This window comes from Blastococcus carthaginiensis, assembly GCF_030731085.1.
GTDB classification, from domain to species: Bacteria; Actinomycetota; Actinomycetes; order Mycobacteriales; family Geodermatophilaceae; genus Blastococcus; species Blastococcus carthaginiensis.
The window spans coordinates 56,256-113,404 of the sequence record NZ_JASNFN010000011.1; the positions used below are offsets into that span (position 1 = coordinate 56,256).

At 74.4% G+C, this 57,149-nt stretch carries 54 protein-coding genes and 2 tRNA genes (2 of these 56 cut by a window edge); 14 read left to right on the forward strand and 42 right to left on the reverse strand.

The annotated features are described in order from the left end of the window. The 5 genes from QOZ88_RS10880 to QOZ88_RS10900 all read right to left on the reverse strand — a co-directional run. Nucleotides 1–2,315 carry the 5' portion of an RHS repeat-associated core domain-containing protein gene (locus tag QOZ88_RS10880; RefSeq protein ID WP_305999790.1) on the reverse strand. 655 nt of this gene lie to the left of the window's left edge, so the window shows 2,315 of its 2,970 coding nt (coding positions 1–2,315); the start codon lies at nt 2,313–2,315; its stop codon lies off the left edge, out of view. Then, a complete protein-coding gene (locus QOZ88_RS10885) occupies nt 2,249–3,421 on the reverse strand; it encodes an RHS repeat domain-containing protein (protein ID WP_305999791.1) in 1,173 nt (390 codons plus the stop codon). The genes QOZ88_RS10880 and QOZ88_RS10885 overlap by 67 nt, the downstream gene beginning before the upstream one ends. Continuing rightward, a complete protein-coding gene (locus tag QOZ88_RS10890; protein ID WP_305999792.1) occupies nt 3,421–5,175 on the reverse strand; it encodes a DNRLRE domain-containing protein in 1,755 nt (584 codons plus the stop codon). The genes QOZ88_RS10885 and QOZ88_RS10890 overlap by 1 nt, the downstream gene beginning before the upstream one ends. Before the next feature lie 58 nt (nt 5,176–5,233). Further along, entirely contained in the window at nt 5,234–6,070 is an 837-nt protein-coding gene (locus QOZ88_RS10895; protein ID WP_305999793.1) for a hypothetical protein, read from the reverse strand. Nucleotides 6,071–6,396: 326 nt separating this feature from the next. Then, complete coding sequence (locus QOZ88_RS10900) at nt 6,397–6,567, reverse strand: hypothetical protein (RefSeq protein ID WP_170852452.1); 171 nt, start codon at nt 6,565–6,567, stop codon at nt 6,397–6,399. A gap of 122 nt (nt 6,568–6,689) precedes the next feature. On the opposite strand from QOZ88_RS10900, the gene QOZ88_RS10905 reads away from it, so the two are divergent. Beyond that, nucleotides 6,690–8,216 (forward strand): LCP family protein, encoded by a 1,527-nt coding sequence (locus QOZ88_RS10905; RefSeq protein ID WP_305999794.1) that lies wholly within the window; start codon nt 6,690–6,692, stop codon nt 8,214–8,216. Between the two features lie 61 nt (nt 8,217–8,277). On the opposite strand, the gene QOZ88_RS10910 is transcribed toward QOZ88_RS10905, so the two are convergent. The 8 genes from QOZ88_RS10910 to ftsY all read right to left on the reverse strand — a co-directional run bounded on the left by QOZ88_RS10910 (nt 8,278) and on the right by ftsY (nt 17,117). After that, nucleotides 8,278–8,466 carry a hypothetical protein gene (locus QOZ88_RS10910; protein ID WP_305999795.1) on the reverse strand — a complete coding sequence of 63 codons (189 nt, stop codon included), beginning with the start codon at nt 8,464–8,466 and terminating at the stop codon, nt 8,278–8,280. A 57-nt stretch (nt 8,467–8,523) separates the two neighbouring features. Continuing rightward, the gene (locus tag QOZ88_RS10915) at nt 8,524–9,609 is read right to left on the reverse strand and encodes an amidohydrolase family protein (protein ID WP_305999796.1); all 1,086 of its coding nucleotides are present in this window, start codon (nt 9,607–9,609) and stop codon (nt 8,524–8,526) included. Continuing rightward, nucleotides 9,606–11,180 (reverse strand): signal recognition particle protein, encoded by a 1,575-nt coding sequence (ffh, locus tag QOZ88_RS10920; protein WP_305999797.1) that lies wholly within the window; start codon nt 11,178–11,180, stop codon nt 9,606–9,608. The genes QOZ88_RS10915 and ffh overlap by 4 nt, the downstream gene beginning before the upstream one ends. A gap of 78 nt (nt 11,181–11,258) precedes the next feature. Further along, nucleotides 11,259–11,450 carry a hypothetical protein gene (locus QOZ88_RS10925; RefSeq protein WP_305999798.1) on the reverse strand — a complete coding sequence of 64 codons (192 nt, stop codon included), beginning with the start codon at nt 11,448–11,450 and terminating at the stop codon, nt 11,259–11,261. 82 nt (nt 11,451–11,532) lie between these two features. Beyond that, on the reverse strand, nt 11,533–13,905 hold the full coding sequence (locus tag QOZ88_RS10930; protein WP_305999799.1) for a [protein-PII] uridylyltransferase: 2,373 nt from the start codon (nt 13,903–13,905) through the stop codon (nt 11,533–11,535). Between the two features lie 98 nt (nt 13,906–14,003). Next, nucleotides 14,004–14,342: a P-II family nitrogen regulator gene (locus QOZ88_RS10935; RefSeq protein WP_091933655.1), complete on the reverse strand. Its 339-nt coding sequence runs from the start codon at nt 14,340–14,342 to the stop codon at nt 14,004–14,006. Continuing rightward, nucleotides 14,339–15,673 carry an ammonium transporter gene (locus QOZ88_RS10940; RefSeq protein WP_305999800.1) on the reverse strand — a complete coding sequence of 445 codons (1,335 nt, stop codon included), beginning with the start codon at nt 15,671–15,673 and terminating at the stop codon, nt 14,339–14,341. The genes QOZ88_RS10935 and QOZ88_RS10940 overlap by 4 nt, the downstream gene beginning before the upstream one ends. A gap of 223 nt (nt 15,674–15,896) precedes the next feature. Then, complete coding sequence (gene ftsY, locus QOZ88_RS10945; RefSeq protein ID WP_305999801.1) at nt 15,897–17,117, reverse strand: signal recognition particle-docking protein FtsY; 1,221 nt, start codon at nt 17,115–17,117, stop codon at nt 15,897–15,899. Nucleotides 17,118–17,203: 86 nt separating this feature from the next. Here ftsY and QOZ88_RS10950 point away from each other — a divergent pair, with 86 nt between their 5' ends. Both QOZ88_RS10950 and QOZ88_RS10955 read left to right on the forward strand, forming a co-directional pair. Continuing rightward, a complete protein-coding gene (locus tag QOZ88_RS10950) occupies nt 17,204–18,883 on the forward strand; it encodes an alkaline phosphatase D family protein (RefSeq protein WP_305999802.1) in 1,680 nt (559 codons plus the stop codon). Between the two features lie 12 nt (nt 18,884–18,895). Continuing rightward, complete coding sequence (locus QOZ88_RS10955; RefSeq protein WP_305999803.1) at nt 18,896–19,690, forward strand: endonuclease/exonuclease/phosphatase family protein; 795 nt, start codon at nt 18,896–18,898, stop codon at nt 19,688–19,690. 74 nt (nt 19,691–19,764) lie between these two features. Here QOZ88_RS10955 and smc read toward each other — a convergent pair whose 3' ends face one another. The 12 genes from smc to QOZ88_RS11015 all read right to left on the reverse strand — a co-directional run bounded on the left by smc (nt 19,765) and on the right by QOZ88_RS11015 (nt 32,315). Then, nucleotides 19,765–23,331 (reverse strand): chromosome segregation protein SMC, encoded by a 3,567-nt coding sequence (smc, locus tag QOZ88_RS10960; protein WP_305999804.1) that lies wholly within the window; start codon nt 23,329–23,331, stop codon nt 19,765–19,767. Between the two features lie 185 nt (nt 23,332–23,516). After that, nucleotides 23,517–23,708: a hypothetical protein gene (locus tag QOZ88_RS10965; protein ID WP_091933638.1), complete on the reverse strand. Its 192-nt coding sequence runs from the start codon at nt 23,706–23,708 to the stop codon at nt 23,517–23,519. 148 nt (nt 23,709–23,856) lie between these two features. Next, nucleotides 23,857–24,126: an acylphosphatase gene (locus QOZ88_RS10970; protein ID WP_305999805.1), complete on the reverse strand. Its 270-nt coding sequence runs from the start codon at nt 24,124–24,126 to the stop codon at nt 23,857–23,859. Continuing rightward, nucleotides 24,123–24,995, reverse strand: coding sequence for a bifunctional DNA-formamidopyrimidine glycosylase/DNA-(apurinic or apyrimidinic site) lyase (mutM, locus tag QOZ88_RS10975; protein WP_305999806.1), 873 nt, complete (start codon nt 24,993–24,995; stop codon nt 24,123–24,125). Before mutM ends, QOZ88_RS10970 begins: the two co-directional genes overlap by 4 nt. A 4-nt stretch (nt 24,996–24,999) precedes the next feature. Further along, nucleotides 25,000–25,779, reverse strand: coding sequence for a ribonuclease III (gene rnc / locus QOZ88_RS10980; protein ID WP_305999807.1), 780 nt, complete (start codon nt 25,777–25,779; stop codon nt 25,000–25,002). A gap of 14 nt (nt 25,780–25,793) precedes the next feature. Next, nucleotides 25,794–25,973, reverse strand: a complete 180-nt coding sequence (rpmF, locus tag QOZ88_RS10985) for a 50S ribosomal protein L32 (protein WP_014377519.1) — start codon at nt 25,971–25,973, stop codon at nt 25,794–25,796. Nucleotide 25,974: 1 nt separating this feature from the next. After that, a complete protein-coding gene (locus tag QOZ88_RS10990) occupies nt 25,975–26,601 on the reverse strand; it encodes a YceD family protein (protein ID WP_305999808.1) in 627 nt (208 codons plus the stop codon). A gap of 220 nt (nt 26,602–26,821) precedes the next feature. Further along, complete coding sequence (locus tag QOZ88_RS10995; protein ID WP_305999809.1) at nt 26,822–27,499, reverse strand: hypothetical protein; 678 nt, start codon at nt 27,497–27,499, stop codon at nt 26,822–26,824. Continuing rightward, nucleotides 27,496–27,981, reverse strand: coding sequence for a pantetheine-phosphate adenylyltransferase (coaD, locus tag QOZ88_RS11000; protein WP_305999810.1), 486 nt, complete (start codon nt 27,979–27,981; stop codon nt 27,496–27,498). Before coaD ends, QOZ88_RS10995 begins: the two co-directional genes overlap by 4 nt. Beyond that, complete coding sequence (gene rsmD / locus QOZ88_RS11005) at nt 27,978–28,532, reverse strand: 16S rRNA (guanine(966)-N(2))-methyltransferase RsmD (RefSeq protein ID WP_305999811.1); 555 nt, start codon at nt 28,530–28,532, stop codon at nt 27,978–27,980. Before rsmD ends, coaD begins: the two co-directional genes overlap by 4 nt. Then, on the reverse strand, nt 28,529–30,709 hold the full coding sequence (gene recG / locus QOZ88_RS11010; protein WP_305999812.1) for an ATP-dependent DNA helicase RecG: 2,181 nt from the start codon (nt 30,707–30,709) through the stop codon (nt 28,529–28,531). Before recG ends, rsmD begins: the two co-directional genes overlap by 4 nt. Before the next feature lie 7 nt (nt 30,710–30,716). Next, nucleotides 30,717–32,315 (reverse strand): DAK2 domain-containing protein, encoded by a 1,599-nt coding sequence (locus QOZ88_RS11015; RefSeq protein WP_305999813.1) that lies wholly within the window; start codon nt 32,313–32,315, stop codon nt 30,717–30,719. A 180-nt stretch (nt 32,316–32,495) separates the two neighbouring features. On the opposite strand from QOZ88_RS11015, the gene rpmB reads away from it, so the two are divergent. Further along, nucleotides 32,496–32,678 carry a 50S ribosomal protein L28 gene (gene rpmB / locus QOZ88_RS11020; RefSeq protein ID WP_454970731.1) on the forward strand — a complete coding sequence of 61 codons (183 nt, stop codon included), beginning with the start codon at nt 32,496–32,498 and terminating at the stop codon, nt 32,676–32,678. A gap of 1,375 nt (nt 32,679–34,053) precedes the next feature. Then, a complete protein-coding gene (locus QOZ88_RS11025) occupies nt 34,054–34,242 on the forward strand; it encodes a hypothetical protein (protein ID WP_305999815.1) in 189 nt (62 codons plus the stop codon). Between the two features lie 138 nt (nt 34,243–34,380). Here the strand turns inward: QOZ88_RS11025 and QOZ88_RS11030 are convergent, their stop codons facing one another. From QOZ88_RS11030 to QOZ88_RS11040, 3 genes are read right to left on the reverse strand one after another with little or no spacing between them, the layout of a single operon-like run. Continuing rightward, nucleotides 34,381–35,007, reverse strand: coding sequence for a cytidylate kinase-like family protein (locus QOZ88_RS11030; RefSeq protein ID WP_305999816.1), 627 nt, complete (start codon nt 35,005–35,007; stop codon nt 34,381–34,383). Further along, entirely contained in the window at nt 34,995–35,519 is a 525-nt protein-coding gene (locus QOZ88_RS11035; protein ID WP_305999817.1) for a GNAT family N-acetyltransferase, read from the reverse strand. The genes QOZ88_RS11030 and QOZ88_RS11035 overlap by 13 nt, the downstream gene beginning before the upstream one ends. Then, nucleotides 35,503–36,543, reverse strand: a complete 1,041-nt coding sequence (locus tag QOZ88_RS11040; RefSeq protein WP_305999818.1) for a thiamine-phosphate kinase — start codon at nt 36,541–36,543, stop codon at nt 35,503–35,505. Before QOZ88_RS11040 ends, QOZ88_RS11035 begins: the two co-directional genes overlap by 17 nt. A 92-nt stretch (nt 36,544–36,635) precedes the next feature. Here QOZ88_RS11040 and QOZ88_RS11045 point away from each other — a divergent pair, with 92 nt between their 5' ends. After that, nucleotides 36,636–36,869, forward strand: coding sequence for an Lrp/AsnC ligand binding domain-containing protein (locus QOZ88_RS11045; RefSeq protein WP_305999819.1), 234 nt, complete (start codon nt 36,636–36,638; stop codon nt 36,867–36,869). A gap of 11 nt (nt 36,870–36,880) precedes the next feature. Beyond that, nucleotides 36,881–37,441 carry a DUF3515 domain-containing protein gene (locus tag QOZ88_RS11050; protein ID WP_305999820.1) on the forward strand — a complete coding sequence of 187 codons (561 nt, stop codon included), beginning with the start codon at nt 36,881–36,883 and terminating at the stop codon, nt 37,439–37,441. A gap of 14 nt (nt 37,442–37,455) precedes the next feature. On the opposite strand, the gene QOZ88_RS11055 is transcribed toward QOZ88_RS11050, so the two are convergent. After that, nucleotides 37,456–38,130: a hypothetical protein gene (locus QOZ88_RS11055; protein WP_305999821.1), complete on the reverse strand. Its 675-nt coding sequence runs from the start codon at nt 38,128–38,130 to the stop codon at nt 37,456–37,458. Then, nucleotides 38,127–39,263, reverse strand: a complete 1,137-nt coding sequence (locus QOZ88_RS11060) for a D-alanine--D-alanine ligase family protein (protein WP_305999822.1) — start codon at nt 39,261–39,263, stop codon at nt 38,127–38,129. The genes QOZ88_RS11055 and QOZ88_RS11060 overlap by 4 nt, the downstream gene beginning before the upstream one ends. Before the next feature lie 98 nt (nt 39,264–39,361). Here QOZ88_RS11060 and QOZ88_RS11065 point away from each other — a divergent pair, with 98 nt between their 5' ends. Next, the gene (locus QOZ88_RS11065; protein ID WP_305999823.1) at nt 39,362–40,162 is read left to right on the forward strand and encodes a CDP-alcohol phosphatidyltransferase family protein; all 801 of its coding nucleotides are present in this window, start codon (nt 39,362–39,364) and stop codon (nt 40,160–40,162) included. On the opposite strand, the gene QOZ88_RS11070 is transcribed toward QOZ88_RS11065, so the two are convergent. The 3 genes from QOZ88_RS11070 to QOZ88_RS11080 all read right to left on the reverse strand — a co-directional run bounded on the left by QOZ88_RS11070 (nt 40,133) and on the right by QOZ88_RS11080 (nt 43,226). Beyond that, entirely contained in the window at nt 40,133–41,263 is a 1,131-nt protein-coding gene (locus QOZ88_RS11070) for a cystathionine gamma-lyase (RefSeq protein WP_305999824.1), read from the reverse strand. The two genes, QOZ88_RS11065 and QOZ88_RS11070, sit on opposite strands and share 30 nt — an antisense overlap. Nucleotides 41,264–41,412: 149 nt before the next feature. Then, nucleotides 41,413–42,408: an NAD(P)H-dependent glycerol-3-phosphate dehydrogenase gene (locus tag QOZ88_RS11075; protein WP_305999825.1), complete on the reverse strand. Its 996-nt coding sequence runs from the start codon at nt 42,406–42,408 to the stop codon at nt 41,413–41,415. Beyond that, a complete protein-coding gene (locus QOZ88_RS11080) occupies nt 42,405–43,226 on the reverse strand; it encodes a lysophospholipid acyltransferase family protein (protein WP_305999826.1) in 822 nt (273 codons plus the stop codon). Before QOZ88_RS11080 ends, QOZ88_RS11075 begins: the two co-directional genes overlap by 4 nt. Before the next feature lie 115 nt (nt 43,227–43,341). Here QOZ88_RS11080 and cofC point away from each other — a divergent pair, with 115 nt between their 5' ends. From cofC to QOZ88_RS11095, 3 genes are read left to right on the forward strand one after another with little or no spacing between them, the layout of a single operon-like run. Further along, a complete protein-coding gene (gene cofC, locus QOZ88_RS11085; RefSeq protein WP_305999827.1) occupies nt 43,342–43,989 on the forward strand; it encodes a 2-phospho-L-lactate guanylyltransferase in 648 nt (215 codons plus the stop codon). Nucleotides 43,990–43,993: 4 nt separating this feature from the next. Next, nucleotides 43,994–46,066, forward strand: coding sequence for an RNA degradosome polyphosphate kinase (locus QOZ88_RS11090; RefSeq protein WP_305999828.1), 2,073 nt, complete (start codon nt 43,994–43,996; stop codon nt 46,064–46,066). Further along, nucleotides 46,050–46,982 (forward strand): NUDIX hydrolase, encoded by a 933-nt coding sequence (locus tag QOZ88_RS11095; protein ID WP_305999829.1) that lies wholly within the window; start codon nt 46,050–46,052, stop codon nt 46,980–46,982. The genes QOZ88_RS11090 and QOZ88_RS11095 overlap by 17 nt, the downstream gene beginning before the upstream one ends. Before the next feature lie 65 nt (nt 46,983–47,047). On the opposite strand, the gene leuD is transcribed toward QOZ88_RS11095, so the two are convergent. After that, nucleotides 47,048–47,662 carry a 3-isopropylmalate dehydratase small subunit gene (gene leuD, locus QOZ88_RS11100; RefSeq protein ID WP_305999830.1) on the reverse strand — a complete coding sequence of 205 codons (615 nt, stop codon included), beginning with the start codon at nt 47,660–47,662 and terminating at the stop codon, nt 47,048–47,050. Between the two features lie 4 nt (nt 47,663–47,666). Further along, nucleotides 47,667–49,073 (reverse strand): 3-isopropylmalate dehydratase large subunit, encoded by a 1,407-nt coding sequence (leuC, locus tag QOZ88_RS11105; protein WP_305999831.1) that lies wholly within the window; start codon nt 49,071–49,073, stop codon nt 47,667–47,669. Between the two features lie 112 nt (nt 49,074–49,185). Between leuC and QOZ88_RS11110 the strand changes: the two genes are divergently transcribed. Next, complete coding sequence (locus QOZ88_RS11110; RefSeq protein ID WP_305999832.1) at nt 49,186–49,848, forward strand: IclR family transcriptional regulator; 663 nt, start codon at nt 49,186–49,188, stop codon at nt 49,846–49,848. A 55-nt stretch (nt 49,849–49,903) separates the two neighbouring features. Here QOZ88_RS11110 and galK read toward each other — a convergent pair whose 3' ends face one another. The 7 genes from galK to QOZ88_RS11145 form a co-directional block, all read right to left on the reverse strand. Beyond that, nucleotides 49,904–51,070 (reverse strand): galactokinase, encoded by a 1,167-nt coding sequence (gene galK / locus QOZ88_RS11115; RefSeq protein WP_305999833.1) that lies wholly within the window; start codon nt 51,068–51,070, stop codon nt 49,904–49,906. Next, complete coding sequence (galT, locus tag QOZ88_RS11120; RefSeq protein WP_305999834.1) at nt 51,067–52,149, reverse strand: galactose-1-phosphate uridylyltransferase; 1,083 nt, start codon at nt 52,147–52,149, stop codon at nt 51,067–51,069. Before galT ends, galK begins: the two co-directional genes overlap by 4 nt. Nucleotides 52,150–52,305: 156 nt before the next feature. Continuing rightward, a tRNA-Glu gene (locus QOZ88_RS11125) sits at nt 52,306–52,378 on the reverse strand. A gap of 35 nt (nt 52,379–52,413) precedes the next feature. Further along, nucleotides 52,414–52,485 (reverse strand) — tRNA-Gln (locus QOZ88_RS11130). A gap of 78 nt (nt 52,486–52,563) precedes the next feature. Continuing rightward, nucleotides 52,564–53,727, reverse strand: a complete 1,164-nt coding sequence (locus QOZ88_RS11135; protein ID WP_305999835.1) for a CPBP family intramembrane glutamic endopeptidase — start codon at nt 53,725–53,727, stop codon at nt 52,564–52,566. Continuing rightward, nucleotides 53,724–55,199, reverse strand: a complete 1,476-nt coding sequence (gene gltX, locus QOZ88_RS11140) for a glutamate--tRNA ligase (protein WP_305999836.1) — start codon at nt 55,197–55,199, stop codon at nt 53,724–53,726. The genes QOZ88_RS11135 and gltX overlap by 4 nt, the downstream gene beginning before the upstream one ends. Further along, on the reverse strand, nt 55,196–56,008 hold the full coding sequence (locus QOZ88_RS11145; protein ID WP_305999837.1) for a fumarylacetoacetate hydrolase family protein: 813 nt from the start codon (nt 56,006–56,008) through the stop codon (nt 55,196–55,198). The genes gltX and QOZ88_RS11145 overlap by 4 nt, the downstream gene beginning before the upstream one ends. A gap of 42 nt (nt 56,009–56,050) precedes the next feature. Between QOZ88_RS11145 and QOZ88_RS11150 the strand changes: the two genes are divergently transcribed. After that, nucleotides 56,051–56,431 carry a VOC family protein gene (locus QOZ88_RS11150; protein WP_305999838.1) on the forward strand — a complete coding sequence of 127 codons (381 nt, stop codon included), beginning with the start codon at nt 56,051–56,053 and terminating at the stop codon, nt 56,429–56,431. A 506-nt stretch (nt 56,432–56,937) separates the two neighbouring features. Further along, a protein-coding gene (locus QOZ88_RS11155; RefSeq protein WP_305999839.1) for a putative quinol monooxygenase crosses the window boundary here: on the forward strand, nt 56,938–57,149 show its 5' portion. The gene runs 115 nt beyond the window's last position; only the first 212 of its 327 coding nucleotides appear in the window; the start codon lies at nt 56,938–56,940; the stop codon falls past the right edge of the window.

A 57,149-nucleotide genomic window follows, 5' to 3' on the forward strand; every position in this document is an offset into this window, starting at 1 on the left:
GGCACGGTGGCGGCGATGTCGCCGTGCAGGTTGGCCAGCTGCAACGTCACCTCCGCCCCGGCGGTGCCGTTCTTGGTCACCACCGCGGCCAGCCCACCGAAGGAAGCGATGTTGCGGGTGTAGCTGTTGTCCGGCTCCCGCACCACATCCGGGTTGTCGTCGTCGCCGCTGTAGAGGCTGGTCGTGCGGCGCGCGCCCGGGGCGGCGGTGTCGGTGTCGGTGCGCACCACCCGTCGCGCCGCGGCGTCCAGATCGAACGCCGTCGTCCGCCCGCCCTGGGCCATGCCCGCCACCAGGTCATCGACGTAGTAGTCGATCGCCACGTCCCCGCCGCCGTCGACGGTGTCCACCGACGGCAGCACCCGGGTGCGGCCCAGCGCGTCATACCGCAACGAGCTCCGCGTGCCGTCGACCTTCAGCCGATCCGCGCTGTCGTAGCCGTAGGAGGCCGACGCCGCCACCGTCGCCGGACAGGTCCCGACCGGCGCCCCCGCGGTCACGCTCTGGGTCAGCGCCGTGCGATTGCTGTTGACGTCGAAGGTGTACCGGCGGGTGCAGGAGGCACCGGTCGGCTGACCATTCGCCTGGAGCGCGGCCCAGTCCGTCGCCGAGACCAGCCGGCCCAGGTTGTCGTAGCCGTACCGGTTGGTCCGCGTCAGCCCTGTCACCGCCACGGTCTGGTAGGAGTCAACCTGGTCGAAGCCGTTGATCGTGGCCGCCGACTTCAACCACTCGCTCGTGCTGCCATCGGCGGCGGTCTTCACGTACGTCAGGCGCACCGCGTCCCCGGCGGCATCGCGCACCGTCGTCGCACTCAACCCGCCCGGGAGCTCCTCCCGCACCAGGCTCCCGTCGGTTCCGTACCGGGCGGTGAACTCACCGACACCAGAGATGGTCAGGCTGGTCGGCAGGCTCCCCCGCTCACCGCCGCCGTCGTAGCCGATGGTGCGGGTGCCGTGCTCGTTGGCCACCTGCACCAACCGGCCCACCGAGTCATAGGACTGCGTCGTGACCAGCCCACTGCCATCGGTGTAGGACACCAACCGGCCATAGCCGTCATACGCCCGCCCGATCGCACCGGTGCCCTCCGCCGCACTCCCGACCACCGCCCCGTCCGCACCGACCAGGCGGGTCTCGTCGACCAGACCGGCATCGGTGTAGGTGGTCTCCACCTGCGGCCGAAGCTGGCCCACCTCCGTCCCGGTACCGGTCATGCCACTGCGCCGGGCACGACCCACCGCGTCGTACGCGGTATCCGCGGTCCCGGTGACGCCGGCACCGGTCTCCACCACCCGCGTGACGTTGCCGTACACGTCGTAACCGGTCACGTGCGTGGTGGGCAGCGCGAACCCGGCGTCCGGTGCGCCGCCGGGGCGGCTCTTGCACAGCCAGCCGGCCCATTCCGCCCTGGCGCAACCCGGCTCGGTGCTGTTGGCCGAGTAGTAGACCTTGACCGTCGTCGCCGCGGTGGTGGTGCTGGTGCCACCGGCAGGCAGCGTGCTGGAGACGGTGCGCCCCTGCTCGTCGAGCACCTGCCGGGTCACCACCTCAGCCGCGCCGCCACCGGGGTCGATCCGGGTAGCCGTCGGCGTGCCGAACTTCCACGCGTTCGGCGTGCCGTACTCCAGCACCGTCACACGGCTGCGGCCGTCCAGCGCCGGCAGCGCCGGGTCGGTGCCGGTGGAGCCCGCCGGCAACCCGGTGTGGATCTCGACCGCGTCCACGGTGGTGCGGACAGGCAGGTGGCGGGTCGCCCCGGGGGTGGGGTGCCCGGCCTCCTGACCCGTGTCGTAGACGGTGGTGGTGCGCGTGCGGGCGCTGACCTGACGGTCACCGGCGGCGACGGTGACCGGGCGGGCGGGCTGGTAGCTGCGCAGCAGGTCCAGTCCGTCGGCGGAGTAGCTGTTGACGGTGTCCAGCAGCTTGGCCTGGGTCGCCTCAGCGGCTGCGTCGGCACCGGCGGCGAGGGCGCGGTCACGGTTGCCCGCAGACAGCTCCCGGACGACGTTCCCCCGGCCCTCGGCGTCGTATTCCGTGGTGGCGATCCGCCAGGCCGGCGCCTCGTCCGCCCCGGTGTCCTGATCGATGGTCCCGCCGAAGTTGGCCGTGTTGGTGACCCGGCCGTTGACGTCCAGCGCCAACAGCTGGGCGCCACGCCACTGCGCCGCGGTCGGTGCACTGTCGGGCACCACGTCCGGCCCGAAGACGGCGGTCATGTCGGTGGGCGCAGCCGCCTGGCCCCAGCGCTTCACCTCCGCTGCGGTGAGCGTCGGCAGGGCGCTGTTGCTGCCGTCCAGCGGCAGGCCGTAGCGCACGCGCTGGTGCGCTGGGAAGCCAGGCCGTCGGGTCCCTCATCCAGCGTGGCCGACACCAGGCGGGGCAGCTGCCGGTCGTCGAACCCCAGCGTCCAGGTCGCCGTGCCACCGACCGGCGTGATCGTCTCCAGCCGCCCGTCGGTCCGGTAGGTGTAGGTCACCTGCTGGCCGGTGCGGGGGTCGGTGACCGACGCGAGCCACCCGTCGCTGTCGTAGCCGTAGCGCGCCATGGTGATCGTCCGCGCCGCGACGGGGGTGCTCCCGGTGACCAGCTCACCAGCTGCGGCCGCCGCGCCGTGCGCCCACAGCCGCACCTCCTGCAGCCGCTCGGCGCCTCCCGTGCCGGTGTAGACGAACTCGAGCGCTCGGCAGCCGGCCGGCTGTGCGGACGTCGTCGGGTCCGGGCAGGCTGCCCCGGCGTCGGTCGGCGCCAGCAGCAGCCGCGGGTTGCCCGCGGCCGTGTAGGCGACGGTGGTCAGGGCGGGAGCGAGGTCGGTACTGCCCGCCTTGCCGCGGATCGCCTCCACCTTGGTCACCCGGAACAGGCCGCCGTCGCGATGCCCGTGCCCGCCGTCCGCACGGGTGAAGGTGACCTTGTCCCCGTCCAGGTCGGTGAGCACGTAGCTGCTCGCCGTCCCCGTCGCCCCGGGGACGAAGGTGAGGGTCGCTCCCTCGGTGCTGGCCTCCCCCTCGGCGACGTAGGTGTTCACGTCAGCAGCGCTCGACGACTTCCGGACGAAGGGCAGCTGGGTGCCGTCGCCGCGGGTGATGAGCACCGTCTCGGTGCGGTCGACGAGGCTCAGGTAGTCGGCACCTGCCTCATCGACGGCGAGCGACATCCGCCAACCCGGGCCCAGGGGCCCGGCCCGGTTCGGGTCGTTGCTGGCGAAACTGCGGGTGGCAGCCAGCCCCCCGTGCGGGGCGCTGACCTCGACATCGCGGCCCACGACCGCGTAGGCGCCGGTCAGCAGGCCGACGGTTCCCGGGCCCACGTCGGAGGTGGCGTTCGCGCCGGTGAGGCCGGCCCGGTCGACGGTGATCTGGGTGACGCCTGTACAGCGCTCGCCGGTGGTGCCGGTCAGCCGGAAGCAGGCGCGCACCTGCATCAGCCCATCGACCGAAATGCTCGAGGTGGCATGCCACTGGTAGCGGGCCGACACCTTGCCGCCGTCCCATCCGTGACCGGCAACCAGGTGCCGACGACGGCGCCGCCCTCGGGCAGTCGCAACGCCACAGGATCCACGTTGATCCAGCCATCCGAGGGGTTGAGGCTGTACGAGCGCCACTGGAACCGCACACCGTCATAGGAGCTTCCGCCGGGTCGGATCTTCGCGGTGGCCTGCAACTCGGTGCGCGCCTGGGTGACCCGCTGGAACTGCGTGGGGCGCGTGAGTGCACCGGCGCCGACGGTCGTGGTGTTCGACCGCTCGTCCCGGACGATGTTGCCGCCCTCGAACTGCTGCCGCGTGCCGCCCGCCACCTGCGCAGGGTCGGTGGTCGGAAATCCCAGCCAGCCGTACTCGTAACCCATGTCGGCCCACGTCGCTCGGATCGGTCCGGTGACCGGATGCGCCCCGTGAGCCGGCGTCCAGTAGATCGACCCGCCCTGGAAGTGGTTGAAGCACCCCCCATCCCGAGCGCCACAGTTCTGGTCGGTCGTGGGGTAGCCGAGCACAGAGTTCTCGAATTTCATCTCTGCGTACTTCTGCCAGATCCCACCGGTTACTGCGCGGGCACCGGTCGCTGCTGACCAGAGGATGGACCCGCCCTGGAAGTGGTTGTAGCACCCCCCGTCACGGCCGCCGCAGATCTGATCGGTCGAGGGATAACCGAGAGCCGAGTACTCCCAGCCGATGGCCGCGTACTTCTCCCGGATGCCGCCGGCCACCATGTGCGCACCCGTGGCAGCTGACCAGTAGACGGATCCGCCCTGGAAGTGGTTGAAGCACCCCCCATCCCGCGCACCGCAGTTCTGGTCAGTCGTGGGATATCCGAGAGCCGAGTACTCCCAGCCCAGGGCTGCATACTTCTGCCGGATAGCGCCGGCCACCACGTGGGCGCCGGTCGTCGACGTCCAGTAGATCGATCCACCTTGGAAGTGGTTGAAGCACCCCCCATCGCGGGCACCGCAGTTCTGACTGGTCGCGGGCATCCCCAGGGGGCCTTCTGGGCCACCGGATGAGTAGTACTTGTCCCGGATGGCACCGCACACCAGGACTCCGTTGTACTGATCGCAGTTTCCGTCATAGGCGAAGGTCAGCGTGGGCACGTTGCCGCCGGCGTTGCCGGAGTGGAACTTCTTCCACCCGAGACTGTCGGTCTCGCTGCCGGCCGTGACCGCCAGCGGCATCATCCAGTCGGTGTCGTTGCGGGCGTCCGCGTAGTGCTGCACCCACCCGGTCATGTCGAAGTTGACCCAGGCGTCCGGGCACGCGGAGCTGTACCCACTGGCAACGTTCGCGTTGGCGAGGATTCCCTCCGGCCGCCAGTCGATCCACGGCTGGCTGTTCCAGGTCACGGTGGCGGGGTCGAACCATCCCGCGTTGCGGATGTCGACCCAGCGTGGTGTGCACGAGAACGAGTGGTGCTCCCACAGGGACAAGGTCGCCGACTGGACGACCCGCTCGAACGCCGGCGAGGCATCGAACACGAGCAGTGATCGGTTGACCTGACCGCCGCCGTTGTAGGTGCCGACCAGCAGTTCGGTCGCCCCACCCTGAGGCGTGTTCGCGATGTTGCGCTGGACGAACGTGTCTCCGAGCAAGCCGAGCGCCTGCGTCGGGTCGATGGTCACGGGGTAGACCGTGTCGGGCGCCAGGAGAAACGCTTCGTCAGGACCCAGGACGAGCGTGGCGTCCACCCCCCGTTCGGTGGTTTCCGCGAGCTCGAGCCCGACTGGGCGAACCGTGGCCGGCTCGTCACTCTGGGCGTTTCGTCCGCGCATCCCACATGACGGGAGCGGCCGCCGTACCGAGCACCTTGCCGCCGTCCTCGAGGACGAGCTCACCGCCTTCGCCCTCGACCACGTCGGCGCCATTCGCAGCCATCGGGAACCTCAGCTCGCGCAGCGCCGAGAACGTCTCTGCATCGGGCCGCTGCCGCACCACCACGTGCTGCTCGAATCCCATCCTGATCGCGGACAGCACCAGGTCGACATGCGGCATGACGTCCCGGTAGGTCGCCATGTTGCCGTCGAGCTCGGGCTTGGGTAGTCGGCCGTTCCAGTCGAGACGGAGGGTGGCGGACTCGCCGTCACTGAGGCGAACCATGGGCTGCGTACCGCCGGCAGAGAACGTGATCTCCCCCGTCACCGCGATCGGCTGGACCCCGTCCTCGGTGAACTCCAAGGTCGTGTCGACGTCCACCCACTCGCCGTCGACCTTGGTCCGGACCGGCCCGGCGGCGCTCTGCACGGTCACGGTTCCGTCCGGCTGAGCGAAGCTGATCGAGGTCTCCGTCGTCTCCGACACCAGCTCCACAGGTTCTCCGGTGCGCTCCGCCTGCCGCCGTGCGGCCGTGAGCTCGTCGAGGTCCCGCGTCTTCCAGCGCCCTTCCGGCACGTCTGGCAGGTCGGGAAGCGCGGGCGGAAGCTCCTCGACCGCCCCGACAGCCGGGGCAGGCGCAGGCGCCTCGGCTACGGACGGAACCGGGACGGAATCATCGGAGATGCCCTCGAAGGCACTGCTCGGCAGCGCTGTGTCGGCCTGCGGCGCCGCGTACGCCGGCACCCCGTCCACCACCGTGAAGCCGAGCACCGCCGCCGTGAGCAGACCGATCGCCCCTCGGCTGCGCCGAGGAACGACGGGCGCAGCTGCACGACGGACCCTCACGAAAACCTCCGAGGCATTGCGAGCGATGAGCTCGCACAAACTCGCAGGTCAACGGCTCGAACTCGGCCGATCGGTCGGCATGTGACACGACGTGACGAGATCGTTACGCAGTAGGTTGGTGATCCCGGCAATCAGCACGCTGTGCCTCGTAGGCGCAGGTCAGGCAGGTGGCCATCCGGTCGGGCACGGCGGCGGCTCCCCGGCTACCGATCGAGGTGTCGGCCGGACGCCGCCTTCCCGGGTCGAAGCGGTCAGGCAGGCTCGGGCACCCCGCCGGGGTCGCCACCGGGGTCGTCGGGCGAGGGCTCGACCGGCGCGGGCGGCAGCGTGTCGGGGGTGTCGGGCAGCAGCTCGCCCGGGTCGTCGGGCACGGGCTCGCCGGGGTCGAGCGGGCCGTCGGGCTCCGGGAGTGGGGTGACCATGCGACGAGTCAACAGCGCCGGCGCCCGGACGGCACCTCGCAGCCGCTCCCCGGCTCGCTCGACCTCGCTACGATCGGGCCGGTCAGAGGCGCATCCGCACCCCCGCCGCGGGGCCGACCGGCGTGAGCGAGGAACCAGTGGGCCGAGACCGCGACCAGCAGGGCCCCCGGCCGCTCCCTCCGCGCCTCGACCCGCGGGCCGGCGGGCGCCCGCGTGCCCGAACCGGGTCGAGCGCCGCCGGCCTGCGCGAGCGGGACGGCCGCCGGCGGCTCGTGGTCGGCAGCCGGGTCGTCGCCGGGCTGCTCTCGGTGCTGCTCCTCGCGGGCTCCGGCTGGGGCTGGTACCTCGGCCAGGTCGCCGACGCGACGGTGAACCGCACCGACGCCATCCCCGCCGAGGGCAACGACGGCGACGGCGAGGCGATGAACCTCCTGCTGGTTGGCAACGACAGCCGTAGCAACCTGACCGAGGAGCAGCTCGCCGAGCTCAACGCCGGCACCGACTCGGGCATCAACACCGACACGATCATCCTGGTGCACGTGCCCGCCGACGGGTCGCGCGCCTCGTTCGTCTCCTTCCCGCGCGACTCCTGGGTCGAGATCCCGGGCTACGGCGAGGACAAGCTCAACGCCGCCTACGCCTACGGCTACACGGACGCGGACGCCGAGAGCGAGGCCGCGCGCGAGGCGGCCGGCGCGCAGCTGCTGGTGCGGACGATCAGCCGGCTCACCGGGCTGCAGATCGACCACTACGCCGAGGTCGACCTGCTCGGCTTCTTCGAGCTGTCCAGCGTCGTCGGCGGTGTCGAGGTCAACCTCTGCGAAGCCGTCGACGACCGCGAGTGGTCCGGCGCCTTCTTCCCCGCCGGCCCGCAGACGATCAGCGGCGCGGACGCGCTGAAGTTCGTCCGCCAGCGGCACGGACTGCCCGGGGGCGACTTCGACCGCATCGTCCGCCAGCAGGTCTTCATCGCCGGCGTGCTGCGCAAGATGCTCTCCGAGGACGTGCTGCTCGACCTCGGCAAGCAGCGCGAGCTGGTGCAGGCCGCCGCGGAGTCCCTCACGGTGGACGAGGACCTGAACCTGCTGCAGCTGGCCGAGCAGATGCAGTCGGTGACCACGGGCAGCATCGAGTTCCAGACCGTGCCCAACCTCGGGATCGACCGGGAGGGCGACGCGTCGATCGTCCGGCTCGAGGACGAGGCCACCCTGCGCCAGTTCTTCTCGCAGCTCTCCACCGAGCCCGAGCCCGCGCCGGAGGACGCCGCCCCACCGGAGGCCGCCGACCCCGCTGACGTCTCCGTGGCCGTCTTCAACGGCTCGGGCACGAGCGGGCTGGCCGCCTCGGCCCAGGACGAGCTCGAGGCCGGCGGCTTCCCCATCGTCTCCACCGGCAACGCCGACAGCTCCGACTACGAGCGGACCGAGATCCGGCACGCCGCGGGTGACGAGGCCCTGGCCGCCGCGCTCGCCGCCGTCGTCCCCGGCGCCGTCGTCGGGATCGTCGACGACGCCGCACCGGGCACCGTGCAGCTCGTCCTGGGCTCGGACTTCAACGGCATCGGTCAGGCCGTGGACGCCCCGCCGCCGGCGGCACCGGCCGAGGGCGAGGACGCCCGCACCGCCGCCGACACCGGCTGCATCAACTGACCCGACCCGGCCGGGCGGCCGTCAGAAGAGGCGGGCGGCCGTCAGGAGAAGCGGACCGCCGTCAGAGGAAGCCCGAGGCGGCGTTCACGACGAGGAACCAGGTGGACAGCGCCGCCACCAGCGCGCCCGACGCCAGCACGCCTCCGCGCAGCAGCGGGGAGATGCGCCCCCGAGGTGCCTTGAGCACCCAGTTGACCGCCGCGAGGGCCAGGATCAGCGCCGTCAGGGCCAGGAACGAGAGCGCCTGCACCTCAGCGCCCGCCTGACGGGACGACGGAGGGACGGCTGCCCACGGTCACGGCCCGGTTCAGGCGACGACGCGGCCGCGCAGGACGGTGCGCTCCGGTCGCTGCAGCGCGTCGAGGTCGGCGCGGGGGTCGGTCTCGTAGACGACGACGTCGGCCGTCGCCCCCTCCTCGATGCCGCGCAGGCCCAACCACTCCCGGGCCTTCCACGAACCCGCGGCCAGCGCCGCCTCGGCCGGGATGCCGGCCTGGCAGAGCGCGCGGATCTCGTCGGCGATGACGCCGTGGTCGATCCCGCCGCCGGCGTCGGTGCCGGCGAACACCGGCACCCCCGCCTCGAACGCGGCCCGCACCACGGCGCCGGAGTTCGCGTACAACCGCCGCATCGTGCTCGCGTAGGTGGGGAACTTCTTCTCCCCCGCTGCGGCGAAGCCCGGGAAGTTCTCCACGTTGACCAGCGTGGGGACGACGGCGGTGCCGCGGCGGGCCATCTCGCCGATGAGCTCCTCGGTCAGCCCGGTGCCGTGCTCGATGCAGTCGATACCGGCCTCGATCAGCGCGGGCAGCGCGTCGGTGCCGAAGGTGTGCGCGGTGACCCGGGCGCCCTCCTCGTGCGCGGCGGCGATCGCCGCGGCGACGACGTCGGCCGGCCACTCGGGTGCGAGGTCGCCGACCGAGCGGTCGATCCAGTCGCCCACCAGCTTCACCCACCCGTCGCCGCGTCGGGCCTGGACGCGGGTCTGCTCGACCAGGTCCTCGGGCTCGATCTCGACTCCGAGCCCGGGGATGTAGCGGCGGGTGCGGGCGATGTGCCGCCCGGCGCGGATGATCGTCGGCAGCTCCGGGTCGCCGTCGAGCTCGCGGGTGTCGACCGGCGAACCGCAGTCGCGCAGCGCGAGCACCCCTGCGTCGCGCTCGGTCAGGGCCTGCTGCCGTGCGTGGGCGAGGTCCTCGACGTGCCCGCCGCCGCGGGCGATGCCGACGTGGCAGTGCGCGTCGACCAGGCCGGGCAGCAGCCAGCCCCCACGGCTGACCGTCTCCGCGCCGGGCACCGGGTCGAAGGTGAACCGCCCATCGCGCACCCAGACGTCGCGGTGCTCCCCCTCGGGCAGCACCACACCGGACAGGTGGAGGGCGTGGGCGGTCACCGCCCGTTGCCGTCCTTGAACTGGTCGAAGTTCAGCTTGGTGAGGTCGGGCAGGCCCTGACCGGGCGGGAGGCCCGGCATGCCGGCGCCGCCGAAGGGGTTGGCCCCGCCCGGGAAGCCCGCGCCCGGCGGCAGTCCGGGGGCACCGGCGGGACGGCGGGCCGGGCCACCCTTGCCCTTCCCCTTCTTGCCCTTGCCCTTCTTGGATTGCGCCTGCATCTGCCGGCCGCGGGCCTTCTTCGACATGGGGCCCATGCCCTGCAGGCCCATGCTGCCGGCCATCTGGCCCATCATCTTCTGCGCCTGCGCGAAGCGCTCCAGCAGCTGGTTCACCTCGGTGACGCTGACCCCGGAGCCGTTGGCGATGCGCACCCGGCGGGACGCGTTGATGATCTTCGAGTTGACCCGCTCCTGCGGCGTCATCGACCGGATGATCGCCGCGGTGCGGTCCAGGTCCCGGTCGTCGACCTGCTTGAGCTGCTCCTTCATCTGGCCCGCGCCCGGGAGCATGCCCAGCAGGTTGGCGATGGGGCCCATCTTGCGGATCGCCATCATCTGCTCGAGGAAGTCCTCGAGCGTGAAGCCCTCGCGCGAGGTGAGCTTGCCGGCCATCTTCTCGGCCTGGTCGGCGTCGAAGGCCTGCTCGGCCTGCTCGATGAGGGTGAGCACGTCGCCCATCCCGAGGATGCGCGAGGCCATCCGCTCGGGGTGGAAGACGTCGAAGTCGGTGAGCTTCTCGCCGGTGGAGGCGAACATGATCGGCTGGCCGGTCACGTACCGCACCGAGAGCGCCGCACCACCGCGGGCGTCGCCGTCGAGCTTGGTCAGGACGACACCGCTGAAGCCGACGCCCTCCTGGAAGGCCTGCGCGGTCGTCACCGCGTCCTGGCCGATCATCGCGTCGACGACGAACAGCGTCTCGTCCGGCCGGACGGCGTCGCGGATGTCGGCGGCCTGCTGCATCAGCTCGGCGTCGATGCCCAGCCGGCCGGCGGTGTCGACGACGACGACGTCGTGCATCGTGCGGCGGGCGTGGTCGATGGAGTCGCGGGCCACCTGCACCGGGTTGCCGACGCCGTTGCCCGGCTCGGTCGCGAAGACGTCGACGCCGGCCTGCCCGGCCACGATCGACAGCTGGTTGACCGCGTTCGGGCGCTGCAGGTCGGCGGCCACCAGCAGCGGGGTGTGCCCCTGCGACTTCAGCCAGCGGCCGAGCTTGCCGGCGAGGGTGGTCTTACCGGCACCCTGCAGACCGGCCAGCATGATGACCGTCGGCGAGGTCTTGGCCAGCCGGATGCGGCGGGTCTCGCCGCCGAGGATCTGGACGAGCTCCTCGTTGACGATCTTGATGACCTGCTGCGCCGGGTTCAGCGCCTGGGAGACCTCCGCGCCGCGGGCGCGCTCCTTGACCGCGGTAATGAAGGCCCGCACCGCCGGCAGCGCGACGTCGGCCTCGAGCAGCGCGATGCGGATCTCGCGCGCCGTCGCGTCGATGTCGGCGTCGGACAGCCGGCCCTTGCCGCGCAGGCCGGTGAACACCTTGTCCAGGCGGTCGGAGAGGGTCTCGAACACAGCACGTCCTCAGCAGTCACGGGCGCGGGCTCGCCGCGCCACTCGGCTCCCAGCCTAACGAGGGCGCGCCGGGGGCGTTCAGGCCGCGCGGGCGGAGCCGGCCTCGATGCGCACGACGACCGCACCCCCGGTGGCGATCGCGGTACCGCAGTCGGCGCAGGCCCACTCGGGGCACTCGCCGCCCTCCTCGGTGTGGCCGTCGACGCACGGCGGCTGCACGAAGTCCCGGTCGTCCCCGCAGGACGGGCAGGGCCAGTGGCGGCTGTCCACGAGCAGGCTCCTCTCGGCCGATGGGACCGGTCCGTCCCGATCGCCCCGACCGTCGCACGGACCTCCGACAGAACCGCGTAGCTCAGGACGGCGTGTCGGTCCCCACCGCCACCGCCGGACCACGCGTGGCCGCGATCAGCGCCGCGTCGACCCGCGCGCGCTGCCCCGGGTCCACCGGGGAACCCGAGGGGTTCGCGACGTAGAAGCAGTCGACCGCGTCGGCCCCGAGCGTCTCGATGCGGGCCGACGTGACGCCCAGCCCTTCCGCCGCGATGGCCGCGGTGAGCCGGTAGAGCAGCCCCGCCCGGTCCCCCGCCCGCACCTCGACGATGCCGGTGGCCCGCCCGCTGACCTCGTGGTTGTGCCACGAGATGCGCGGCGGCGCCGACCGCGTCCCCTGGCGGTAGTCGGCCTCCCGCTGGCGCAGCCGTTCCGCCAGCCGCAGCGTGCCCTCGAGCGCGGCCCGCACGCCGTCGGCGAGGATCTCGGGCACCGGGGCCCGGCCGAACCGGGGCCGCACCGAGTAGACGCCGGTCGCGTACCCGTCGGCCACGGTCATCTTCGCCGCCCGCACGTCGAGCTGGTTGAGCGCGAGCACGCCCGCGCAGGTGCTGAGCAGGCCGGGCCGGTCGGGGGCCCCGACGGTCACCTGCTGGCCGTCGGCCACGTCCTCGATGGCGACGGTCACGCCCCGCGTCGCGCCGGGGAGGCCGGGCACCTGCACCGTGGCCTGCGCGCGCGTGGCCGGGTGCAGCACGGGTTCGGACGCCAGCAGCGGGGTGCCGCCGAGCTCGGCCTGCACCCGGGCGACCAGCGCCGCCACCAGGTGGGCCTTCCAGGGCGACCAGGCGGACGCGCTCGTCGCCGCGCCGTCGGCCTGGGCCAGCGCGTGCAGGAGCTGCAGCACCGAGGGGTCGCGCCCGATGGTGGCGGCCACCCGCTCGATGGTGGCGGGGTCGTCGATGTCCCGCCGGATCGCGGTCGCGGGCAGGAGGAGGTGGTGGCGCACGAGGGTGCCCAGCGTGGCGACGTCGGCCTCGGCGAAGCCCATGCGCACGCCGATCGCGGCCGCGATCGGCTCCCCCACCACGCTGTGGTCGCCGGGCCAGCCCTTGCCGATGTCGTGCAGCAGCGAGGCGACCAGCAGCAGGTCGGGCCGGTCGACGTCGCGGGTCAGCTCGGACGCGGCGGCCGCGGCCTCGATGAGGTGCCGGTCGACGGTGAACCGGTGCCAGGGGTGGCGCTGCGGCAGCGAGCGGACCCGGTCCCACTCCGGCAGCAGACGGGCCAGCAACCCCTCCTGGTCCAGCTGCTCCAGCACCGGCACCGACGACCGGCCGCTGGCCAGGACCCGGAGGAAGGACCACCGGGCCTCGGCCGGCCAGGGCACGGGCATTGGCGGGCTGTGCACCGCGAGCACCTTGAGCGTGTACGGCGAGAGCAGCAGGTCGGCCCGGGCCGCGGCCGCCGCGGCCCGCAGCACCAGCCCGGGGTCGGCGGCGGGGCGGGCGTCCCGCGCGAGGACCACCTCGTCCCCCTGCCGGACGACGCCCTCGGCCAGCGGCTCGCGGCGCACCCGGCGGTAGCGGCCGCGGGGGCGGCGGACCAGACCCGCCTCCACCCGCCGCCAGGTCTCGTCGGCGACGAAGGCCAGCCGGCGCCCGGCCAGGCTGACCTCGCGCAGCAGCACGTCCTCGTCGGCCAGACCGAGCGCGGCCGCGATCGCCCGCTGCTCCTGGCGCACCAGGACGTCGGCGGCCCGCCCCGACCGCCGGCGCAGCTCGTCGCGCACGTCGAGCAGGAACGCGTAGGACTGCTCCACCTCGGCGGCGGGCTCGTCGGCGAGCTGGGCGGCGGCCGCCGCGCGCAGCACCTGCCCCTCGCGCAGGCCGCCGTAGGCCTCCTTGAGGTCGGGTTCCAGCAGGAAGGCCAGCTCGCCGAGCCGGCGGGCGCGGTCGCGGCGCAGGTCGCGCAGCTGGGGCAGCAGCCGGGACGCCGCCTGCCGCCAGTTGACCAGCGTCGCCGTCCGCAGCCGGGCGGCGAGCTCGGCGTCCCCGGCCACCAGCCGGGCGTCGAGGAGCCCGAGGCCGGCCTTGACGTCGGTGGAGGCGACCGCGACGGCGTCGGCGACCGAGCGCACCGAGTGGTCCAGCCGCAGGCCGGCGTCCCAGACGGGGTACCAGAGCGCGTCGGCGACGGCGGCGACCTCCGGCCGGTCCTCGTGCACCAGGACCAGGTCCAGGTCCCCGTGCGGGGGCAGCTCGCGCCGGCCGAGGCTGCCGACCGCGACCAGGGCCAGGCCGTCGGTGCCCGTGCGGGGCGGCGGGCCACCCCGCCGGGCCCGGGCCGGCGGGGTGCCCGCGACGGCGTCGGCCAGCAGCCCGGCGAGCCACCGGTCCAGGGCCTCGACCCGCTCCGCGCGGGGCAGCCCCGGCAGCGCCTCGGTGTCCAGCACGACTCCCCCTCGGTACGGCCCGGATGGACGTCGTCGGCCGGGAGGCGGGCGGTCCCCACCACCCCGGCCGACGGGTGCGCTACGCGCGGGGCACGCGCTCAGAGGGCGTCGTCGCCGCGCTCCCCGGTGCGGACCCGGACGACCTCGTCGATCGTGGTGACCCACACCTTCCCGTCACCGATCTGGCCGGTGGAGGCCGCCTCGACGACGGCGTCCACGACCCGGGCGGCGTCGAGCTCGCCGACGACCACCTCGATGCGGACCTTGGGCACGAAGTCCACCTGGTACTCCGCCCCGCGGTAGACCTCGGTGTGGCCCCGCTGGCGGCCGAAGCCCTGGACCTCGCTGACGGTGAGCCCGGCGATGCCGATCAGCTCGAGGGCGTTCTTGACGTCGTCCAGCTTGAACGGCTTGACGATCGCGGTGACCAGCTTCATGCCAGCGTCCTCTCGGTGTTGCGGGCCTCAGCCCGGGCCTGGCCGGCCAGCGGCGCGGTGGAACCGCTGCTGCCGAGCGAGGCGAGGTCGTAGGCCGACTCGGCGTGCACGACGGTGTCGATGCCGGTGACCTCGTCCTCCTCGGGGATGCGGAAGCCCATCATCTTCTGGATGGCGAACCCGATGACCAGCGTAAGGACGAAGGAGAAGGCGAGGACGACCACCGCCCCCACGACCTGCCGCCACAGCTGGTCGACGCTGCCGCCGAAGAACAGGCTCGCCACGCCGGCGGGGGCGTCGGGGTCGGCGAGGAAGCCGATGGCGACGGTGCCCCAGAGACCGCCGACCAGGTGGACGCCGACGACGTCGAGGGAGTCGTCGTAGCCCAGCCGGTACTTCAGGCCCACCGCCAGCGCACACAGCACGCCGGCAACCGCCCCGACGACGATCGCGCCGACCGGCGAGACGGCCGAGCAGGCGGGGGTGATGGCGACCAGGCCGGCGACGACGCCGGACGCGGCGCCCAACGAGGTGGCGTGGCCGTCGCGGAGCTTCTCGATGACCAGCCAGCCGAGCACCGCCGCGGCGGTGGCGACCAGCGTGTTGACCCAGGCGACAGCGGCGGTGTTGTTCGCGGCGACGGCGGACCCGGCGTTGAAGCCGAACCAGCCGAACCACAGCAGCCCGGCGCCGATCATCACCAGCGGCAGGTTGTGCGGGCGCATCGCGTCGCGGCCGAACCCGCGCCGCTTGCCGAGCACCAGGGCGAGGGCGAGCCCCGCCGCACCGGCGTTGATGTGCACGGCCGTACCGCCGGCGAAGTCGATCGCGGCGAGGTCGTTGGCGATCCAGCCGCCGATCACGTCGTCGACGTCGAAGGCGAACACCCAGTGCGCGACCGGGAAGTAGACGATCGTGGCCCAGATGCCGACGAAGACCATCCACGCGCCGAACCTGGCGCGGTCGGCGATGGCGCCGGAGATCAGCGCGACGGTGATGATGGCGAAGACGGACTGGAAGCCGACGAAGGCCATCGCCGGCAACCCGCCCGCCTCGCTGGTCGTGTCCTCCATGAGGCCGGCGAGTCCGAAGAACTCGGCCGGGTTCCCGATGAGACCGCTGCCCCCGATGCTGTCGCCGAAGGCGATGGAGTAGCCGTAGAGCACCCACAGCACGCTGACGAGGGCCAGAGCGCCGAAGCTCATCATCATCATGTTCAGCACGCTCTTCGCGCGGACCATGCCGCCGTAGAAGAGCGCGAGGCCTGGCGTCATCAGCAGCACGAGGGCGGCGCTGGTGAGGATCCAGGCGGTGTCGCCGGTGTTGACCACGGCAACCTCCTGTGTCGGGTCGTCGGCCGGGCGGCCGGATCGGTGGGCTCGGGCCCTCCGTGCGGGAGGGGCGACGCGGTGCCCACCGTGCCGGGCGCGTGTTTCCGACGACGCCGGCGCCGCGTTTCACGGGCGTGAACTCCTCGCCGCGTGTCCCGCCCCCGCGTTGCGGGCGTGTTGCGCGCCCGCCCGAGGACCCTTCCTCACCCACCGACCGCGGGGATCACCCCTCGCCGACGAGCCCCTCGGCGAACGCCCGCGGCTCGAACGGCGCGAGGTCGTCGGGGCCCTCCCCCAGGCCGATGAGCTTCACCGGGATGCCCAGCTCCTGCTGCACCCGGACGACGATGCCGCCCTTCGCGGTGCCGTCGAGCTTGGTGAGCACCACGCCGGTGACCTCGACCGCCTCGGTGAACATCCGGGCCTGCACGACGCCGTTCTGGCCGGTGGTGGCGTCGAGCACCAGCAGCACCTCGGTGACCGGCGACTGCTTCTCCACGACCCGCTTCACCTTGCCGAGCTCGTCCATCAGCCCCGACTTGGTGTGCAGCCGGCCCGCGGTGTCGACGACGACGGTGTCCACCTCCGCCTCGACGCCGGTGCGCACCGCCTCGAACGCCACGGCAGCGGGGTCCCCGCCCTCGCGGCCGCGGACGGTGAGCACGCCCACCCGCTCGCCCCAGGTCTCCAGCTGGTCGGCGGCGGCCGCCCGGAAGGTGTCGGCCGCGCCCAGGATCACGCTCTTGCCGTCACCGACCAGCACGCGCGCGAGCTTGCCGACGGTGGTGGTCTTGCCGGCGCCGTTGACGCCCACGACCAGCACCACGCCGGGCCGCCCCTCGTGCCGGGAGGTGCCGAGCGACCGGTCGAGGTCGGGCCCGAGCACCGCGGTGAGGTTCTCGACGAGGAGCTCGCGCAGCTCGGCACCGGAGGCGGTGGCCAGCACCATCGACCGGGTGCGCAGCCGCTCCACGATCTGGGTCGTCGCGGAGACGCCCACGTCGGCGGCGAGCAGGGTCTCCTCGACCTCCTCCCAGTCGTCCTCGGTCAGCTTCTCCCGGGCCAGCACGGTGAGCAGGCCGCGGCCCAGCGAGGACTGCGACCGGGCCAGCCGCGACCGCAGCCGCACCAGCCGGCCGGCCGAGGGGGCCGGCTGGTCGAACACCAGCCCCGGCTCGGGCTCGGCCGGGGGCAGCTCGACCGTCGGCGGGGCCTCGGGGACGACCGCGTCGGGCTGGTCCTGCAGGCCCAGGCCGGAGGCGGTGGCGCCCGTCGGCCGCGGCTGCTCGACCGGCGGGGCCGGTGGCCGGGGCCGGGTCAGCGTCGTGCCGCTGGTGGCGTCGTCGTCGAGGCGCGTGGTCCGCCGGCCGCGGCCGACGAGGAGGCTGACACCGAGGATCAGTGCCACGACCAGGATCGCGATCGCGATCAGCACGAATTCCATGCCGCGAGTCTCCCAGTACCCGTCCACCGAGCACCTCCGGCACGACGGGTCCCCGCACGCGGGGGCAGATGCGCCAGGCTGTGCCCATGCCGCCGCCCGCCGCCCCCTCCCCCGCCCTCGTGCTGGGCCCCCTCCTGCGGCACGTGGACCCCGTCTCGGCCACCGTCTGGGTGGAGACCGACCGGCCCTGCGAGGTCGACGTGCTGGGGCGGCGGACCCGCACCTTCTCCGTGGGTGGCCACCACTTCGCCCTGGTCCTCGTGGAGGAGCTGGAGCCGGGCAGCACCACGCCGTACGAGGTGCGGCTCGACGGCGCCCTCGTCTGGCCGCCGGCCGGTTCCGCGTTCCCGCCGAGCCGCATCCGCACGCCCGGGCGGCCCGGGCCTTTCCGGCTCGCCTTCGGCTCCTGCCGGTACGCCAGCGCCCGCACCGTGCAGGACTCCGAGGGCATCCCGCCCGACGCGCTCGACCTGTACGCCCGGCAGCTCGCGGCCCGTCCCGAGGACGAGTGGCCGGACGCTCTCGTCCTCCTCGGCGACCAGGTCTACGCCGACGAGCTGACCGAGCGCAGCCGCGGCCGGCTGACCCGCCGGCGCGACCGCGAGCAGCGGGCCCGGGCGCCGAAGGCGCAGGTCGCGGACTTCGAGGAGTACACCCACCTCTACGTGGAGTCCTGGCGGGACCCGGAGGTGCGCTGGCTGCTCTCCACCATCCCGTCGTCGATGATCTTCGACGACCACGAGATGATCGACGACTGGAACACCTCGGCCGCCTGGCGGCGGAGGATGCACGCCCAGCAGTGGTGGGACGGCCGGATCACCGGCGGGCTGATCAGCTACTGGGTCTACCAGCACCTGGGCAACCTGAGCCCCCAGGAACTGGCCGAGAACAAGGTGTGGCGCGCCGTCCAGGACCTCGTGGACGCCTCGGGCGAGACCCCCGCCGACGCAGAGCCGATCCTCCGCGAGATGGCCGTCCGCGCCGACGCCGACCCCGCGAGCGCGCGCTGGAGCTTTGTGCGGCACTGGGGCGACGCGCGGCTGGTCATGGTCGACAGCCGCGCCGGGCGGGTGCTGGAGGAGACCGGCCGCCGCATGCTGGACGACGACGAGTTCGACTGGGTCGAGGCCGCGATGCGGCAGGCCGCGCGGGACGGCGTCGAGCACCTCGTCGTCGGCACCTCGCTGCCCTGGCTGCTGCCGCACGCCGTCGACTCGCTCGAGCGGTGGAACGCCACGCTGAACCTGCGCCACCACGGCCGCTGGCGGGGCCGGCTGGCCGAACAGGTGCGCCAGCTCGCCGACCTCGAGCACTGGGCGGCCTTCGGGCACTCCTTCGACCGGCTCGGGCGGGCGCTGCTGTCGGTCGCCCGCGGCGAGCACGGCCGGCCCCCGGCGACCGCCCTGGTCCTCTCCGGCGACGTGCACCACGCCTACGCGGCCGAGGTCGTGGAGCCGGGCGGGCTCGCCTCGCGGGTCCACCAGCTCACCGTCTCCCCGCTGCACAACCAGGCGCCGCACCCGATCAAGGTCGCCTTCCGGATCGGCTGGAGCCATCGCGCCCGCCGGCTCACTGAGCGGCTCGCCCGCTGGGTGGGCGCCGACCCGGCCGGCCTGGAGTGGGAGAAGCACGCCGGCCCCTACTTCGGCAACCAGATCGGCGAGCTGGTGCTCGACGGCCGGGAGGCCCGCTTCGTGCTGTCGGTGAGCGAGCGGGGGGCCACCACGCTGAGCCAGGTCGTCGACGCCCCGCTGTCCGGCGCCTGAGAGGGTGGCGGGGTGACGAAGCCGGCCCCCGGTCCCGACCAGCCGCCGATCCCGGTCCGCCTGGTCACCTTCAACATCCACCACGGCGTGGGCGCCGACGCGCGCCACGACCTGCCGCGCCTGGCCACGCTGCTGGCCTCGGTGGACGCCGACGTCATCTGCCTGCAGGAGGTGGACCGGCACTACGGCCCGCGCAGCGAGGACGTCGACCAGGCGCTGCTGCTCTCCCGGGCACTGGACATGCAGCTGGCCTGGGGCCCGGCGATCGACGAGCAGCGGCCGGGGGGGCGCCGGCAGTACGGCAATGCGCTGCTCTCGCGGCTCCCCATCCTGATCAGCGACGTCTACCGGCTCCCCGGGGGCGGTGAGCCGCGCAGCGCGCTGCGGACCATGGTGGAGCTGGACGGCGGCGCGCTGTGGGTCACCGCGACGCACCTGACCACGCGCTCGGCCGAGGAGCGCGGGGCGCAGGTGGCGGCGCTGGCCGCGCTGCACACCGAGTCGATGGAGACCGGCGTGCTGGTCGGCGACTTCAACACCGCCCCCGACGCCCCCGAGCTGGACGCGCTGCGGCAGCGGTTCACCGACGCTTGGCGGCTGGCGCGGGCCCGCGACGACCAGGCCGGCTGGCGGTTCTGGCAGTCCGACGCCGGCCACACCCACCCGGCGCGGTCGCCGCACCGGCGCATCGACCAGGTGTGGGTCTCGCCGGGGGTCGCCGTCGCCGGTGCCCACGTCATCGACGTCGCGGGCGCCTCGGACCACCTGCCGGTCGTAGTCGACCTGGAAGTCCGCTCGGGCGTCTGAGGCATAGGAAGCTTTACCTGTGCTTCCGGGCGCGAAAGCGCAGGTAAAGCTTCCTATGCCCCCGGGGGGGCGGGTCAGGCGGTCTCGAGCTCGCGCAAGCGCTGGCTGATCACGCCGGTGATCCCGTCCCCGCGCATGCTCACCCCGTACAGGGCGTCGGCGATCTCCATCGTCCGCTTCTGGTGCGTGATGATGATCAGCTGCGAGGTCGACCGGAGCTGCTCCACCAGCACCAGCAGCCGGCCGAGGTTGACGTCGTCCAGCGCCGCCTCGACCTCGTCGAGCACGTAGAAAGGCGAGGGCCGGGCGCGGAAGATCGCCACGAGCATCGCCACCGCCGTCAGCGACCGCTCCCCGCCCGAGAGCAGCGAGAGCCGCTTGACCTTCTTGCCCGGCGGCCGCGCCTCCACCTCGACGCCGGTGGTCAGCATGTTCTCCGGGTCGGTGAGCACCAGCCGCCCCGAGCCGCCCGGGAACAGGGTGGCGAAGACCTGCTCGAACTCCCGCGCCACGTCGGCGAACGCCGCGGCGAAGACGTCGTGGATGCGGCCGTCGACCTCGCGGACGACGGTCAGCAGGTCCTTGCGGGTGGTCTTGAGGTCCTCCAGCTGGGTGGCGAGGAAGGTGTGCCGCTCCTCCAGCGCCGCGAACTCCTCCAGCGCCAGCGGGTTCACCTTGCCCAGCGTCGCCAGGTCCCGCTCGGCCCGGGCCACCCGCCGCTCCTGGACGACGCGGTCGTAGGGCACCGGGTCCGGTGCCGGCTCCCCCGCTGCCTCGGCCTCGGCGACCTGCTGCGGCGAGGGAGGCACCGCGGCGGCGGGCCCGTACTCGCCGATCAGCGTGGGCAGGTCGACGCCGAACTCCTCGGCCGCCCGGGTCTCCAGCGACTCGATGCGGTAGCGCTGCTCGGTGCGCGCCACCTCGTCGCGGTGCACCTCGTCGGTGAGCCGGTCGAGCTCCGCGGTCGCCGCGCGCACCCGGCTGCGCACCTCCAGCAGCTCGGCCTCGGCACCGCTGCGCGAGGACGCCAGCGCGTCCCGCTCCGCGGCCGCACGCACCAGCGACCGCTCGAGGGCGGCGGTCGCCACCACGGCGTCCCGCCGCACCCGGTCGGCCACCGCGGCGCCGCGCTCGCGCGCGATCTGGGCCGCAGCGGCCCGCTCGCGGGCCGCCCGCTCCTGCCGGGCCTGCCGGCGCAGCGACTCCGCCCGCCCCTGCAGGGCGCGCGCCCGCTCCTCGGCGGTGCGGACGGCGAGGCGCGCCTCCGTCTCGGCCTGCCGGGCGGCGGCCACCTCGGCGCGCAGCCGGTCGCGCTCCTCGGTCGGCGGCTCCTCCTCGACGGGCGCGGCCTCGGCGTCGGCGAGCTGCTGCTCGAGCCGAGTCAGCGAGCCCTGCGCCTGCTCCAGCGCCTGCTCCGCCCGCACCCGGGCGGCCAGCGAGCGCTCGGCCTCGGAGGCGGCCGACCGCGCCGCGGCACCGAGCTCGGCCAGCGCCGCGGCCTCGGCGGAGCGGGTCCGGTCGGCGGCCTGGCGCGCGGCCAGCGCCTCGTCGACGGCGGCCGACCGCGCCTGGGCGTCCTGCCGTGCGGCGGCCAGCTGGTCGGCGAGCTCGGCCGCCCGTGCCGTCGCGGCCGCCAGCTCGGTCCCGGCCTCGTCCACGCGGGCGCGCAGCTCCAGGTTGGAGGGTGCGTCGGTCTGCCCGCCCAGCGCCCAGTCGGCACCCAGCAGGTCGCCGGTGGCGGTGACCGCCCGCACCCGGGGGTGGGTGCGCACCAGCGCGACGGCAGCGTCCAGGTCGGGCACCAGCGCCACCCGCTCCAGCGCCCGGGCCAGCGCCGGGTGCAGCGCATAGGGGGCCCGCACGGCGTCCAGCGCCCACCGCGCGCCGTCCGGCAGCTCCGGCCAGCCGTCCCGCGGGACCGGCGGCAGGCCCCCGGTCACCAGCAGGCCGGCGCGCCCGCCGTCGGTGCGGGTGAGGTGCTGCAGCGCCGCGGCGGCCTCGGCAACACCGGCGACGACGACGGCCTCGGCCATGCCGCCCAGCGCAGCGGCCACGGCCACCTCGTCACCGGAGGCGACGGCGAGCTGCTCGGTCACCGGCCCGAGCACGCCCGCGAGGCCGGCGCCGAGCACCGCGGCCGCCCCGTCGGCGGGGGTGAGCCCGAGGGCCAGCGCGTCGCGGCGGGCCTGCCAGGAGGCGCGGTCGCGCTCGGCGGCCCGCTCGGCCTCGGCCAGCTCGGTCACCCGCCGGGCGGCGGCGGTGTGCGCGGCGACGGCGTCCTCGTGCGCGGCGACCAGGGCGAGGTCGGTGTCCTCCTGGCCGGCGACCTGCCCCCGCCGGTCGGCCAGCCGCTCGGCGGCGGTCTCGGCGCGGTCGGCGGCCTCGGCGGCAGCGACGCCGAGCCGCTCGATCTCCGCCTCGCCGGCGTGCACCCGGGACCGCGCCGCGGCGACCTGACCGGAGAGCCGGGCCAGCCCCTCGCGGCGGTCGGCCAGCGCTCGGGCGGCGGCGACCCACGCCTTCTCTGCGGCGGCGAGCGCCGTCTCCAGCTCCGCCCGGCCGGCCACGACGGCGGCGAGGCGCTCCCGCTCGGCCGCCAGCCCGTCGGCGAGCTCTGCCTCGGTGGCGGCGACCCGGTCGGCCTCGGCGTCCAGCTGGTCGGGGTCGCGCCCGGTCGCCGCGGAGGGGGCGGCGGCGGAGAGGTGCCGGTGCCGCTCGGCGGCCAGCTGGGCGACGCTGCGGAACCGCTCCCCCAGCGCGGAGAGCCGGTACCAGGTGTCCGAGGCCGCCTGCAGGCGCGGCGCGCTCGCGGCCAGCTCGCTCTCCAGCTCACCCTCCCGCCGGGAGACGAGGGAGAGCTCGCGCTCGACGACGGCGCGCCGCTGCCGGGCCGCGGTCTCGTCGGCGACGTCCCGGTCGAGGGCGTCGCGCAGCTGCACCAGGTCGTCGGCGAGCAGCCGGAGGCGGGCGTCGCGCAGGTCGGCCTGCACGCCGGCCGCGCGGCGGGCAACCTCGGCCTGCCGGCCCAGCGGCTTGAGCTGGCGGCGCAGCTCGGCGGTGAGGTCGGCCAGCCGGTCGAGGTTGGCCTGCATCCCGTCGAGCTTCCGCAGCGCCTTCTCCTTGCGCTTGCGGTGCTTGAGGACGCCCGCGGCCTCCTCGATGAAGGCGCGCCGGTCCTCGGGGCGGCCGGAGAGCACCGCGTCGAGCTGCCCCTGGCCGACGATGACGTGCATCTCGCGGCCGATGCCGGAGTCGCTGAGCAGCTCCTGGACGTCCAGCAGCCGCACCTTGTCGCCGTTGATCTCGTACTCGCTCTCCCCGGAGCGGTACATGCGGCGGGTGATCGACACCTCGGTGTACGCGATCGGCAGCGCGCCGTCGGTGTTGTCGATCGTGAGCGTCACCTCGGCCCGGCCCAGCGCCGGGCGGCCGGCGGTGCCGGCGAAGATGACGTCCTCCATCTTGCCGCCGCGCAGGCTCTTGGCACCCTGCTCGCCGAGGACCCAGGAGATGGCGTCGACGACGTTGGACTTGCCCGACCCGTTGGGGCCGACGACGGCGGTGATGCCGGGCTCCAGCCGGAGCGTGGTGGCGGACGCGAAGGACTTGAAGCCCTTGAGCGTCAGGCTGGAGAGGTGCACGGGATCAGCACCTTAGCCCGGAATCCCGGGCTGCAGGTGGGCTGCGGGGCCGGTGGTGCGCCTGTGACGCGCGGATCTCGGCGCCCGACGTCGTGCGCGGACGCCCAGTTCCCGGCGCTGGAACTCCGCGCGGGCGCACACCGTCGACCTGCTCGACGCCTCCCTGCCGCGAGGCGGGGAGGTCCTCAGGCGAGCGCGGGCTCGGCGGTGTCGCCCGCCAGCGAGAGGAGCTCGTGGGCGATGGCGGCGTCGCGCTGGGCACGCAGCTCGGCGAGCTCGTGCTCCAGCCGCTGCACCCGGGCCCGCAGGGCGGCGTTCTCCTCGGCTACCCGGAGTTCCACGGGGGTGACGACCGAACCGAACAGGGCCTTGGCCATGGCTGTGACGGCCTTTCGAAACGAGAGGGTGTGCCCGGCGCCCCGGCGGACGGTCGGCGCGGGCTGGATGTTCCCAGGGTGACAGCCCCCGACACGCAGGTCAACGGCGGCGGGGCAGGCCGCCCGTGTCGGGGGGATGTCGTCTTCGTCACGCCGTGGTGAAGCCCTGCATCCCCTGCACCGGTCCGCTCCGGATGTCGACGTCGGTCACCCGCCCCGGGGCGTCCGGGCCGTCGAGGGCGGCGACGAGGTCGCGCACGGCCTGCTCGGGCCCTTCGGCGACCACCTCCACCCGCCCGTCGGGGAGGTTGCGGGCGACCCCGGCCAGGCCGGCCTCGCGGGCCAGACCGCGCACGAAGTACCGGTAGCCGACGCCCTGGACGCGGCCGGAGACCAGCACCTCGACCCGGACGGTCACGCCCGCCGCGTTCTCGGCCGGGGCTGGCAGGTGGGGCAGCTGTAGCTCGAGCGGTTCATGAACGACTCCCGGCGGATCGGCGTCCCGCAGCGGGGGCACGGCCGGTCCTGCTGCCCGTAGACGGCGAGGAAGCGGGAGAAGTAGCCGCTCTGCCCGTTGACGTCGACGTACAACGAGTCGAAGGAGGTGCCGCCCTGCGCGAGGGCCTCGCCCAGCACGTCGCGGACGCCGTCGAGCAGGTCGGCCACCTGCGCCCGGGTGAGCCGGTCGGTGGGGCGGGCGCCGTGCAGGCGCGCCCGCCACAGCGCCTCGTCGGCGTAGATGTTGCCCACCCCGCCGATGAGCGTCTGGTCCAGCAGCGCGCGCTTGACCTCGGTGCGGCGCCGGCGCAGCGCCGCGGTGAACGCGTTGACGTCGAAGCCCTCGTCCAGCGGGTCGATGGCGATGTGCGCGAGCCGCGGCGGCACCCCGCCGTCCGCCTCCTCCACCGCCAGGCCGCCGAAGGTGCGCTGGTCGACGAAGCGCAGCTCGCGGCCGCGGTCGGTGAAGGTGAACCGGGCCCGCAGGTGGGTCTCGTCGGGCGCCGACGGCTTCTCGACGAGCAGCTGGCCGCTCATGCCCAGGTGCCCGACCAGCGCCCGCCCCGACGGGGCCCCGTCGGGCTCGGCCAGCGGCAGCCACAGGTACTTCCCGCGGCGGTGCGCGGCGGTGAAGGTGCGACCGGTGATCGCCTGCACGAAGTGGTCGGCGCCCTCGAGGTGGCGGCGGACGGCGCGCGGGTGGTGCACCTCGACGGCGGCCACGGTGCGCCCGGTCACCCACTGGTCCAGACCCCGGCGCACCACCTCCACCTCGGGCAGCTCGGGCACGCGTCTACTCCTCCGACAGCGAGCGCCAGGCCGCCTCGGCGGCCTCCTGCTCGGCGGCCTTCTTGGTGCGACCGGTGCCGGTGCCGCGGACGACCCCGGCGAGCAGCACCTCGGCGCGGAACGTCTTGGCGTGGTCGGGCCCCTCGTCGTCCACCTGGTAGAGGGGCGCGCCGAGGCCCTGGGCCGCACCGAGTTCCTGCAGGCTCGTCTTCCAGTCCAGGCCGGCGCCCCGGGTGGCCGCCTCGACCAGCAGCGGGTCGAACAGCCGGTGGACGATCGCGGCGGCGGTGTCCAGCCCGCAGCCCAGGTGCAGCGCCCCGATGAGGGCCTCGAGCGCGTCGGCGAGGATCGAGTCCTTCTCGCGGCCGCCGGTGGTCTCCTCGCCGCGGCCGAGCAGCAGGTGCGGGCCGAGCCCGCCGTCCCCGAGGCGCCGGGCGACGCGGGCCAGCGAGGTCATGTTGACCACGGAGGCGCGCAGCTTGGCCAGCTGGCCCTCGGGGAGGTCCGGCTGGCTGCGGTAGAGCTCGTCGGTGACGACGAGGCCGAGCACCGAGTCGCCGAGGAACTCCAGGCGCTCGTTGGTCGGCAGGCCGCCGTTCTCGTAGGCGAACGACCGGTGCGTCAGCGCCAGCGGCAGCAGCCCGCCCGGCAGCGCGACGCCGAGCGCGTCGAACAGCCAGGTGGCGGCCCGCTCGGCGTGCTCCGGCCCGCCCGGGGGCGCCGCGGGGACGCGACCGTCCGCGGCACCCCGGTCAGGATGCGGAGCGGCGGCCGTCGTCCCCATGGCGGTGCGGGAGGTCAGACCGAGAGGACCTGGCGGCCGTCGTACTGCCCGCAGGTCGGGCACGCCTGGTGCGGGGGCTTGAGCTCGCCGCAGGCGCGGTTCGGGCACGGCGACAGGGTCGGCGCGGTGGCCTTCCACTGCGACCGGCGCATGCGGGTGTTGGCCCGCGACATCTTCCGCTTCGGAACGGCCACGTCAGTTCTCCTCTGGGGTGGTGGATTCGCCGGGGGTGCCCGGCGAGGAAGCGAATCGCTCCGCGAGGGCCGCCCAGCGGGGGTCGGTCACCTCGTGGGTGTGGTCCTCGGGCAGGTCGTCGACCCGCTGGCCGCAGCCGACGCACAGGCCGCCGCAGTCCTCGTCGCACACCGGCGAGAGCGGGAGGCTCAGCACGATGGTGTCCCGCGCGAGGGGCTCGAGGTCGAGGAAGTCGCCCTCGACGCGGCGCACCTCGTCCTCCTCGCTGGTGGCCTCGGTAGTGCTGCCCGCGTAGGCGTACAGCTCCTGGACGTCCAGCGCCAGGGTGTCCTCGATCGGCTCGAGGCAGCGGGCGCAGGAGCCGACGACCGGGACGTCGAGGTCACCGGAGACCAGCACGCCCTCCATGACGGACTCCAGCCGCAGCCGCAGGTGGACCTCGGCGCCGCCGGGGACCCGGATGAGCTCCAGGCCCCAGCCCTCCGGCGCCGGGGCCGTCCGGTCCAGCTCGTGCAGGCTGCCCGCGCGCCGGCCCAGCTCCCGGAGGTCGACCTTCCAGGGGTTGGCCGAGGGGCGCCGGTCCTCGGGGGAGGCGGCGCCGGGGCGGTTCGGGAAAGCGGCAGGCATGTCGGTACTCGCGGTCGGGTGCGGGAGGGGTGGTCAGCCGGGCGGGACGCCGACGGCCGGACCGGTGGTCGAGACTACCCGATCGCGATCGGGGATCCGCGCGGCAAGGGGTGGCCTCGACCACGGCGGCCCCGTCCGGAGGCGCGGCGCGAGCCCCGGCCGGGATGGAACGGCCACGGTCCAGGGGCCCACCCCGAGCGTGCGGACGGCGGTCCTTCACCTACTCCCGCAGGTTGCTGCGCGCCTTGTCCACCGAGCGCAGCATGCGCTCCAGGGTCGCCCCGAACTCGGCGAGCCGGGAGTCCACGTACTCGTCGACCTCCGCCCGCATCTGCGCGGCCTCGGCGTGCGACTGCTCGCCGAGCTCGTCGGCCCGGGTGACGGCGGTGCGGTAGACCTCGGTCTCGGTGATGAGCCGCTCGTGCTCGGCCTGGCCCTCGGCGACGAGCGCGGCCCGGTGCTGCTGCCCCTCGGCCACCAGCGCCTGCGCCTCCGCCTCGGCCTCCAGCAGGATCTGCTCGGCGTCGGCCTGGGCCTGGGCCAGCAGCTCGTCGCGCTGCCGCCGGGCCGTGCCGACGATCTCGTCGCGCTGGCGCCGGGCCTGGACGAGCAGCTGCTCGCTCTCCGCGCGGGTGCGGCCGGTCAGCCGCTCGGCCTCGGCCTGCGCCTGCTGCAGGATCTCGGTGCGCTGCTCGACGATCGCGCCGGCGGCCTGCACGTCCTCGGGCAGCGACTCCCGCAGGTCGTCGAGTAGGTCGAGCACGTGGTCACGGGGCACCATGCAGGAGCTCGACATCGGCACGCTGCGGGCGTTCTCGATGACCGTGGTCAGCTCGTCGACGGTCTCGTAGAGGCGGTAGACCACCTCGGTGGTGTGGCCACGGCCGGGGCGGGTCACGAGCGCCTCTCGCGGGCCCGCTCGCGCAGCCGGTCGTCGACGGCCTCGGGCACCAGCCGCGAGACGTCGCCGCCGAAGGTGGCGATCTGCTTGACCAGGCTGGAGGAGAGGTGGCCGACCTGCGGGGCGGTCGGCACGAAGAGCGTCTCGACGGCGGCCAGCTCGCGGTTCATCTGCGCCATCTGCAGCTCGTACTCGAAGTCGCTGACCGCGCGCAGGCCCTTGACGATGACCGGGACGTCGTGGGCGCGGCAGTAGTCCACCAGCAGGCCCTCGAAGCTGTCCACGCGCACGTTGGGCAGGTCGGCGACGGCACCCCGGAGCAGCTCCATGCGCTCCTCGACGGAGAACAGCCCCGCCTTGCCGGGGTTCACCAGCACGGCCACGACCAGCTCGTCGTAGAGCCCGGCGGCCCGGTTGATGACGTCGACGTGCCCGTTGGTCACCGGGTCGAAGGAACCTGGGCAGACGGCACGCCTCACGGACGCCGACCGTACCGGAGCACGGCCTCGCCGTAGCGCCGCTCGCGCAGACCGTCCAGGGGTGTCGGCCACTCCCACACCCGTTCCCGGCTGGGGCGCTCGACCACGACGACGCCCCCGGGGGCCAGCCACTCCCCCGCGACCAGGGCGCGGAGCACCTCGTGGAGCTCCGCGGCGGGTGTGTCGTAGGGCGGGTCGGCGAGGACGACGTCGAACGCCTGCGGTGCCGGGCCGGCGGCGACCGCGGGCACGGAGCCGGCCACCACCCGCCCCCCGGGCAGCCCGACCGCCGCCAGGTTGGCCCGCAGCACGGGCAGCACCCGCGATCCCGACTCGACGAAGACCGCGGTGGCCGCGCCGCGGGAGAGCGCCTCCAGGCCCAGGGCGCCGGAGCCGGCGTAGAGGTCCAGGACCGCGGCTCCCTCGAGGTCGACCAGCGAGCCCAGGGAGTTGAACAGGGCGCCGCGGGCCTTGTCGCCGGTGGGCCGGACTCCCGTCGCAGGTACCTGCAGCCGCCGGCCACCCGCGAGCCCCGCGATGATCCTGGTCACGCCTTCTCGAGCCACTCGGCGCGCTCGTCGCTGGCCAGGGCCGCGACCTCGGCGGCGAGCCCGGGGTGGTCGGCGAGCCCGCGCTCGGTCGCCAGCAGCGCGGTCGCCTCCGCCCGCGCCTCGGCGATGAGCTCCTCGTCCTCCAGCAGCGAGAGCAGCTTGATGCCGGAGCGGCGGCCGGACTGGGCGGCGCCGAGGACGTCGCCCTCCCGCCGGGTCTCCAGGTCCAGCCGGGCCAGCTCGAAGCCGTCGGAGGTCGCGGCGACCGCGGCCAGCCGCTGCCCGGTCGGTGACGACGTCGGGGCGTCGCTGACCAGCAGGCACAGCCCGGCGTGCTTGCCCCGCGCGACGCGGCCGCGCAGCTGGTGCAGCTGGCTGACGCCGAACCGGTCGGCGTCCATGACCACCATCACCGTGGCGTTCGGCACGTCGACCCCCACCTCGACCACGGTGGTGGCCACCAGCACGTCGGTCGCCCCGTCGGCGAAGGCGCGCATGACGCCGTCCTTCTCCTCGGGGGTCATCCGCCCGTGCAGGACCTCCAGGCGCAGGCCGGCCAGCGGGCCGGCGCGCAGCGCCTCGGCGACGTCGAGGACGGCCAGCGGCGGCCGGCGGTCGCTGCGGCCCTCCTCCTCCGGCGGCGCGCCGTCGGCGTCCTCCGGCTCGTCCCCGGGCAGGTCGCCGATGCGGGGGCAGACGACGTAGGCCTGGCGGCCGGCGGCGACCTCCTCGCGGAGCCGCTCCCAGGCGCGGTCGAGCCAGCCGGGCTTCTCCACGACCGGCACCACCGAGCTGGCGACGCCCCCGCGACCGCTGGGCAGCTGCCGCAGCGTGGAGACCTCGAGGTCGCCGTAGACGGTCATCGCGACGGTGCGCGGGATGGGCGTCGCGGTCATCACGAGCACATGCGGGGGCCGACTGCCCTTGGCGCGCAGCGCGTCGCGCTGCTCGACGCCGAAGCGGTGCTGCTCGTCGACGACGACCAGCCCGAGGTCGGCGAAGTCCACGCCCTCCTGCAGCAGCGCGTGCGTGCCGACGACGATGCCGGCCCGCCCCTCGGCCACCTCGGCGCGGGCCTCGCGGCGGGCCGCGGCCTTGAGCGAGCCGGTGAGCAGGGTGACGCGGGTGCCGGCGGGGTCGCCGTCGAGCTCGCCGGCGCGACCGAGCGGGCCGAGCAGGGCGCGGATGCCCCGGGCGTGCTGGGCGGCGAGCACCTCGGTCGGGGCGAGCAGAGCGGCCTGGCCGCCGGCGTCCACCACCTGCGCCATGGCGCGCAGGGCGACCACCGTCTTGCCCGAGCCCACCTCGCCCTGCAGGAGGCGGTGCATCGGCTGGTCGCGGTCGAGCTCGGCGGCGAGCTCCTCCCCCACGGCCCGCTGGCCGTCGGTCAGCGCGAACGGCAGGGCGGCGTCCACCGCGTCGAGCAGGCCGCCGGCCTTCCGCGGGCGCGCGGTGCCCGGCTCCAGGGCGGCGGCCCGGCGGCGGGCGGCGAGGGTGAGCTGGAGGGTGAGCGCCTCGTCCCACTTCAGCCGGCGCTCGGCGCGCTCGACGTCCTGGGCGGTCGTGGGGCGGTGGATGTCCAGGAGCGCCGCCGGCAGCGACAGCAGCGCGTGGCGGGTGCGGATCTCCTCCGGCAGGGGGTCGGCGACCAGGTCGGCGAGGTTGCCCGCACCGCCGAGCAGCAGCTTGACCGACTTCTGGATCACCCAGCTGGAGACGTCCTTGCTGGCCGGGTAGATCGGCACCAGCTCGCGGGCCCAGTCGTCGTCGTCATCGTCGCCGCTGAGCAGGTGCATGTCGGGGTGGGTGAACTGCAGCTTGCCCTGGTAGGTGCCGACGGTGCCGGCGAACATGCCCCACACTCCCGGCGCCAGGCGCGCGTGCCGGTGGCTGAAGAAGACCAGCTTCATGGTGCTGGCGCCGTCGCCCACGGTGACCTCGGTGAGCGTGCCGCGCCGCTGCCGCATGGGCCGGGTGCTCACGGTCTTCACCTGGGCGAGCACCGTTACGCGGTCGCCGGGCTGCAGGTCGTCGAGCCGGGCCATCTCACCGCGCCGGGCGTATCGGCGGGGGTAGTGGCGCAGCAGGTGGCGCACCGTGTGCAGGCCCAGCTGATCGGCCATGCCGGTGGCGGTCTTGGGCCCCAGCACCTTCGCCAGCGGGGTCTCCAGCGTCACCGCCACCTCACTCGACCCCGATCTGCAGCGGCAGCGAGCCGGGGCCGCCGCCGTAGCGCACCACCTCGACGGTGGGGTGCGCCGACGAGAGGTGGGCGCAGACCGCGTCGCCGAGCGCCTCGTCGGGCCCGACGACGAGCGTGGCCATCTCCCCGCCCGCGGAGAGCAACCGGTCCAGCAGGTCGCAGGCGACGGCGCCGAACTCCGCGCCGATGACCACGACGTCGCCCTCGGCCGAGCCGAGCACGTCACCGGGGTGGCACCGGCCCGCGGAGGTCAGCGCCTCCTGGTCGGCGACGGCGAGCTCGGCCCACCGGGTGGCGGCGGCGGCCTCGGCCATGGCGATCACGTCGTCGCCGAAGCGCCGCTGCGGGTCGGCGACGGCGAGGGCCGCCAGCCCCTGCACCGGCGAGCGCGTCGGCACCACGCCGATCTCGCGGCCGGCCTCGCGCGCCCGGTCCGCCGCCCGGGAGGCGGCGGCGTGCAGGCCGGCGTCGTCCGGGAGGACCACCACCTCCTGGGCGCCGGCGGCGACGATCTCGTCGTACAGGTCGTCCTCGGTGATGCCCCCGGCGTCGCAGACGACCACCCGGGCACCCTCGGCGCGGAACAGCTCGGCCAGGCCCTCGCTGTGCACGGCCGCGACCACCGCGCGCACCCCCGGGGCCGGCGCCGCCGGGGGCACCGGCGCCAGCGGGGTGACCGTGATGCGGTGCGGGCGGCCGGCCTCGATGCCCGCCTCGATGGCGGCGCCGACGTCCGCGACGTGCACGTGGACGTTCCACTCCCGGCCGGTCGGCGTGTCCACCCCGACCACGACGAGGCTGTCGCCGAGCTCGGCCAGCCGCTCGTGGAGGCGAGCGACAGAGGTCTCGTCGGCGTCGGCGAGCAGGTACTGGACCTCGCTGCCCGGCCCGGGCGGCGGCTGGTGCGGGGTGTGGACGTGGTCGTGCGGGCGGTGCGCACGGCGGGCCAGGGCGGGCCGCACCGGCTGCACGCCGGTGACCGTGCGGACGAGGGCGTCCAGGACGAGGGAGAGCCCGGCACCGCCGGCGTCCACCACCCCGGCCTCGCGCAGCGCGGCGAGCTGGTCGGGGGTCCCCTCCAGGGCGCGGTGCGCGCCGTCGGCCGCGGCCCCGACGACGTCGGCGAGCGCCGTGCGCCTCTCGTCGACGGCGGTGACGGCTGCCTCACCGGCGGCCCGGGCGACGGTGAGGAAGGTGCCCTCCTCGGGGTCGGCGACGGCGGTGTAGGCGCTCTCGGCGGCCTTGCGCAGCGCCGTGGCGAGGACGGGGCCGTCGGCCGGGGGCTGGTCGGCGAGCTGGTCGGCCAGCCCGCGGAGCAGCTGGGCCAGGATCGTGCCGGAGTTGCCGCGCGCGGAGAGCACCGCACCGCGCGCCACGACCGCCCAGGTGGACTCGCCGGGCGCCGCCTCGTCCAACGCCGCCCGCGCGCCCTCGGCGGTGTGCAGGAGGTTGGTGCCGGTGTCCCCGTCGGGGACGGGGAAGACGTTGAGGTCGTCGAGCCGCGCCCGGAAGTCGGACAGCGCCTCGACCGCGGCCCGGCACCACTGTCCGACCGCGGCGTCGTCCAGCGCCGTCAGCACGGGAGCAGGCTACCCACCGGCACCGACACGGCCCGGCCCCGCGAGCCGCGGGCCCCGTCCGGAGGGCGCTGCGACACCACGTCCGCGGAGCGGTTAGACTGCTGGACGGTCTTGATGCGGGTGCTGCCTTGCCCCGCCGTCTGTGAACGATTCTTCTGGGAGTGATCCACCGTGGCTGCCGTGTGCGATGTGTGTGGCAAGGGCCCCGGTTTCGGTATGTCGGTGTCGCACTCGCACCGCCGCACGCCGCGCCGTTGGAACCCGAACATCCAGTCCGTGCGGGCGCTGATCGCCCCCGGCAACCGTCGCCGGATCAACGCGTGCACCTCGTGCATCCGCGCCGGCAAGGTCGCCCGCGCGTGACGTAGGCCCCCTGAGGGGGGCGCAGGACATGGAGGAGCCCCGCAGGTCACCGACCTCCGGGGCTCCTCCATGTGCGGACGCCGAACGACGGCAGAGGGGGACGGCGTGCGCGACCGTCACCGCCCGCGAGCGGCCGAACGACCCTGAGCTGCGACACCGCCTCGGGGCCCGCTCGAAGATTTGGTGCGCGCACCCACGCAGGTCAGCGACTGGCCACCGAACTCAACAGACAGTCAACACCTTGTCATCCGACACGCCAATCCGGGCGCGACCTCGTCGAAGGAGTTGACACAATGCGTAGACCGCAGCTCCGTGCAAGTGTCAGCATGAATGGCAGGTCCATTGCAAGACTGCTGTGGGGTGCATCGTGTGCCGCACTAGGCGCAGTCGCCTATGCAATGAACAGGAGCGACCCACTGGCCCTGCTCGCGCTCGTCGGAGGGCTGTTGTCGCTGACCCTCCATGCCACCCTCTTCTGCACGGATCGACGACAGCTGGATAGCCAGAAAAGTGACCACACCTGGCGGAACGCCATACTTCTCGCACTTTACGTACTACCGCTCGGCATTCTGAGTGGCAGTCACGAGGTGTTCACCGCTGCCGCTTTCAGTTTGACTCTAGTGAGTACTGCAGTAGCGATCTTCGCCTTCAGGGATCGGTATTCGGGCAAGCGATGAGCTTGACTCGCGTGAACAACGAGCGTCCGGGCTGGACCGACAGACCGCCGCAGTGAGGGCTCGCCTGCGTCGCCGGTGGTGTGGGCGGTTGGTGCGGCATAGAGTACGTGACGCCATGAGACCGAGGATGCCTTTCCCTTTAGCTGCCACTTTGACGCTCGGTACGATAGCGAGCATTTTCGCCCTTGTTATGGCGCCCTCTCAGGAGGGAGGTGATCGGATCTTGCTGACCGTGGCGGGTGTGGCGGGCCTCTTCTTCTTGGGCATGTTCTTCTACCTCGTCATTAAGTCTAGGAGGTGAACATGTGGCCGCCCGCCGGGAACAGGTCGCTCGGCGAAGTGGTTCCGAGGTCAGCCTCTTCCACACCAACGAGTCCGCCGGCGGCATAAGCGCCCCGAGCAACACCATCACCGACTTCGGTCGGCGCTGATACGACCCGGCCACCGACCACCCGCTTGCGCCAACAGCAACCCATCAACTAGGTCGACCCCGCAGGGCGCGATCCTGGCGGTGTCCTTGTGCGGCGTCGAACCGGATCAGCGCGAGCGTCGGCTGCTCGAGTTGGATCGGCTTCGCGCTCGAGTACGGATCTATCTCTGCAGGAGAGATGTTCGAGTGTCAGGAATGACCGCCGTCGGCGCCGGCGCATGCCTTGTCGCTGGCACTGCCTCCGCTTCGGCGCTGAGTACGTGACGCCGTGACACCTCGAGTTCCGACACGACTGATCGCCTTCTTCGGGGTGGTCTTGATGATCAGCGTGCTGGCCCTTGTCTACGGCCAGACCGGGGAGGGTGAGCGCGGTGAGTACACCGTCTTCGGTGCGCTTGGTCTCGGGAGCATCCTGCTCTTCGCCTACGCCGTCGTCCGGACGCGCAGAGGGAGGTAGGTGCCCCTGGGACTGGAGTCAGGGGCGTGATCCGCAGCTTCTTCGTCGCGTAGACCCGCCATCGCGCCGTCATCGACGTCCTACGTCGGATCAGGGCTGAGGGCGGCCACATCGACTGTCGCTGGTCCACGCAGCGCCTCAGCGGCCGATGCCCCGCCCGCGCGCCGCCGCCACCACGAGGTCGACGACGGTCTCCACCGGGAACGCCGTCGCGTCCACCACCAGGTGGTAGAGGCGGGGATCGGCCGGGTCGCGACGGTAGAAGTGCCGCACGTAGGCCTCGCGTGCCCGGTCGTTGGCCGCCATCTCCCGCGCCACCTCCTCGCGGGGCCGCCACGACCGGGCGACCGCCGCGGCCAGCCGCCGCTCCCGCGGGCCGTCCAGCCGGACGTGCAGCGCGTCGGCGCGGTCGGCCAGCACGACCATCGCGGCCCGGCCGAGCACCACGCCGCCATCCCCGGCCGCGAGCTCGGCGAGCACCCGCTCGGTCTGCTCCCGGTAGGCGCGGGTGTCGGGCAGCGGCGCCCCCGGCACCACCCCGCCCACCGGGTCGGGCATGGTGCCGAGCGACGCCACCAGCCGCCACAGCCCGCGCACCACCGTCTCGTCGTTGGCCTCGGCCTCCTCGACCGGCACCCCCAGCCGCCCGGCCACCTGAGCGGGGATCGCACGGTCGTGGAACGGCAGCCCGAGCCGCGCGGCGACCGCCGGCGCCACCTCCGCCCCCGCGGCGCCGTAGGGGGCCGAGATCGTCACGACGCCCACGTCGGCTCCTCCTCGTGCACCGGCAGCTCCTTGCCCAGGAAGACGGCCTCCGGCGAGCAGGCGTAGACCCCGTAACCGGGCACGGGCGCGTAGCCCAGCTCCCGGTACAGCGCCACCGCCTCCGGCTGCCGCTGCCCGGTGTTGAGCACCACCGACCGGTGCCCGGCGCGGGCCGCCGTCTCCTCCAGTTCCGCCATCAGCACCTGGGCCAGCCCCCGCCGGCGGAACCCCGGCGCCACGTAGACGCGCTTGATCTCCACGCCACCCGGCGGGTAGGCCCGCCACGCGCCGCAGCCGGCCGGCACGCCGTCCACCTCCGCGACGAGGAAGAGCCCGGCCGGCGGCCGGAACTCCCCCGGGTCGACGACGGCCTCGTCGCGGCCGCCGTACCGCGCCACGTACTCCTGCTGCACCTGCTCGACCAGCACCTGCGCCAGGGGGTCCTCGTAGGGCAGCGGCCGCAGCCGCACCGCCGCCCCGTTCCGCAGCACCTGCTCAGCCGAAGTGCACATGCCCCGCCCTCTCCGCGCCCACGGCCGCCAGCGCGTCGGCGGCCTCCACCCCGTCCACCCGCACCCCGGCCCCACGCTTCCCCGGCCGCACCAGCCCCACCGGCGTCCAGCCCTCGGGCAGGCGGGCCTTGCGCGGGAAGGTCGCCAGGAGCGCGTGGTCCTCCCCGCCGCTGAGCACCCAGGCCATCGGGTCCACCCCGAGCGCGGAGCCCACCTGCTGCAGCGGACCCACCGGCTCCAGGCACGCCCGCACCAGCGCCGCGCGGTCCAGGTCGAGCACCACGCCGCTGGCCTCCGCGACGTGCCCGGCGTCGGCGAGCAGCCCGTCGCTCACGTCGCACATCGCTGTGGCGCCGGCGTCGGCCGCCACCTGTCCCGCCGCGTACGGCGGCGTGGGGCGCCGGTGCGCCGACACCACGGCCAGCGGGCTGCTGAAGCCGCGGCGCAGCACCGCCAACCCGGCCGCCGACCACCCCAGCCGCCCGGCCAGCGCGACGACGTCGCCGGGCCGCGCGCCCGAGCGCAGCACGGGCGCCCGGCCGCCCAGGTCGCCCAGCGCGGTGACCGAGAGGACGACGGCGGTGCTGCCGGGTGCGGCGGCCACGGTGTCCCCTCCGACGACGGCGGCCCCCTGGGGTGCGCACTCGTCGGCCAGGCCCGTGGCGACCCCTTCCAGCCAGCTGGTGGGCGTGTCCGGCGGGCAGGCCAGCCCGACGACCAGCGCCGTCGTCCGTGCGCCCATCGCCGCGACGTCGGCCAGGTTGGCGGCGGCGGCCTTGTGCCCGACGTCCTCGGCCGAGGACCAGTCGCGCCGGAAGTGCCGCCCCTCCACGAGCACGTCGGTGGTGGCGACGACCCGCCGGTCGGGGGTGCGCACGACGGCGGCGTCGTCGCCGGGCCCGACCTCGGCGGCCGCCGCGGTGCCCGACCGGGCCAGCACCCGGGCGATGACGCCGAACTCCCCGACGACCCGCACGGTGTCGGCCGGATCGCCGCGCGGGACCAGGGGGCGGGGTCGGCTCATCGATGCTCTCCAGTCGCTGCGGTAGGTTGCCGACGAGTCCGCCAGCCGGCGGGGACGACGTCTCGGCACTGTTGCCGGAGGAAGGATCTCCCGTGGTCCACGCCTACATCCTCATCCAGACCGAAGTCGGCAAGGCCGCCCAGGTCGCCTCGACGATCAGCGAGATCAGCGGTGTCACGAAGGCCGAGGACGTCACCGGCCCGTACGACGTCATCGTGCGCGCCGAGGCCGACACCGTCGACGATCTCGGCCGCCTCGTGGTCGCCCGGGTGCAGTCGGTGGACGGAATCACCCGGACGCTGACCTGCCCGGTCGTCAACATCTGAGCGCTCGCCCCGTGGACCCGCTGCGCCGGGCCGCGATCCTGATCACGGCGGCCACCCTCCCGGTGGTGATCGCGCTCGTCGTGCTGGTCAACGTGCTCGGCGAGGAGCCCGCCCCCGAGGCCGAGGGCCCGGCCGTCGTCGACGGGATCACCCCCGTGCGGCCCGAGGACCTCCCGACGCTCAACCTGGACAGCCCCGAGCTCGGCCCCGAGGCCGAGGAGGCCTGCACCGCGCTGATGGGCAACCTCCCCCTGGAGCTGGCCGGGGAGCCGTCCCGCCGCGTGCAGTCCGAGACCCCGTTCGTCTACGCCTGGGGCGAGCCGCCGGTGGTGCTCACCTGCGGCGTCGAGCGGCCCGCCGGCTGGACCGTCGGGGCGTCGGCCATCCAGATCAACGGCGTGCAGTGGCACGTCGACACCAGCGACCCCGACGCGACGGTGTGGACGGCGGTGGACCGCCCCGTCTACGTCGAGGTGCGGCTGCCCCCCGGCGTCGACAGCGCCCCGGTGACGGCGCTGACCGTCCCGCTGGCCGAGGCCCTCCCGTACCAGGAGCCCGCTCCCGGCCCCTGAGCGCCCGCGTGCCCTCACGCCGGCGGCAGCAGCACCAGCTGCTCCTCGAGGACGGCGCCGACCTCCTCCACCGCGTCGGCGACCGACCCGGCCACGGCGGTGACGGAGACGCTGAAGACGCCGTGCCAGCACCACGCGAACGCCGCCGGGTCGACCAGCCCGGCCTCCGGCACGGGGGTGCCCACGGTGAGCAGCCGGCAGTTCGCGGGCAGCTCGGGCGGGTCCACGCTGAGCACGCCGCCGTAGAGCTCGGCGTCGTTGCGGGCCAGGGCCTCGGCGTAGGCGCCGGCGCCGGCCCGCTGCTCGAACTGGTCGACGAAGACGCCGGTCATCGGGCCGGACTCGCGCCCCCAGAAGCGCTCCCACCCGTACCGGTAGCCGTAGTCGTCGAGCACCGCCAGCTCGCGCTCCGGGTCGGGCGCGTAGGCGGCGACGTCCTCCAGCCGCTTGGCCCCGGCCGGCGGTTCCAGCTCGTCGTCGGGCAACCGTGGCAACCCCGACGGCACCTCCCGGACGACGAGCTCCTCCAGCTCCTGCGGAGAGGAGGGCCGGTCGGTGGGCGGCGCGGCCGTCGGGACGCCGTCGACCGCGCGCCCGCAGGCAGCGAGCAGGCAGGCGGCCAGGACCACCCCGGGGGCGACCCGGGACCAGGTGGCGGCTCCGCCACGGCCCGGTCGCCCCGCGGTCACCGGCCCGGCCGTGCGCCGCCGGCGAGCGCCCCGCTCACCAGGCGGTCCACGAGCTCGGCGAACTCGACCCCGGTGGCGGCCCACATGCGGGCGAACATCGAGATCGGCGTGAACCCGGGCATCGTGTTGACCTCGTTGACCACCAGCCGATCCGCGCCGTCGGGCCCGGTGGCCAGGAAGAAGTCGACGCGGGCCAGCCCCCGGCAGTCCAGCGCCAGGTAGGCGCGGCGCGCGATGTCCTGCACCGCGGCGAGCTGCTCGGGGATGAGATCGGCCGGGATGTCGAACTCCGCCGCGTCGTCGAGGTACTTCGCGGCGAAGTCGTACCAGTCCACGCCCGGTCGCAGCCGGATCTCGGCGGGCAGGCTCGCCTCCGGGAGGCCCGAGCCCCGCGCGGCGAGCACCCCGCACTCGATCTCCCGGCCGGGGACGGCGGCCTCCACGATCACCTTCGGGTCGACCGCCGCGGCCGCCGCGACGGCCGCCGGGAACTGCGCCCAGTCGGTGACCTTGCTGATGCCGATGCTGGAGCCGGCGCGGGCGGGCTTCACGAACACCGGCAGGCCCAGGCGCTCGCGCTCGGCGTCGCCGAGGAGGGCGGCGTCCGCGCACACCGCGCCGTGCTCGTCGCGCAGGACGACGTGGTCGCCCTGGGGCAGGCCCGCCGCGGCGAGGAGCTTCTTGGTGAACTCCTTGTCCATGGAGGCGGCGCTGGCGAACACCCCGGAGCCCACGTAGGGCAGCCCGGTCATCTCGAGCAGGCCCTGCACGGTGCCGTCCTCGCCGAAGGCCCCGTGCAGGACGGGGAAGACGACGTCGACCTCGGTGAGCGCCCGCCCGACCGCCGCGCCGGGCTCGAGGACGGCCAGCCCGCGGGCCTCGGGGTCGCCGACCAGGGAGACCGCCGTGCCGCCGGTGACCTCGGGCAGCGCGCCGTCGGCGAGGGCGAGCCGCTGGCCGGGGTCGGGCAGCACCCAGCGCCCGTCCTTGGCGATGCCCACCGGGACCACCTCGTAGCGCTCGGGGTCCAGCGCGGCCATCACGCTCCCGGCCGAGATGCAGGAGATGGCGTGCTCCTCGCTGCGCCCGCCGAAGACGACCGCCACCCGCACCCTGCCCCGCTGTCCGCTCATCGACGCGACCCTAACCGAGGCCCTGCCGCCGCCCCCGCCGCGACGTCGGTGCACGCGCCGGTCCGCCGGGCCGGGCGCGGTGTGGCAGCCTCGTCGCCGTGCCCGACGACCCAGCTCACCAGACCGCACCCGGGGCCGCGCGCACCACCGACGGGCCCGAGCACTCCCCAGGACTGCGCCTGGCCGGCGCGGCGGTGCACCTGTACACCGCCAGCGGCTCGGTGCTCGGCCTGCTCATCGTCCTGGCGGCCTTCGACGGCGCCGTCGAGACGGCCCTGTGGCTGATCCTCGCGACGCTGTTCATCGACGGCACCGACGGGATGCTGGCCCGGCGGTTCCGGGTCAAGGAGACGATCCCCTGGTTCGACGGCGCCCGCATGGACGACATCGTCGACTACCTGACCTACGTCTTCGCCCCGATCGTGCTGCTCTGGACGACCGACCGGCTGCCCGGTGGCGCGCTCGGCTGGGTGCTGGCCGCGCTGCCGCTGCTCGCCTCGTGCTACCAGTTCTGCCGGGTGGACGCGAAGACCGAGGACCACTACTTCCTCGGCTTCCCCAGCTACTGGAACGTGGTGGCCTTCTACGCGATCATCCTGGACGTCGGCACCACCGGCGTCGGCATCGCGCTCGCCGTCCTGACCGTGCTGGTGTTCGTGCCGGTCAAGTACGTCTACCCGTCCCGCACCAAGCTGCTGCAGGGTGTGAACCTGGGGCTGGCAGCGGTCTGGCTCGTCGCCTTCGCCGTGCTGATCGTCCAGTACCCCGACCCGCACCCGGTGGTCGTCGCGGTGAGCATGGTCTACCTGGCCTACTACTTCGGCGTGAGCATCTGGCTCACGGTGGCCGGCAGCCGCCGCCGGTCCGTCTCACCCCAGGGCGTCGAGCGCGCGGGATAGGTCGGCGACCAGGTCCGCGGTGTCCTCGATGCCGCAGGACAGCCGCACGAAGCCCTCCGGGACGGCGTCCCCGCCCCACTGCGCCCGCCGGTCGATGGTGCTGTGCACGCCGCCGAAGCTGGTCGCCGCCGCCCACAGCCGGCTGGCGCCCAGCAACCGGGAGACGGCGGCCTCGTCGGGCAGCTCGGCGGAGACCACGCCGTTCGGGCGCAGCATCTGCCGGGAGGCCAGCGCGAACGACGGGTCCTCCGTCCGCCACGGCCAGCGCAGGCCCGTGACGGCGGGGTGCCCGGCGAGCAGCTCGGCGACCGCCGCGGCGTTCTCCGCCTGGCGGGCCAGCCGCAGGTCCAGGGTGCTCATCGAGCGGTGCCCCAGCCACGCCTCGAACGGCCCCGGCGTGCTGCCGGTGCGGTCGCGGAAGCCCTTCACGGCCGCGTGCAGCGCGTCGTCGGTGACCGTCACGTGCCCGAGCAGCACGTCGCTGTGGCCGGTGAGCGCCTTGGTGTCGCTGCCGACGGTGAGGTCCGCGCCCAGCGCCAGCGGCCGCTGGCCCAGCGGGGTGGCGGTGGTGTTGTCGACCGCGACCAGCGCGCCGGCGGCGTGCGCGGCCGCGGCGACGGCCGCGATGTCGCAGACGTCCAGCTGCGGGTTGCTCGGCGTCTCCAGCAGCACCATCCGGGCCCCGGCCAGCCCGCCCTCGGCGGCGACCCGCTCGATCTCCGGCGTCGGCACGTACCGCACCTCGACGCCGAAGCGGGCGAGCTCCTCGGCGGCCAGCAGGCGGGTCGTGTAGTAGCCGTCCGAGGGCAGCACGACGCGGTCACCGCTGCGCACGCAGGCCAGGACCGCGGCGGTGAGGGCGGCCATCCCGGTGGCGAAGGAGAGGCAGCGGCCGCCGTCGAGCTCCCCGACGGCGTCCTCGAAGTGCCGGAGGCTGGGCTGCTCGGTCCGCGCGTAGGCGTCGGCGCCGCCGGCCCGCGGGGGCTGGTCCCCGAGGTGGAAGGGGGCGGCGAAGACCGGTGAGGGCCGCAGCGGGGCGCCCGGCACGGCCGGGTCCTCCCCCGCCCGCACCGACCGCGTCCCGTCCCCGTGTCCGCTCACTGCACCCCGTTCGCTCCCGCGGGGCGCTCCGCTCCTCGCTCGAGGATCCAGGCCGGTTCCGCGGTCGGTCCGCTCCTCGCTCGTTCCTCGCTGCGATGCTCCCTCCCTGTCACCGGCCGCCTCGCTGCGATGCTCACGCCCCTGTCCGCTCATTCGGGCTTCGCCTCCCGCGACATGATCTCCCGCACCATCTGCGCCGGCGCCTCGCCCTCGTGGCACACCCGCACGACGGCCTCGGTGATCGGGACGTCGATGCCGTGCGCCCGCGCGAGGTCGAGCACGGAGCGGCAGCTCTTCACGCCCTCGGCGGTCTGCCGGGTGCTCTGCTGCACCTCCTCCACGGTCATGCCGCGGCCGAGCTTCTCGCCGAAGGTGCGGTTGCGCGACAGCGGCGAGCTGCAGGTGGCCACCAGGTCGCCCAGACCGGCCAGCCCCGCGAAGGTCGTCAGCTCGGCGCCCAGCACGAGGCCCAGCCGGGCTGTCTCGGCCAGCCCGCGGGTGATCAGCGAGGCACGGGTGTTGTCGCCGAAGCCGAGCCCCTCGGCGATGCCGGCGGCGAGCGCGATGACGTTCTTGACCGCTCCGCCCAGCTCGCAGCCGACGACGTCCGGGTTGGTGTAGGGCCGGAAGTAGCGGGTGTGACAGGCCGCCTGCAGGACCGCGGCCCGGTCGGGGTCCGAGCACGCGATGACGGTGGCGGCCGGCTGCTCCTCGGCGATCTCCCGGGCGAGGTTGGGGCCCGACAGCGCTGCCACCTGCCCCGTCCCCGAGCCGGTGACCTCGCAGATGACCTCGCTCATGCGCTTGGTGCTGCCGAGCTCGATGCCCTTCATGAGCGACAGCAGCGTGGCGTCCGGCGGCAGCAGCTCGCGCCAGACGGTGAGGTTGCCGCGCAGCGTCTGCGACGGGACCGCCAGCACGACCACCTCGGCGTCGTCCAGCGCGTCGGCCGGGTCCACCGTCGCCCGCAGCCGGTCGGGCAGGCGCACGCCCGGGAGGTAGTCGGGGTTCTCGCGCCGGTCGCTGATGGCCTGCACCAGCTCGGGCCGCCGCGCGTGCAGCCGGACGTCGCAGCCGGCGTCGGCGAGCACCTTGGCGAACGTGGTGCCCCAGGAACCGGCCCCGAGCACCGCCGCCCGCGTCACGCGGCGCTCCCCGCGGTGCCGCCGGGACGCGAGCGCCCCGGACCGGGGTGGACGGCGGTCGGGGCCGGCTCCCCCCGCAGCTCGGCGAGCTGGTGGCGCACCCTGGTCATCATGAGGTTGGTCGTCTCCCGCAGCATTGGGGCGTCCAGCGGCCGGCCGGCCCGGACCTCGGCGCGCACGGCCGAGAGGTCGATCGGCTCGCCGACCAGGTAGTCGACGGGTGTGCGCAGCCGCAGGTGCAGCTTCTTGGCGTGGTAGTCGTGCACCCGCTGCGGCCCCCACTGCGCCACCGGCACGACGACGGCGTCGGTGGTGAGCGCCAGGTGCGCCGCCCCCGTGCGGGCCTGCATCGGCCACCACGCGGGATCGCGCGTCACCGAGCCCTCGGGGTAGATCACCACGATGCTGCCGGCCTGCAGGTCGGCCCGCGCCGCATCCAGCGACCCCCGCGCGGCCGACGAGTACCGGGCCACCGGGATCTGCCCCGCGGCCCGCAGGATCGTGCCCGCCACGCCTCTGAAGACCGCCTCCTTGGCCAGGAAGTGCGGGATGCGGCCGCGGTCGAACACCAGACGGGCGCAGGCCAGCGGGTCGAGCACCGACACGTGGTTGACCACGAGCAGGACCGGCCCGCGCACGGGGATGCGCTCGAGCTGGCGGTAGCGGAGCCGGAACAGCAGGGACGCCACCGGGTGGATCACCAGGATGCACAGCCAGAGGGCGAACGGGATGCGCCCCCGGGTGCGCCACCTGCCCTCCGGCAGGGCGCCCGGTCCCCCGTCGGCGCCCGCACCGCGCGGGGACGTCTCCTCCGTCACCGACCCGCCTCCCTCTGCCTCGAGCCAGCCCATGATCGACCCGTCCCGCCGGGCCCGGACCACCGGGTCCGGTCCGACGGGGTCGCGCGCCACCGGGTGCTGACATTGTGGGGCCGTGTCCAGGTGGTCGGTCGTCGTCCCGGCGAAGCGCCTCGTCGCGGCCAAGACCCGGCTGCGCCCGCTCACCGCCGGCCCCGGCGGCGACCACGGCGCCCTGGTCCTCGCCCTGCTCGCCGACACGGTCGCCGCGGCGCTGGCCTGCGATCGGGTGGGGTCGGTCGTCGTCGTCACCGACGAACCGGCGTCGGCGGAGCTGGCGGGCGACCTCGGTGCCACCGCCGTCGCCGACGAGCCCGACCGCGGCCTCAACCCCGCGCTGCAGCACGGTGCGCGGCGCACCGGGAGCACGCACGTGGCCGCCCTCTCCTCCGACCTGCCCGCCCTGCGACCCCAGGAGCTGGCCGCCGCGCTGGTGGCCGCGGAGGCGGCGCCCCGCTGCTTCGTGGCCGACGCCCAGGGAACGGGGACCACGCTGCTGACCGCCGCCGGCGTGCCGCTGCACCCACGGTTCGGGCGCGGTTCGGCGCACGCCCACGAGCTCGAGGGAGCGGTGCGGCTGACCGGCGCGTGGCCCGGGCTGCGGCGCGACGTCGACGTCCCCGCCGACCTGCGGGCGGTTCTCGGGCTCGGGGCCGGTCCGCGCACGACCGGGCTGGTGCGGGCTTCGCCGCTGCTCGTGAGCCGGATCGGTACGGCACGATGAGGGAGTGGCCCCAGAGAGCGATGCCCGGACCGACGCCCTGCCCGCCGACCGCTACCTGAACCGGGAACTGTCCTGGCTGGACTTCAACGCCCGCGTGCTCGAGCTGGCCGAGGACGACTCGCTGCCGCTGCTGGAGCGGGTCAAGTTCCTGGCCATCTTCGCCAGCAACCTGGACGAGTTCTACATGGTGCGCATCGCCGGCCTGAAGCGCCGGCAGAGCACCGGGCTCACCGTCCGCTCGCCCGACGGGTTGACCATCCGGGAGCAGCTGGAGCGGGTCACCGCGCGCACCCAGGAGCTGGTGCAGCGCCACTCCGACGTCTTCAACGAGGACGTGCTGCCCCGGCTGGAGGAGTCGGGCATCCGGATCGTGCACTGGGAGGACCTCGCCGACGAGGACACGCGCCGCCTGCGGGACTACTTCCGCGACCAGGTGTTCCCCGTGCTCACCCCGCTCGCGGTCGACCCCGCGCACCCGTTCCCCTACATCAGCGGGCTGTCGTTGAACCTGGCGGTGTCGGTGCGCGACCCCGACACGGGCGCCCCGCGGTTCGCCCGGCTCAAGGTGCCCAACAACGTGCCGCGGTTCGTCGCGGTCGAGGCGGCCGACTCCACCGCCACCTTCCTGCCGCTCGAGGACCTCATCGCCGCGCACCTCGCCCAGCTGTTCCCGGGCCTGGAGGTGATCGACCACCACTTCTTCCGGGTCACGCGGAACGCCGACCTGGAGGTGGAGGAGGACCGCGACGAGGACCTGCTGCAGGCCCTGGAGCGCGAGCTGGCCCGGCGCCGCTTCGGCCCGGCCGTCCGCCTCGAGGTGGCCGAGCCGATGGACCCGCGGATCCTCGAGGTGCTCATCTCCGAGCTGGAGGTCTTCCCCGACGACGTCGTCCACGTGCCCGGGCTGCTGGACCTGGCCTCGCTCACGGCGCTCTACGACCTCGACCGGCCGGAGCTGAAGGACGACCCGTTCGTACCGGCGACGCACCCGCGCCTGTCCGAGGGCGAGACGCCCAAGAGCGTGTTCGCCACCCTCCGCGAGGGCGACGTGCTGGTGCACCACCCGTACCACTCGTTCGCGACGAGCGTGCAGCGGTTCATCGAGCAGGCGGCGGCCGACCCGCACGTGCTCGCCATCAAGCAGACGCTCTACCGCACCTCCGGCGACTCCCCGATCGTGAACGCGCTGATCGAGGCGGCCGAGGCCGGCAAGCAGGTGGTGGTGCTCGTCGAGATCAAGGCCCGCTTCGACGAGGAGGCCAACATCAGCTGGGCCCGCTCGCTGGAGCGCGCCGGCTGCCACGTGGTCTACGGGCTCGTCGGGCTCAAGACCCACTGCAAGACCGCCCTGGTCGTGCGCCGCGAACAGGGCGTCATACGCCGGTACTGCCACATCGGCACGGGCAACTACAACCCCAAGACCGCCCGCATCTACGAGGATCTGGGCATCCTCACCGCCGACCCGCGGGTGGGCGCGGACCTCACCGACCTGTTCAACGTGCTCACCGGCTACTCGCGGCAGACCAACTACCGCACGCTCATGGTGGCGCCGCACGGCATCCGGAACGGGCTGATCGAGAAGATCCGCCGCGAGGCGCGGCACGCCGCCGAGGGCCGCCCGTCGGGCATCCGCATCAAGGCCAACTCGATCGTCGACGAACGGATCATCGACGCCCTCTACGAGGCCTCGCGCGGCGGCGTCCCGGTGGAGCTGTTCGTCCGCGGCATCTGCGCGCTGCGGCCCGGGGTGCCCGGCGTCTCGGAGACCATCCGGGTGCGCTCGATCGTCGGGCGCTTCCTCGAGCACTCCCGGGTCATGTCATTCGACAACGGCGGCGACCCCGAGTGGTGGATCGGCAGCTCCGACCTCATGCACCGCAACCTCGACCGCCGCGTGGAGGTGCTGCTGCGGGTCTGCGACGAGGCGGCCCGCACCCAGCTCGAGGAGGCGCTGGAGCCCGCGATGGCCCCCGGGGTCCGCTGCTGGGAGCTGCGCAGCGACGGCAGCTGGGAGCGGCTGGAGGGGCGGGACCACCAGGCGGCGCTGATGCGGAGGGTCCATGAGCTCGCCGGCTGAGCGCCGCACCGTCGTCGCCGCGGGCGGCGTCGTCTGGCGGCCGGCCGACGGCGACGGGATCGAGGTCGCCGTCGTCCACCGCGCCCGCTACGACGACTGGTCGCTGCCCAAGGGCAAGCTGGACGCCGGCGAGCACCCCCTCCAGGCGGCCTGCCGCGAGGTGGTCGAGGAGACGGGCCTGGAGGTCGTCGCCGGGCGCCGCTGCCCCACCACGCGCTACGTCGTCGACGGGGCGCCCAAGCGCGTCGACTACTGGGCGATGCGCTGCGTGGGCGGCAGCTTCGTGGCCAACGACGAGGTCGACGAGCTGCGCTGGCTCCCCCCCGAGGAGGCCGCCGCGCAGGTGACCCACGACCACGACCGGCTGGTGGTCACCGACGCCGCCCGCACCGACGTCCCCCGCGAGGTCGCCGTGCTGCTGGTGCGCCACGGCCGCGCAGGCAGCAAGCAGGAGTTCGACGGCCCCGACGACCTGCGACCGCTGGACGCCAAGGGACGGCGCCAGGCGCAGCGGCTGGCCGGGGCGCTGCCGTTCTTCTCCCCCGCAGCGGTGGCCTCGGCCCCGCCGCTGCGCTGCCGCTCGACGGTGGAGCCCCTGGCGGGGTTCGTGGGCCTGGGCGTGCACGACCGCCCGGAGTTCGGCGAGGAGTGCTTCGCGGAGGACCCGCAGACGACGCTGACCGCCCTCGAGCGGCTGCTCGGGCCAGGGGCGGAGGGGATCACCGTGCTGTGCAGCCAGGGCGGGGTCATCCCGTCGCTGCTGCAGGCGCTGGGCGTGCACGGCCACGGCGTCCCCGGCCTGCCACCGCCGGCCGCCAAGGGCAGCGTGTGGGCCCTCGGCGGCCGGCGGGGTGCGCTGGTGGCCGACTACTACCGGGACTTCGAGCCCGACCCCGACGCGCCGTCACAGGCATAGGAAGCTTTACGTGCGCTCCCGGGTCCGGGGACGCATGTAAAGCTTCCTATGCCTGTGGGTCGAGGTCAGAGCGCGGGCAGCGCCTTGGGCAGCCAGGCGGGGCGGCGGGCCTCGTAGGCCTCGACGTCGGCGAGGTGCCGCTCGGTGAGGCCGACGTCGTCGAGCCCCTCCAGCAGCCGCCAGCGGGTGTAGTCGTCGGCGTCGAACGGCACCGTCGTGCTCTGACCGCCCCCCGGGGAGTAGGTGATCTGCTTGGCCTGCAGGTCGACGGTCACCTGCGTGGTGGGGTCGGCCTCGGCGGCGGCCCAGAGCGACTCCACCTCGGCCTGGGGCAGGACGACGGTGAGCAGCCCGGCCTTGGTCGAGTTGTTCTTGAAGATGTCGGCGAACCGCGAGCTGATGACCACGCGGAAGCCGCCGTCCAGCAGCGCCCAGACGGCGTGCTCGCGGGACGAACCGGTGCCGAAGTCGGGCCCGGCGACCAGGATCGAGGCATCCGCGAACTCCGGCTTGTTGAGCACGAAGTCCGGCTCGTTCGTGCGCCAGGCGACGAAGAGGCCGTCCTCGAACCCGGTGCGGGTGATCCGCTTGAGGTACTCGGCCGGGATGATCTGGTCGGTGTCGACGGCGCTGCGGCGCAGCGGCGCGATGGTGCCGGTGTGCGTGGTGAAGGCGTCCATGGCGTCAGGCTCCGATCAGGTCGGCGGGGGCGGTGAGGCGGCCGGTGAGCGCGGTGGCGGCGGCCACCGAGGGCGACACCAGGTGGGTGCGCCCGCCCTTGCCCTGGCGGCCCTGGAAGTTGCGGTTGCTGGTCGAGGCCGACCGCTCGCCGGGCTTCAGCTGGTCGGGGTTCATGCCCAGGCACATCGAGCACCCGGCGCCGCGCCACTCGGCGCCGGCCTCGACGAACACCTTGTCCAGGCCCTCGGCCTCGGCCTGGCTCTTGACGCCCACCGAGCCGGGGACGACGAGCATCCGGGTGCCCGGGTCGATCTTCCTGCCGCGCAGCATCTCGGCGGCGACGCGCAGGTCCTCGATCCGCCCGTTGGTGCAGGAGCCCAGGAAGACGGTGTCGACCTCGATCTCGGTGAGCGGCGTGCCCGGGGTCAGCCCCATGTAGGCCAGCGCCTGCTCGGCGGCACGGCGCTCTCCCTCGTCGGCCATCTCGGCGGGGTCGGGCACCCGCTCGCTGATCGGCAGCCCCTGCCCCGGGTTGGTTCCCCAGGTGACGAACGGCGTCAGGGACGACGCGTCCAGCACGACCTCGGCGTCGAAGACCGCGCCCTCGTCGGTGCGCAGCGTCGACCAGTGCTCCACCGCGGCGTCCCAGTCGGCGCCCTGCGGGGCGTGCGGCCGGCCCTGCAGGAAGTCGAAGGCGGTCTGATCGGGGGCGATCAGGCCGGCCTTGGCGCCGGCCTCGATCGACATGTTGCAGATCGTCATGCGGGCCTCCATCGACAGCGCCTCGATGGCGCTGCCGCGGTACTCGATGACGTGGCCGGCGGCACCGTTGGTGCCGATCTGGGCGATGACGGCCAGGATGATGTCCTTCGCCGAGACGCCGGGCGCCAACTCGCCGTCCACGGTGACCGACATCTGCCTGGGGCGGTACTGCGGCAGCGTCTGCGTGGCGAGCACGTGCTCGACCTCGCTGGTGCCGATGCCGAAGGCCAGCGCCCCGAACGCGCCGTGGGTGGAGGTGTGGCTGTCGCCGCACACGATGGTCATGCCGGGCTGGGTGAGCCCCAGCTGCGGGCCGATGACGTGCACGATGCCCTGGTCGCGGTCGCCCATGGGGGCCAGGCGGATGCCGAACTCGGCGGCGTTCCGGCGCAGCGCGTCGACCTGCGCCCGGCTGACCGGGTCGGCGATCGGCGACAGGATGTCCAGCGTGGGGACGTTGTGGTCCTCGGTGGCCATCGTGAGATCGGGGCGGCGCACCGTGCGCCCGGCCGTCCGGAGGCCGTCGAAGGCCTGCGGGCTCGTGACCTCGTGCACGAGGTGCAGGTCGATGTAGAGCAGGTCGGGCTCCCCCGACGTGCTGCGCACGACGTGGGCGTCGTAGACCTTCTCGGCCAGGGTCTTCGGCACGGGCTCGTCCCCTTCGGGTGACTGGTCGATCCCGAGTTGACTGTCTCACTCTTCGGGATGCGAGTATTGCTGTGTGGGACAGCCTAACCCGGTCGCGGTTCTGGACAAAGCGGTGTCGATCCTGCACGCCATCGCGCACGAGCCGGCGACCCTAGCCGAGCTCGTCGCGCGCACCGGCCTGCCCCGGGCGACGGCCCACCGGCTGGCCGTCGCGCTCGAGGGGCACCGCCTCGTCCGGCGCACCGACAGCGGCAGCTGGGCGCCGGGGCCGGCGCTCGCCGAGCTGGGGCGGGGCACCGCCGACATCGGCGAGATCGCCGCGCGCCACCTGGTCACGCTGCGCGACGCGACCGGCGAGAGCGCGCAGTTCTACGTGCGCGACGGCGCCACCCGCGTGTGCGTCTCCGCGGCGGAGCGCACCAGCGGCCTGCGGGACACCGTCCCGGTCGGCGCCCGGCTGCCGATGACGGCGGGGTCGGCGGCGCACGCCCTGCTGGCGTTCATGCCCGCCGACGAGGTGACCCGCCTGCTGCCGTCGGCGAGCTTCACGGCGCGCACGCTGCTCGACGTCCGGCGGCGCGGCTGGGCGCACAGCGTGGCCGAGCGCGAGGCCGGCGTCGCCTCGCTGTCGGCACCGGTCCGCGACGCCACCGGCACGGTGCTCGGCGCGGTGTCCATCTCCGGCCCGGTGGAGCGGCTCGGCCGCCGGCCGAGCCCCGAGGTCGTCGGCGTCGTGCTCGACGCCGCGGCGGCCATCTCCCGCGCGGCCCGCTGACCGTCGGGAACCGGCAGGCTGGTCGGGCAGCCCGCTCGCCCACCGGGGGGTGCGCTCAGCGCAGTCGCCGGGCCCCGGCGGACGGGACGGCGACGAAGGAGCGGGGGGCGGGGGCGCCCTCGCGGGCGAACCGGTCGGCGACGGCGGCGGTGACGGCGTCGACGGCATCGGCCTCGACGAGCGCGATCGCGCTGCCGCCGAAGCCGCCGCCCACCATGCGGACGCCGTGGGCGCCGGCGGCCACGGCGGCCTCCACGCAGGCGTCCAGCAGCGGCACCGAGACCTCGAAGTCGTCGCGCAGCGACGCGTGGCCCTCGGTGAGCAGCGGGCCGATCGACCGGGGGTCGGCGCCCGAGCGCAGCGCCCCCACCACCTGCAGCACCCGGGCGTCCTCGGTGACCACGTGCCGCGCCCGCCGGTGCAGCCGCTCGCCCTCGGGGGTGCCGTCGGCGAGGGCGTCGAGCGCGGCGACGTCGGGCACCTCGCGCAGCAGGCCGACCCCCAGCCGGGCGGCCGCCTCCTCGCACTCGCGGCGCCGGTCGCCGTAGCCGGAAGCGGCGTGGTGGTGCGTCGTGCCGCTGTCGAGCACGAGCAGCGCCAGACCGGCGGCGGCCAGGTCGAAGGGCACCTGCTCGCTGCTGCGGTCGCGGGTGTCGAGGAACAGCGCGTGCCCTTCCGTGCAGAGCACCGACGCCGACTGGTCGAGGATCCCGGTCGGGGCGCCGGCGAAGTCGTTCTCGGCGCGCCGCGCGACGTCCACCAGGTCGCCGGGGCCGAGGTGGAGGTCCAGGACGTCGCGCAGGGCCAGGGCGACGGCGCACTCCAGCGCGGCCGACGAGGACAGCCCGGCCCCGGCCGGCACGTCGCCGTCCACCAGGACGCTCAGCCCACCCGGTGCCGAGCCGGCCACCTGGTGCACGACCCCGGCCGCGTAGCCGGCCCAGCCCGAGGGGGTGCCCGGCTCCAGGTCGGCGACGGCGACGTCGGCGTCGTCGTCGGGGTGCTGCAGCGAGCGCAGGACCAGCCGGCCGTCGTCCCGCCGGCTGACGGCGGCGCGCGTCGTGTGCGGCAGCGCGACGGGCAGCACGTGGCCGCCGTTGTAGTCGGTGTGCTCACCGATGACGTTGACCCGCCCCGGCGCCGCCCAGACCCCCTCCGGGAGCCCGCCGAACCGCGCGGCGAAGGCCTCGGCGGCACGGTTCCCGGCCCGCTCCCCCGTCACCAGGTCACGGCCCGCAGCTGCTCGGCGACGTCCTCGGGATCGGTGTCGGTGATGAAGGCCCCCATGCCCGACTCGGAGCCGGCCAGGTACTTCAGCTTGCCCGGCGCCCGGCGCAGCGAGAACAGCTGCAGGTGCAACCACCACTCCTCGCGGCCCTCGTGCACGGGCGCCTGGTTCCAGGAGGCGATGTAGGGCATCGGGGTGTCGAAGCGGTGCGCGAAGCGGCCGAGGAGGTCCAGGTACACCTCGGCGAGGGCGTCCCGCTCGGCGTCGTCGAGCGCGGGGAGGTCGGGCACCTGGCGGGTGGGAAACAGCTGCACCTCGTAGGGCCAGCGCGCGGCCGCCGGCACGAACGCCGTCCAGTGCTCGTCGGCGGCGACCACCCGGGGGCCGCTCCGCTCGGCCGCGAGCACGTCGGCGAAGAGCCCGCGTCCGGTGGCGGCCCGGTGCCGCCGTGCCGAGGCGAGCACCCGCTCCACCCGGGGCGGCACGAACGGATAGGCGTAGACCTGGCCGTGGGGGTGGTCGAGGGTCACCCCGATCTCCTCGCCGTGGTTCTCGAAGCAGAAGACGTGCTCGACGCCCTCGAGCGCCGAGAGCTCGGCGGTTCGTTCGGCCCACACGTCGACGACCAGCCGCACCCGGTCCCGGTCGAGCTGGGCGAAGTCGCGGTCGTGCTCGCTGGTGAAGCAGACGACCTCGCAGCGGCCCAGCCCGGGCCGCCGCTCCGCGAGCGGGTTGCCGGGCGCCGCGGTCGGCACGCCCCGGTCGACGTCGGTGGCCAGCGACGCGAACCGGTTCTCGAGGACGACCACCTGGTAGTCGCTCTCGGGCACCTCGGTCGGCCGGCCGGGCCGGGAGGGGCACAGCGGGCACTGGTCGGCCGGCGGCAGGAAGGTCCGCGTCTGCCGGTGCGCGGCAACGACGACCCACTCGCCGAGCAGCGGGTCGAACCGCAGCTGCGAACGGGTGGCGACGGCGGGCAGGTCGCGGCCGTCCACGGCGTCGCGGGCCACGGCTCGTGCGTCGAAGTAGAGGATCTCCCGGCCGTCGGCCAGGGCACGCCTCGTCCGGAACACCGCGCGACCGCCTCCTCACCGCCTCACGGGCCTGAATGGCGGGCAGACGGTAAGCCCGCCCGTGATCACGCTGCCACCTGGAACGGCAGCAGCCCCCGCGAACGAGCTCGGGAACGGCGAGAGCCCCCGACCAGTGGTCGGGGGCTCTCGGTCGCGTAGCCCCGAAGGGATTCGAACCCTCGCTACCGCCGTGAGAGGGCGGCGTCCTGGGCCGCTAGACGACGGGGCCGTGCTGGGTGGTGCGAGAGGAACCAGGCTTCCTCGCTGGGGTACCAGGACTCGAACCTAGACTAACGGAACCAGAAACCGTCGGGCTGCCAATTACCCCATACCCCATGGGTGGCACCTCGCGGCGCCGGGAAGAACTGTACCCGACGTCCCGGGGGCGGGGCGCACCACCCCCCGGCCGGGGGGTCAGCGCGCCGGCACGGGTGCCGCTCCCGGCGGGACGCGCAGGTCCAGGGCGGGGGTGCGCAGCTCCGGCCGCGCCCGCCGCCGCCACCGGGCGACGAGCAGGACGAAGCCACCGAAGCCGGCCGCGGTGAGCGCCAGCGACACGGGCACGAGCCCGGCGGGCACCACGTTCGTGGCCACCGCGTCCCCCAGCAGTGCGACCAGCAGGAACAGCACCACGTTGTTGACCGCGTGCATCACCACGGCCGCCTCGATGCCCCCGGTCAGCCACACCACCCAGGAGGCGGCGAGGGCGAAGAGGAAGCGGTCGAGGAAGGTGGCGAGGTCCGGCGGCAGGTGCGCGAGGGAGAAGAGCGCACCGGTCACCACCGCGGCCACCACCGCGCCGGCACGCGGGGCGCGGATCCAGCCGGCGATCGCCTGGCTCAGGTAGCCGCGGAACAGGTACTCCTCCGCCGCCGACTGCAGCGGCGTGGTGAGCAGGACGACGGCCAGCAGCCAGCCCCACGAGCGGATCGGCCCGGTGACCTCCACCTCCCCCGCGGTGACGCCCACGAGCACCGACAGCCCGATGACGACGCCGATCGAAAGCAGCGCCAGCACGGTCAGCCGGGGCAGCAGCCGCCACCGGAACCGGGCGAGCACCGACGACGACCAGCCCGGCCGCATGCCGTGCGCCACCGCCCAGGCCAGCCACACGACCGGGATGCCCACGACCAGCGTCGCGTTGGTGACCAGCAGCGTGCCGGGGTCGGTGAGCTCGATCAGCGCCAGGTCGGGGCTGATCCCGGTGAGGATGCCCAGGACGCCGAGCAGCGCACCGGCCACGAGGAAGACCACCCCGAGCAGGAGCAGCCCCAGCAGGGGCCGCCACCAGGCCCAGTCGCGGGCGCGCATGGCGTGCAGGAACGACGTCGGCTCGTCGTGCGGCGGTGTGCCCGGCGGCAGCGCCCACCCGGCCGGCGGCGCCGGTGGGATCGGCGCCGGTGCGTAGGGCCCCGGTGGGAACGGCGCCGGTGCGTAGTGCCAGGGCGCCGGCGCGTAGGGCCCCGGTGCCTGCGGCCACGGCGGCACCGGGAAGCCCCCCGGCGCCGGCCGCAGCGTGGGCGGCGGTCCGGCGTAGGGCTCCTCGGCCGGACCCCCGCCGGCCGCCGGGTGGCTCATCCCGCCGACGCCACCGTGCGGGCCGCGGCCAGCCGGGCGAGCGTCCGCTCCCGGCCCAGCAGCTCCATCGACTCGTACAGCGGCGGGGACACCGTGCGCCCGCTGACGGCGACGCGGACCGGCCCGAACGCCTGGCGCGGCTTGCGCCCGAGACCCTCGACGAGCGCCTCCTTCAGCGCCTGCTCGATGGCCGGCGTGGCCCACTCCGGCAGCTCGCCCAGCGCCGCCGTCGCCGCGTCCAGCACCTCGACGGCGGCGTCGCCGGCCAGTTGCTTCTCGGCGGCGGCCGGGTCGATCTCCACCTCGTCGACGAACAGGAAGCCCAGCAGCCCGACGGCCTCGGAGAGCACCACCATGCGCTCCTGCGCCAGCGGCGCGATCGCCCGCAGCACCGCGTCCTGCTCGGCGGTGGGCGGCTCGCCGACGAGCCCGGCGGCGGCCAGGTGCGGCACCACCCGGGCGGTGAACTCCTCGACCGGCAGCGCCCGCAGGTGGGTGGCGTTGATCGCCTCGGCCTTCTTCAGGTCGAAGCGGGCCGGGTTGGCGCTCACCCGCGTGACGTCGAACGCCTCGACCAGCTCCGCCGTCGAGAAGATGTCGCGGTCCTCGGCGATCGACCAGCCCAGCAGCGCGAGGTAGTTCACCAGCCCCTCGGGCAGGAAGCCGCGCTCGCGGTAGACGTCGAGGTTCGACGTGGGGTCGCGCTTGGACAGCTTCTTGGTGCCCTCGCCCGTCACCAGGGGCAGGTGGCCGAAGCGCGGGGTGGCCTGCGCCACGCCGATGTCGGTGAGCGCCGCGTACAGCGCCAGCTGCCGCGGGGTCGAGGGCAGCAGGTCCTCGCCGCGGAGCACGTCGGTGATGCCCATGAGGGCGTCGTCGACCGGGTTCACGAAGGGGTACAGCGGAGCGCCGTTGCCGCGCACCAGCACGAAGTCCGGCACCGCGCCGGCGGCGAATCGCACCTCGCCGCGCACCAGGTCGGGCCAGGTGAGGTCCTCGTCGGGCATGCGCAGCCGCAGCACCGGCTGGCGGCCCTCGTCCCGGAAGGCCGCCTTCTGCGCGTCGGTGAGGAACCGGTCGTGGTTGTCGTAGCCGAGCTTGGGATCCTGGCCGGCCGCCCGCCGCCGGGCGTCGACCTCCTCGTTGGTCGAGAAGGACTCGTAGGCGTGCCCGGACTCGAGCAGCTTCGCGGCCACCTCCCGGTACACCTCGGACCGCTCCGACTGCCGGTACGGGCCGTTCGGGCCGCCGACCTCGGGGCCCTCGTCCCAGTCCAGGCCCAGCCAGCGCAGGCTGTCCAGCAGGTGCCGGTAGGACTCCTCCGAGTCGCGGGCGGCGTCGGTGTCCTCGATGCGGAAGACGAAGGTGCCGCCGTGGTGGCGGGCGTGCGCCCAGTTGAACAGGGCGGTGCGGATCAGCCCGACGTGGACCAGCCCGGTCGGCGACGGGCAGAAGCGGGTGCGGACGGTCACCGGGCGCCACCGGCGGTCGAGACGGCGTCGGCCGCCGTCACCGTGTTGGTCAGCGTGCCCAGCCCCTGCACCGAGCAGGAGACGGTCTGGCCGGGGCGGATCGGGCCGACGCCCGACGGGGTGCCGGTGAGCACGACGTCGCCGGGCAGCAGGGTCATCACCTGCGAGATGTAGGAGATCAACGTGGGGATGCCGAAGAGCAGCTGGCTGGTGCGGCCGGTCTGGCGGCGCTCGCCGTCGACGTCGCAGGTGACCTCCAGGTCGGCCGGGTCCAGGCCGATGCCGGTCAGGTCGGTCTCGATCCACGGCCCGAGGGGGCAGAAGGAGTCGAAGCCCTTGGCGCGGGTCCACTGCCCGTCGCCCTTCTGCATGTCCCGCTCGGTGACGTCGTTGGCGATGGTCCAGCCGAAGACGCTGCCCAGCGCCTGCTCGGGGGTGACGTTGCGGGCCCCGCGGGCGCCGATCACCACGGCGAGCTCCACTTCGTGGTGCACGTTGGTGCTGCCCGGCGGGATGCGGATCGCGTCACCGGGGCCGATGACCGACGTCGAGGGCTTGAGGAACAGCAGCGGCTCCCCCGGCGCGTCACCGGTGCCCATCTCCTTCACGTGCTCGGCGTAGTTCTTGCCGACGCACACCACCTTGCTCGGCAGGATCGGCGAGAGCAGCCGGATGTCGGCCTGGGCGAACCGGGCGCCGGTGAAGGAGACCTGGCCGAAGGGGTGGCCCTCGATCTGGGCCACCTGGCCGTCTCCGTCGAGGACGCCGAAGGACATGCCCTGAGGACTGGCGAAACGGACGATGCGCACGAGCCGAGGTTAGTCGCGCCGTTTCCTGCCTACCGTGCACCCATGGCCTGCCGGTTCAGCGAACTCGTCGTCGACAGCCGGGATCCCGAGTCCCTCGCCGCCTTCTGGGCGGCGGTGCTCGACTACCGGGTCGTGGGGCGGGAGGACGACGGCGCCGTCGAGATCGGCGCGGACGCCGGCTTCGGCGGGCCCGCGCCCACGCTGATCTTCGTGCCGGTCACCGACCCGACGCCGGGGAAGGTGCGCCTGCACATCGACGTCAGCCCGACCGACCGCGACCAGGATGCCGAGCTGCAGCGGCTGCTCGACCTCGGCGCGACGCCGGCCGACGTCGGCCAGCCCGCGGATGCGACCTGGCACGTCCTCGCCGATCCCGAGGGCAACGAGTTCTGCCTGCTGAGGGCCCGGCTGGACCCCGTCTGACGGGGCAGCCGCGGGCGCACGGGATGTCCTGCGGGCAGTACCTCTCTGCCCCGCCGACGTGGGCAGAGAGCGACCGCCCCAGCAGGCGGTCGCCGGGGACGGCAACTGGCCGCGGTCTCACGTCGAGTGGGGTCCGGAGGGTCCCGGGCGGCCGTGACGGCACGGCTCCGCGCAGCAGGGGGACGGCACGTGGCCGCGGTGTCATGGCGAGTGGGGCACGACTCCGCGCAGCGAGGAGACGGCACGTGGCCGCGGTGTCACGGCGAGTGGGGCCCGGAGGGTCCCGGGCAGCCGGGACGGCACGGCTCCGCGCAGCAGGGGGACGGCACGTGGCCGCGGTGTCATGGCGAGTGGGGCACGACTCCGCGCAGCGAGGAGACGGCACGTGGCCGCGGTGTCACGGCGAGTGGGGTCCGGAGGGTCCCGGGCAGCCGTGACGGCACGGCTCCGCGCGTCAGGGGGACGGCACGTGGCCGCGGTGTCGGCCGGAGGCCGACAATGTCACCGTGATCCTGATCGTCGTGAAGTTCCCCGTCCGTCCCGAGCGCGCCGACGAGTGGACCGGGCTGGCCGCCGACTACGCCCGTGCGGTCAACGCCGAGGAGGGTTCGCTGTTCTTCGAGTGGTCGCGGAGCCTCGAGGAGCCGCACACCTTCGTCTGCGTCGAGGGCTTCCGGGACGCCGACGCGGGTGCCGCCCACGTCGCCACGGACGCCTT

Excerpts from the sequence above, each read along its gene's own strand:
- QOZ88_RS10950 (WP_305999802.1), top strand. The coding sequence starts at position 17,204 with ATGCCGCCGCCCGCCGCCCCCTCCCCCGCCCTCGTGCTGGGCCCCCTC.
- QOZ88_RS11040 (WP_305999818.1), bottom strand. The coding sequence starts at position 36,543 with ATGAGCCGACCCCGCCCCCTGGTCCCGCGCGGCGATCCGGCCGACACC.
- QOZ88_RS10935 (WP_091933655.1), bottom strand. The coding sequence starts at position 14,342 with ATGAAGCTGGTCACCGCGATCGTCAAGCCGTTCAAGCTGGACGACGTC.
- QOZ88_RS10990 (WP_305999808.1), bottom strand. The coding sequence starts at position 26,601 with ATGCCTGCCGCTTTCCCGAACCGCCCCGGCGCCGCCTCCCCCGAGGAC.
- QOZ88_RS11135 (WP_305999835.1), bottom strand. The coding sequence starts at position 53,727 with ATGAGCCACCCGGCGGCCGGCGGGGGTCCGGCCGAGGAGCCCTACGCC.
- QOZ88_RS11095 (WP_305999829.1), top strand. The coding sequence starts at position 46,050 with ATGAGCTCGCCGGCTGAGCGCCGCACCGTCGTCGCCGCGGGCGGCGTC.
- leuD (WP_305999830.1), bottom strand. The coding sequence starts at position 47,662 with ATGGACGCCTTCACCACGCACACCGGCACCATCGCGCCGCTGCGCCGC.
- QOZ88_RS11150 (WP_305999838.1), top strand. The coding sequence starts at position 56,051 with ATGGCCTGCCGGTTCAGCGAACTCGTCGTCGACAGCCGGGATCCCGAG.
- QOZ88_RS11060 (WP_305999822.1), bottom strand. The coding sequence starts at position 39,263 with ATGAGCGGACAGCGGGGCAGGGTGCGGGTGGCGGTCGTCTTCGGCGGG.
- QOZ88_RS10900 (WP_170852452.1), bottom strand. The coding sequence starts at position 6,567 with ATGGTCACCCCACTCCCGGAGCCCGACGGCCCGCTCGACCCCGGCGAG.
- ftsY (WP_305999801.1), bottom strand. The coding sequence starts at position 17,117 with ATGGAATTCGTGCTGATCGCGATCGCGATCCTGGTCGTGGCACTGATC.
- QOZ88_RS10885 (WP_305999791.1), bottom strand. The coding sequence starts at position 3,421 with ATGCAGGTGCGCGCCTGCTTCCGGCTGACCGGCACCACCGGCGAGCGC.
- QOZ88_RS10965 (WP_091933638.1), bottom strand. The coding sequence starts at position 23,708 with ATGGCCAAGGCCCTGTTCGGTTCGGTCGTCACCCCCGTGGAACTCCGG.
- rnc (WP_305999807.1), bottom strand. The coding sequence starts at position 25,779 with ATGGGGACGACGGCCGCCGCTCCGCATCCTGACCGGGGTGCCGCGGAC.
- QOZ88_RS11035 (WP_305999817.1), bottom strand. The coding sequence starts at position 35,519 with ATGTGCACTTCGGCTGAGCAGGTGCTGCGGAACGGGGCGGCGGTGCGG.